General features: G+C 71.9%; 55 protein-coding genes and 2 pseudogenes (1 of these 57 only partly in view). 24 read left to right on the forward strand and 33 right to left on the reverse strand.

What is annotated here, in order from left to right; all coding sequences use genetic code 11:
- The first annotated feature begins 603 nt into the window (after positions 1 to 603).
- Positions 604 to 1,377, forward strand: a complete 774-nt coding sequence (locus NX794_RS28930) for a DUF899 domain-containing protein (RefSeq protein WP_258782233.1) — start codon at positions 604 to 606, stop codon at positions 1,375 to 1,377.
- Here NX794_RS28930 and NX794_RS28935 read toward each other — a convergent pair.
- The 6 genes from NX794_RS28935 to NX794_RS28960 all read right to left on the reverse strand — a co-directional run bounded on the left by NX794_RS28935 (position 1,374) and on the right by NX794_RS28960 (position 6,088).
- On the reverse strand, positions 1,374 to 2,108 hold the full coding sequence (locus tag NX794_RS28935; RefSeq protein ID WP_258782234.1) for a DUF4097 family beta strand repeat-containing protein: 735 nt from the start codon (positions 2,106 to 2,108) through the stop codon (positions 1,374 to 1,376). The two genes, NX794_RS28930 and NX794_RS28935, sit on opposite strands and share 4 nt — an antisense overlap.
- A gap of 108 nt (positions 2,109 to 2,216) precedes the next feature.
- A complete protein-coding gene (locus NX794_RS28940) occupies positions 2,217 to 2,402 on the reverse strand; it encodes a hypothetical protein (RefSeq protein WP_258782236.1) in 186 nt (61 codons plus the stop codon).
- Positions 2,403 to 2,492: 90 nt separating this feature from the next.
- Positions 2,493 to 3,110, reverse strand: a complete 618-nt coding sequence (locus NX794_RS28945; protein ID WP_258782237.1) for a hypothetical protein — start codon at positions 3,108 to 3,110, stop codon at positions 2,493 to 2,495.
- Positions 3,107 to 4,408, reverse strand: a complete 1,302-nt coding sequence (locus tag NX794_RS28950) for a DUF7224 domain-containing protein (protein ID WP_258782239.1) — start codon at positions 4,406 to 4,408, stop codon at positions 3,107 to 3,109. The genes NX794_RS28945 and NX794_RS28950 overlap by 4 nt, the downstream gene beginning before the upstream one ends.
- Complete coding sequence (locus NX794_RS28955; protein WP_258782240.1) at positions 4,408 to 5,181, reverse strand: ATP-binding cassette domain-containing protein; 774 nt, start codon at positions 5,179 to 5,181, stop codon at positions 4,408 to 4,410. Before NX794_RS28955 ends, NX794_RS28950 begins: the two co-directional genes overlap by 1 nt.
- Before the next feature lie 64 nt (positions 5,182 to 5,245).
- Positions 5,246 to 6,088 carry a DUF72 domain-containing protein gene (locus NX794_RS28960; RefSeq protein WP_258782241.1) on the reverse strand — a complete coding sequence of 281 codons (843 nt, stop codon included), beginning with the start codon at positions 6,086 to 6,088 and terminating at the stop codon, positions 5,246 to 5,248.
- A gap of 152 nt (positions 6,089 to 6,240) precedes the next feature.
- Between NX794_RS28960 and NX794_RS28965 the strand changes: the two genes are divergently transcribed.
- From NX794_RS28965 to NX794_RS28975, 3 genes are read left to right on the forward strand one after another with little or no spacing between them, the layout of a single operon-like run.
- Entirely contained in the window at positions 6,241 to 7,128 is an 888-nt protein-coding gene (locus tag NX794_RS28965) for an alkaline phosphatase family protein (RefSeq protein WP_258782243.1), read from the forward strand.
- 1 nt (position 7,129) lies between these two features.
- Positions 7,130 to 8,512 carry an MFS transporter gene (locus NX794_RS28970; protein WP_428985980.1) on the forward strand — a complete coding sequence of 461 codons (1,383 nt, stop codon included), beginning with the start codon at positions 7,130 to 7,132 and terminating at the stop codon, positions 8,510 to 8,512.
- A complete protein-coding gene (locus NX794_RS28975) occupies positions 8,509 to 9,528 on the forward strand; it encodes a TolB family protein (RefSeq protein ID WP_258782244.1) in 1,020 nt (339 codons plus the stop codon). Before NX794_RS28970 ends, NX794_RS28975 begins: the two co-directional genes overlap by 4 nt.
- 5 nt (positions 9,529 to 9,533) lie before the next feature.
- Here NX794_RS28975 and NX794_RS28980 read toward each other — a convergent pair whose 3' ends face one another.
- Positions 9,534 to 10,073, reverse strand: a complete 540-nt coding sequence (locus tag NX794_RS28980) for a P-loop NTPase family protein (protein ID WP_258782245.1) — start codon at positions 10,071 to 10,073, stop codon at positions 9,534 to 9,536.
- A gap of 40 nt (positions 10,074 to 10,113) precedes the next feature.
- Positions 10,114 to 11,475 carry a glutamine synthetase family protein gene (locus NX794_RS28985; protein ID WP_258782246.1) on the reverse strand — a complete coding sequence of 454 codons (1,362 nt, stop codon included), beginning with the start codon at positions 11,473 to 11,475 and terminating at the stop codon, positions 10,114 to 10,116.
- A 312-nt stretch (positions 11,476 to 11,787) separates the two neighbouring features.
- Between NX794_RS28985 and NX794_RS28990 the strand changes: the two genes are divergently transcribed.
- Positions 11,788 to 13,011 carry a globin domain-containing protein gene (locus tag NX794_RS28990; protein ID WP_258782247.1) on the forward strand — a complete coding sequence of 408 codons (1,224 nt, stop codon included), beginning with the start codon at positions 11,788 to 11,790 and terminating at the stop codon, positions 13,009 to 13,011.
- 21 nt (positions 13,012 to 13,032) lie between these two features.
- Here NX794_RS28990 and NX794_RS28995 read toward each other — a convergent pair whose 3' ends face one another.
- Positions 13,033 to 13,158, reverse strand: coding sequence for a hypothetical protein (locus NX794_RS28995; RefSeq protein WP_258782249.1), 126 nt, complete (start codon positions 13,156 to 13,158; stop codon positions 13,033 to 13,035).
- A gap of 62 nt (positions 13,159 to 13,220) precedes the next feature.
- The gene (locus NX794_RS29000; RefSeq protein ID WP_258782251.1) at positions 13,221 to 13,676 is read right to left on the reverse strand and encodes an RrF2 family transcriptional regulator; all 456 of its coding nucleotides are present in this window, start codon (positions 13,674 to 13,676) and stop codon (positions 13,221 to 13,223) included.
- Between the two features lie 181 nt (positions 13,677 to 13,857).
- Here NX794_RS29000 and NX794_RS29005 point away from each other — a divergent pair, with 181 nt between their 5' ends.
- From NX794_RS29005 to NX794_RS29015, 3 genes are all read left to right on the forward strand, one after another.
- A complete protein-coding gene (locus NX794_RS29005; RefSeq protein WP_258782252.1) occupies positions 13,858 to 14,541 on the forward strand; it encodes a thioredoxin-like domain-containing protein in 684 nt (227 codons plus the stop codon).
- Complete coding sequence (locus NX794_RS29010; RefSeq protein WP_258782253.1) at positions 14,538 to 15,173, forward strand: DUF305 domain-containing protein; 636 nt, start codon at positions 14,538 to 14,540, stop codon at positions 15,171 to 15,173. Before NX794_RS29005 ends, NX794_RS29010 begins: the two co-directional genes overlap by 4 nt.
- 279 nt (positions 15,174 to 15,452) lie before the next feature.
- Entirely contained in the window at positions 15,453 to 17,399 is a 1,947-nt protein-coding gene (locus tag NX794_RS29015; protein WP_258782255.1) for a S53 family peptidase, read from the forward strand.
- Between the two features lie 175 nt (positions 17,400 to 17,574).
- On the opposite strand, the gene NX794_RS29020 is transcribed toward NX794_RS29015, so the two are convergent.
- Together NX794_RS29020 and NX794_RS29025 are read right to left on the reverse strand one after the other, a co-directional pair.
- A complete protein-coding gene (locus NX794_RS29020; protein ID WP_258782256.1) occupies positions 17,575 to 18,078 on the reverse strand; it encodes a hypothetical protein in 504 nt (167 codons plus the stop codon).
- 132 nt (positions 18,079 to 18,210) lie between these two features.
- Entirely contained in the window at positions 18,211 to 19,095 is an 885-nt protein-coding gene (locus tag NX794_RS29025; protein WP_258782258.1) for a hypothetical protein, read from the reverse strand.
- A 433-nt stretch (positions 19,096 to 19,528) separates the two neighbouring features.
- Here NX794_RS29025 and NX794_RS29030 point away from each other — a divergent pair, with 433 nt between their 5' ends.
- Positions 19,529 to 19,786: a hypothetical protein gene (locus NX794_RS29030; RefSeq protein ID WP_258782260.1), complete on the forward strand. Its 258-nt coding sequence runs from the start codon at positions 19,529 to 19,531 to the stop codon at positions 19,784 to 19,786.
- Positions 19,787 to 19,794: 8 nt separating this feature from the next.
- Positions 19,795 to 20,163 carry a PIN domain-containing protein gene (locus NX794_RS29035; RefSeq protein ID WP_258782349.1) on the forward strand — a complete coding sequence of 123 codons (369 nt, stop codon included), beginning with the start codon at positions 19,795 to 19,797 and terminating at the stop codon, positions 20,161 to 20,163.
- A gap of 23 nt (positions 20,164 to 20,186) precedes the next feature.
- Here the strand turns inward: NX794_RS29035 and NX794_RS29040 are convergent, their stop codons facing one another.
- From NX794_RS29040 to NX794_RS29055, 4 genes and pseudogenes are all read right to left on the reverse strand, one after another.
- Positions 20,187 to 20,741 (reverse strand): hypothetical protein, encoded by a 555-nt coding sequence (locus tag NX794_RS29040; protein WP_258782261.1) that lies wholly within the window; start codon positions 20,739 to 20,741, stop codon positions 20,187 to 20,189.
- A gap of 358 nt (positions 20,742 to 21,099) precedes the next feature.
- Complete coding sequence (locus NX794_RS29045; protein ID WP_258782262.1) at positions 21,100 to 22,053, reverse strand: PRC and DUF2382 domain-containing protein; 954 nt, start codon at positions 22,051 to 22,053, stop codon at positions 21,100 to 21,102.
- A 210-nt stretch (positions 22,054 to 22,263) separates the two neighbouring features.
- Positions 22,264 to 22,467: a DUF397 domain-containing protein gene (locus NX794_RS29050; protein ID WP_258782263.1), complete on the reverse strand. Its 204-nt coding sequence runs from the start codon at positions 22,465 to 22,467 to the stop codon at positions 22,264 to 22,266.
- Positions 22,439 to 23,320: pseudogene (locus NX794_RS29055) on the reverse strand (helix-turn-helix domain-containing protein). The gene NX794_RS29050 and the pseudogene NX794_RS29055 overlap by 29 nt, the downstream one beginning before the upstream one ends.
- A gap of 113 nt (positions 23,321 to 23,433) precedes the next feature.
- Between NX794_RS29055 and NX794_RS29060 the strand changes: the two are divergent.
- Together NX794_RS29060 and NX794_RS29065 are read left to right on the forward strand one after the other, a co-directional pair.
- Positions 23,434 to 23,655, forward strand: coding sequence for a hypothetical protein (locus NX794_RS29060; RefSeq protein WP_258782264.1), 222 nt, complete (start codon positions 23,434 to 23,436; stop codon positions 23,653 to 23,655).
- Positions 23,652 to 24,026 (forward strand): ATP-binding protein, encoded by a 375-nt coding sequence (locus NX794_RS29065; RefSeq protein WP_258782265.1) that lies wholly within the window; start codon positions 23,652 to 23,654, stop codon positions 24,024 to 24,026. The genes NX794_RS29060 and NX794_RS29065 overlap by 4 nt, the downstream gene beginning before the upstream one ends.
- Positions 24,027 to 24,042: 16 nt before the next feature.
- Here NX794_RS29065 and NX794_RS29070 read toward each other — a convergent pair.
- The 8 genes and pseudogenes from NX794_RS29070 to NX794_RS29105 form a co-directional block, all read right to left on the reverse strand.
- Positions 24,043 to 24,339: pseudogene (locus tag NX794_RS29070) on the reverse strand (aldo/keto reductase); the annotation flags it as partial.
- A 136-nt stretch (positions 24,340 to 24,475) separates the two neighbouring features.
- Complete coding sequence (locus NX794_RS29075; protein WP_258782267.1) at positions 24,476 to 24,814, reverse strand: hypothetical protein; 339 nt, start codon at positions 24,812 to 24,814, stop codon at positions 24,476 to 24,478.
- Between the two features lie 12 nt (positions 24,815 to 24,826).
- On the reverse strand, positions 24,827 to 27,478 hold the full coding sequence (locus NX794_RS29080) for a DNRLRE domain-containing protein (RefSeq protein WP_258782269.1): 2,652 nt from the start codon (positions 27,476 to 27,478) through the stop codon (positions 24,827 to 24,829).
- Between the two features lie 189 nt (positions 27,479 to 27,667).
- Positions 27,668 to 28,309 (reverse strand): malectin, encoded by a 642-nt coding sequence (locus NX794_RS29085; RefSeq protein ID WP_258782270.1) that lies wholly within the window; start codon positions 28,307 to 28,309, stop codon positions 27,668 to 27,670.
- A gap of 221 nt (positions 28,310 to 28,530) precedes the next feature.
- The gene (locus tag NX794_RS29090) at positions 28,531 to 29,739 is read right to left on the reverse strand and encodes an MFS transporter (protein ID WP_258782271.1); all 1,209 of its coding nucleotides are present in this window, start codon (positions 29,737 to 29,739) and stop codon (positions 28,531 to 28,533) included.
- Positions 29,740 to 29,828: 89 nt separating this feature from the next.
- Positions 29,829 to 30,887: an endonuclease/exonuclease/phosphatase family protein gene (locus NX794_RS29095; protein ID WP_258782273.1), complete on the reverse strand. Its 1,059-nt coding sequence runs from the start codon at positions 30,885 to 30,887 to the stop codon at positions 29,829 to 29,831.
- Positions 30,888 to 31,072: 185 nt separating this feature from the next.
- Positions 31,073 to 31,720 carry a TetR/AcrR family transcriptional regulator gene (locus tag NX794_RS29100; RefSeq protein ID WP_258782274.1) on the reverse strand — a complete coding sequence of 216 codons (648 nt, stop codon included), beginning with the start codon at positions 31,718 to 31,720 and terminating at the stop codon, positions 31,073 to 31,075.
- 77 nt (positions 31,721 to 31,797) lie between these two features.
- On the reverse strand, positions 31,798 to 33,384 hold the full coding sequence (locus NX794_RS29105) for an MFS transporter (protein WP_258782276.1): 1,587 nt from the start codon (positions 33,382 to 33,384) through the stop codon (positions 31,798 to 31,800).
- Between the two features lie 216 nt (positions 33,385 to 33,600).
- Here NX794_RS29105 and panB point away from each other — a divergent pair, with 216 nt between their 5' ends.
- Positions 33,601 to 34,467, forward strand: coding sequence for a 3-methyl-2-oxobutanoate hydroxymethyltransferase (gene panB, locus NX794_RS29110; RefSeq protein WP_258782278.1), 867 nt, complete (start codon positions 33,601 to 33,603; stop codon positions 34,465 to 34,467).
- 388 nt (positions 34,468 to 34,855) lie between these two features.
- Here panB and NX794_RS29115 read toward each other — a convergent pair whose 3' ends face one another.
- Positions 34,856 to 35,452 (reverse strand): hypothetical protein, encoded by a 597-nt coding sequence (locus NX794_RS29115; RefSeq protein ID WP_258782279.1) that lies wholly within the window; start codon positions 35,450 to 35,452, stop codon positions 34,856 to 34,858.
- Positions 35,453 to 35,559: 107 nt separating this feature from the next.
- Here NX794_RS29115 and NX794_RS29120 point away from each other — a divergent pair, with 107 nt between their 5' ends.
- From NX794_RS29120 to NX794_RS29130, 3 genes are read left to right on the forward strand one after another with little or no spacing between them, the layout of a single operon-like run.
- The gene (locus tag NX794_RS29120) at positions 35,560 to 36,684 is read left to right on the forward strand and encodes a sialidase family protein (RefSeq protein ID WP_258782281.1); all 1,125 of its coding nucleotides are present in this window, start codon (positions 35,560 to 35,562) and stop codon (positions 36,682 to 36,684) included.
- Positions 36,681 to 37,385 (forward strand): NADPH-dependent F420 reductase, encoded by a 705-nt coding sequence (npdG, locus tag NX794_RS29125; RefSeq protein WP_258782283.1) that lies wholly within the window; start codon positions 36,681 to 36,683, stop codon positions 37,383 to 37,385. Before NX794_RS29120 ends, npdG begins: the two co-directional genes overlap by 4 nt.
- A gap of 13 nt (positions 37,386 to 37,398) precedes the next feature.
- Entirely contained in the window at positions 37,399 to 37,659 is a 261-nt protein-coding gene (locus NX794_RS29130) for a hypothetical protein (protein ID WP_258782284.1), read from the forward strand.
- Here the strand turns inward: NX794_RS29130 and NX794_RS29135 are convergent.
- Positions 37,649 to 38,449, reverse strand: coding sequence for a site-2 protease family protein (locus NX794_RS29135; protein ID WP_258782285.1), 801 nt, complete (start codon positions 38,447 to 38,449; stop codon positions 37,649 to 37,651). The two genes, NX794_RS29130 and NX794_RS29135, sit on opposite strands and share 11 nt — an antisense overlap.
- A 108-nt stretch (positions 38,450 to 38,557) precedes the next feature.
- Here NX794_RS29135 and NX794_RS29140 point away from each other — a divergent pair, with 108 nt between their 5' ends.
- Entirely contained in the window at positions 38,558 to 39,037 is a 480-nt protein-coding gene (locus NX794_RS29140; RefSeq protein WP_258782286.1) for a DUF6578 domain-containing protein, read from the forward strand.
- Positions 39,038 to 39,060: 23 nt separating this feature from the next.
- Entirely contained in the window at positions 39,061 to 42,309 is a 3,249-nt protein-coding gene (locus tag NX794_RS29145) for an ATP-binding protein (RefSeq protein ID WP_258782287.1), read from the forward strand.
- A gap of 13 nt (positions 42,310 to 42,322) precedes the next feature.
- Here NX794_RS29145 and NX794_RS29150 read toward each other — a convergent pair whose 3' ends face one another.
- On the reverse strand, positions 42,323 to 43,144 hold the full coding sequence (locus tag NX794_RS29150) for an ABC transporter permease (protein ID WP_258782288.1): 822 nt from the start codon (positions 43,142 to 43,144) through the stop codon (positions 42,323 to 42,325).
- Positions 43,141 to 44,166 carry an ATP-binding cassette domain-containing protein gene (locus NX794_RS29155; RefSeq protein ID WP_258782289.1) on the reverse strand — a complete coding sequence of 342 codons (1,026 nt, stop codon included), beginning with the start codon at positions 44,164 to 44,166 and terminating at the stop codon, positions 43,141 to 43,143. Before NX794_RS29155 ends, NX794_RS29150 begins: the two co-directional genes overlap by 4 nt.
- A 124-nt stretch (positions 44,167 to 44,290) precedes the next feature.
- Here NX794_RS29155 and NX794_RS29160 point away from each other — a divergent pair, with 124 nt between their 5' ends.
- On the forward strand, positions 44,291 to 45,568 hold the full coding sequence (locus NX794_RS29160) for an MFS transporter (RefSeq protein WP_258782353.1): 1,278 nt from the start codon (positions 44,291 to 44,293) through the stop codon (positions 45,566 to 45,568).
- 465 nt (positions 45,569 to 46,033) lie between these two features.
- Here the strand turns inward: NX794_RS29160 and NX794_RS29165 are convergent, their stop codons facing one another.
- Complete coding sequence (locus tag NX794_RS29165; protein ID WP_258782291.1) at positions 46,034 to 46,267, reverse strand: hypothetical protein; 234 nt, start codon at positions 46,265 to 46,267, stop codon at positions 46,034 to 46,036.
- 58 nt (positions 46,268 to 46,325) lie between these two features.
- Between NX794_RS29165 and map the strand changes: the two genes are divergently transcribed.
- Complete coding sequence (map, locus tag NX794_RS29170) at positions 46,326 to 47,183, forward strand: type I methionyl aminopeptidase (protein WP_258782293.1); 858 nt, start codon at positions 46,326 to 46,328, stop codon at positions 47,181 to 47,183.
- Positions 47,184 to 47,330: 147 nt separating this feature from the next.
- A complete protein-coding gene (locus tag NX794_RS29175) occupies positions 47,331 to 47,978 on the forward strand; it encodes a biliverdin-producing heme oxygenase (RefSeq protein ID WP_258782294.1) in 648 nt (215 codons plus the stop codon).
- Between the two features lie 87 nt (positions 47,979 to 48,065).
- Here the strand turns inward: NX794_RS29175 and NX794_RS29180 are convergent, their stop codons facing one another.
- From NX794_RS29180 to NX794_RS29195, 4 genes are all read right to left on the reverse strand, one after another.
- On the reverse strand, positions 48,066 to 48,269 hold the full coding sequence (locus tag NX794_RS29180; RefSeq protein WP_258782296.1) for a hypothetical protein: 204 nt from the start codon (positions 48,267 to 48,269) through the stop codon (positions 48,066 to 48,068).
- Positions 48,270 to 48,381: 112 nt separating this feature from the next.
- Positions 48,382 to 49,065: a PhzF family phenazine biosynthesis protein gene (locus tag NX794_RS29185; RefSeq protein WP_258782297.1), complete on the reverse strand. Its 684-nt coding sequence runs from the start codon at positions 49,063 to 49,065 to the stop codon at positions 48,382 to 48,384.
- Positions 49,066 to 49,135: 70 nt separating this feature from the next.
- Entirely contained in the window at positions 49,136 to 50,623 is a 1,488-nt protein-coding gene (locus NX794_RS29190) for an HtaA domain-containing protein (protein WP_258782299.1), read from the reverse strand.
- A gap of 37 nt (positions 50,624 to 50,660) precedes the next feature.
- Positions 50,661 to 52,055, reverse strand: a complete 1,395-nt coding sequence (locus NX794_RS29195) for an HtaA domain-containing protein (RefSeq protein ID WP_258782301.1) — start codon at positions 52,053 to 52,055, stop codon at positions 50,661 to 50,663.
- A gap of 103 nt (positions 52,056 to 52,158) precedes the next feature.
- On the opposite strand from NX794_RS29195, the gene NX794_RS29200 reads away from it, so the two are divergent.
- The 3 genes in view from NX794_RS29200 to NX794_RS29210 are tightly spaced (each overlapping or abutting the next) and all read left to right on the forward strand, a layout consistent with a single transcriptional unit that may run on beyond the window.
- Positions 52,159 to 53,163, forward strand: coding sequence for a heme/hemin ABC transporter substrate-binding protein (locus tag NX794_RS29200; RefSeq protein ID WP_258782303.1), 1,005 nt, complete (start codon positions 52,159 to 52,161; stop codon positions 53,161 to 53,163).
- On the forward strand, positions 53,160 to 54,242 hold the full coding sequence (locus NX794_RS29205) for a FecCD family ABC transporter permease (RefSeq protein ID WP_258782304.1): 1,083 nt from the start codon (positions 53,160 to 53,162) through the stop codon (positions 54,240 to 54,242). Before NX794_RS29200 ends, NX794_RS29205 begins: the two co-directional genes overlap by 4 nt.
- On the forward strand, positions 54,239 to 54,621 hold the start of the coding sequence (locus NX794_RS29210; RefSeq protein WP_258782305.1) for a heme ABC transporter ATP-binding protein. 457 nt of this gene lie beyond the right edge of the window; 383 of the gene's 840 nt are visible here — the first part of the coding sequence; the start codon lies at positions 54,239 to 54,241; its stop codon lies beyond the right edge, outside the window. The genes NX794_RS29205 and NX794_RS29210 overlap by 4 nt, the downstream gene beginning before the upstream one ends.

A 54,621-nucleotide genomic window follows, 5' to 3' on the forward strand; every position in this document is an offset into this window, starting at 1 on the left:
GGGAGGGGGGGGGGGGGGGGGGGGGGGGGGGGGGGGGGGGGGGGGGGGGGGGGGGGGGGGGGGGGGGGGGGGGGGGGGGGGGGGGGGGGGGGGGGGGGGGGGGGGGGGGGGGGGGGGGGGGGGGGGGTGGGGGGGGGGGGGGGGGGGGGGGGGGGGGGGGGGGGGGGGGGGGGGGGGGGGGGGGGGGGGGGGGGGGTGGGGGGTGGGGCTGGGGGGGGGGGGGCCTGCGGCGGTTGTGGGGGCTGGGCGCGGTGGATGGCCGTGGCGGTCGTGGGTGGGCCGGCGTCTCATGCCTGCGGCGGCCCGTTTCCGTGCGTCGTGGCTCGGGGCGCGCCCGTTCGCCGTGGGTGGGTCGGTGCCGCGCCGGGTGGTGTCCGTCCTCGGTCCGGCGCCCTGTCCCTTGCGTCATCGACGCGTTCTCGCCGGCCGCTGCGGGCGGACACCACCCGCCACGTCCCCTTCCGCCGTGCGCGAGTGCGGGTCTCGTACGGCCGGACGGGTGAGTCCCGGAGCGCCTGCGGCGATGAGTTCCGGCCAGGTCGGCAGTCTGCTCTGGTGACCGTCGTACGGCGGTCCGCCGCACCCCATATCGCGGAGGGCATCATGACGAACACCCCGGACGACTCGGCCCGCGCGCTGCCTCCTGTTGTCGACCTGGCCACCTGGCAGGCGGCGCGGGACGAGCTGCTGGTCCGCGAGAAGGCACACACCCACGAAGGCGACGCGCTGGCCGCCGCGCGCCGCCGGCTGCCGATGGTGGAGGTCGACGGGACGGTGGAGGTCGTCGGTGCCGCCGGTCCCGTGCCGTTCCTCGACCTGTTCCAGGGGCGGGACGAGCTGATGGTCTACAAGCACATGTGGTGGGACGGTGCTCCGCATCAGGGGCAGTGCGAGGGCTGCACCACCACGGTGTGGCATCTGAAGGACGCCGTCTATCTGAACGCCCGGGGTGTCTCGTTCGCCGTGCTGACCGTGGGGGCCTGGGACGAGGTGGCCTCGTTCGTCGAGTTCATGGGGTACACCCAGCCCTGGTACTCGGTGCGGGACGTGGCCGAGCCCATCGGCGGCGAGATGGGGTACCTCACCTGCTTCCTGCGCGACGGCGACCGGGTCTTCCTCACCTACGCCACGACCGGGCGCGGCACCGAGGTGGTCAACGGGTCCATGGCCCTGCTCGACCGGACGCCGTACGGCCGGGGCGAGGCCTGGGAGGACCGTCCCGAGGGGTGGCCGCAGGGCAATCCCCCGTGCTGGTACTGGCGTACCGACGCGGACGGCGCCGCCACCTGGGGCCCGACCAGCCGGCCGGTACCGCAGTGGACCCGGCCGGGCGCGACCCCGGAGCAGACGCTGGGGCGGCAGGGCCAGGACCGCTAGTCAGCCGGCCGCAGGGTCAAGTCGCCGCTCGTGGTGGCCAGTTCGAGGCGGTACGTGCCCGCCGGGTCGTTCTTGAACGCCACGTTCTTGTCGCCGTAGGAGGTGCTCGCCGTGATGCGGTACGGGGCCGGTGGCGCGGTGACGGTGAGGTCGCCGTTGGTGGTGCGGGCCTTGATGTTCTGCGCGGTGGCCGTGCGGACGGTCAGCTCGCCGTCGGACGTCCGGGCGTCGATGCCGCCCTTGACGTCCTTGACGTCGATGTTCCCGTTGGTCGTGCGCAGCTTCACCGGTCCCTTGGCTCCGCTCACCGTGATCTCACCGTTGCTCGTGCGCACGTCGACCGGACCGGCACCGGTCAGTTCGAGGTCGCCGTCGGAGGTGCTTCCGGTGACGGGGAGTCCGGCCGGTGCCTTGACGACGTAGTCGACGTCGCAGTCCTTTCCGCAGTCGGCGAGCGTCAGGACGCCCTCGTGGACGGAGAAGGAGGTACCGCTCGGCTTGTCGCCCCGGTAGTGGACCCTGCGGTGCACGGATACGGTGGAGACACCGGCCGACGTCTCCAGCCGCACGCCCCCGTTGTCGTTGTCGATCCGGATCGCGGTGACTTTCCCGGGGGCCTTGGCATCGTCCTGAAAGGTCTCGTGGTCGAGGGCCGAGCAGGCGGACAGCCCGACGAGTGCGAGGGCGGCCAGGGCCATCGTGGCGAGCGGGCGCGTCTGCGGGCGCGGCATGAAGGGTCCCCCGTGTGGAGCGAGTCGCGGTTCGTGATCAGTCACCGCGAGTCTAGGGAGCCGCTCCCACGCGAGCACTGGGGATAACCCCCCGATGGTCCGCGCCGGCTACATGCCGCTGGGCAGGTTTCCGGGGACCTGCGGCGGGGTCGGGATGTAGTGCCGGGCGAGGTTGGCGTCCCGGTTGTGGGGCCCGTGGCGGTGGGCCTCCGGGTCGCCGTACTCCTTGACGTCCTGACGCCCGGAAACGACGTCCCGGACGCGCGTCACGACTCGGCCGAGCAGGCTCTTCATCGGTGTTCCCCCTGGGGTATGTGGTCTTGTTGAGGAGCATGCACGGCGGCCGGTACGGATTCCATTGATTTGAGCCGATCTTGAGCCCGTTCAGTCGTGTTCCGCTCGTTCCGTCTGGCGGGGGCGGGCCGTTGCCGCCGCGTATGCGCCGGTCAGCCAGAGGGCTGTGGCGAGGGCCGCTGCCGAGGTGCTGGTGGGTGGGTGCAGGGACCAGGCCCAGGGTTCGGGGGTGTTGTCGGCGCGCACCCCGAGGAGCAGGGTGGGGCCGAAGACGACCAGTGGGAGCAGCCAGGAGAGGCCGCTGCCGAAGAGGCGGGCGCTGAGCATGGCGAGGCCGAGGTAGCCGACGACGTTGCGGGCGGCCGAGGCGAACACCGCCGCCGTGGCGCCGGCGAGCAGCGGGAGCGCGGTGAGGGCCAGGGCGAGGGCGAGCAGGGTCAGGAGGTACGCGCCCCGGTGGCGGCTCATCGGCTGGGCCGAGGTCTGTTCCAGGTCGGCCATGGGTGAGAAGAGGGTGGTGGCGAGGATGACCGCGTGGGCGAGCGGGACCACCTCGGCCACCGGCACGCTGAAGTCGACCAGGTAGCGGAACTCGGGCAGGGCGACGCGCTGCCCGGCGAAGGCGGTGGCCGCCAGGGCGACGAGCAGGGCGAGGCCGGTGGCTCGGGGCAGGTTCCGGCAGCGTACGAAGGCGACGGCGGCGTTCACCGGGGAAGTTCCGGTACGGGGCGGCAGGCGCGGATCCGCTCGGCCGCCCGGTCGAGCCAGGCGTCCCGCTGCGCGTGTGGGGCACGGGTGACGCGTTCGAGGGCGTGGCCGAACTTCTCGCCGTAGTACTCGCTCGGTGCTCCCGCGCGAGTGCGTACGGCGGCTTCGAAGAGGAAGGTGTCGGGGTAGCCGCCGGTCTCGCGGAGGGGGTGGGGTGCGCAGTTCGCGGGTTCGGGCTGGGGCAGGGCCGCGGAGAACAGGGCGTCGGTCAGGGTCGCCTCGCTCTCCGCCGGTGACATGACGGGGAGTTCGGCGGTTGCGCCGGGCGGGCGCTTCAGACCGCTGGCGTAGAAGGCGCGGTTGAGGCCGGTGAGAGAGCCGAGCTTCGTGTCGACGGTCTTCACCGCCGCGCGGGCCTCGGGCAGCAGGTGGCGGTCCTCGGGCCACAGGCACAGCTCGGTGGTGCCGCTGGTGGCGCAGAGGGCGTGGGCGGGTTGGTCCTTGCGCACCGCCCAGTACGAGTCGGGTACGGGGGTGCGGAGGGACACCAGGGTGCTGCCGGCCGTCAGTGCCACGAGGGCGAGGGCGGCCAGGGGAACGGGGCGGGGGGTGAGCGCGGCGTGGCGGCGCAGTGCGGGCAGGGCGGTGAGGGCCAGGGCGGCGGTCAGGCACCAGGTGGCGGCGATGAGCATGCGGGTGGTGTTCGGCGCGAACTCCGAGCTCCAGAACTCGTCTATCGCAGGGAAGAGCTTGTCGAGCGGGGTGCCGGGGACGAAGGCGACGGCGACGAACAGGCCGTACCAGAAGACGCCGGCGAAGGGGGCGACCGCCCGGGACGGGAGGGCGGAGCCGAGGGCGACTCCGGCCGCGATCTGGAGGGCCATCATGCTCGCGCCGAGCAGCAGGGGCGTCCACGCGGGCTCGGTGACGTCGCTGACGGCGGCGGTGCGGGAGAAGGCGACGGCGACGAACAGGGCGTAGGCGGTGAGGGACCACAGCCATGCGGCGAGCCAGAACAGGAGTGCCTGGGACCAGCCGCCGCGTGCCGCCGTGTCGGACCAGGGGCGGGTGCGGTGGCGGAAGGAGCGGCCCGCGCCCCAGGCCGCCGCCGCGCTCATCACCGAGCCCATGACGATCACGGCGAAGAGCTGCACCTTGAGGCTGGTCTGCGGCCACCAGCCGATCCAGTCACTGTCGGCGGGGCTCTCGGCGGTGAAGTAATAGACGCCGACGGCTGCCATGAGGGCGGCTGCCCACTTGGCCTCACCGCGGCGCATCTCGGTCAGCAGGACGCGCATCAGCCGGCCGCCGCCGCTGCGCCGGCCAGGTGCAGGTACCCGGCTTCCACGGCCGTGCCGCTGATCTCCGTGTCCCCGGAGGCGGGCAGGGCGCACAGTTCGGCGACGGTGCCGGTGAAGCGGGCCGTGCCGTCGAGGAGGACGCAGACCCGGTCGCAGACGTGCGCCACGTCCTCGGCCAGGTGGGTGCTCATGACCACCGCGCAGCGGTCGCCCAGTTCCTTGATCAGGGCGCGGAAGCCGACCCGTTGGGCGGGGTCAAGGCCGACCGTCGGTTCGTCGAGGAGGACCAGCGCGGGTTCGTTGACCACGGCCTGGGCGATGCCGACGCGGCGCAGCATGCCCCCGGAGAGGGCACCCATCCTGCGGTCGGCGTACCGCTCCATCTGCACGAGCCGCAGCGCCTCCCGCGCACGTTCGCGACGCCGCGCGGCGGGCACCTTGCGCAGCCAGGCCGCGTACTCGGTGAACTCCAGCACGGTGAAGCGGGGATAGCAGCCGAAGGACTGCGGGAGGACGCCGATGCGGTGTCTGAGGCGCTGGACGCGTAACCGTCCCGTCGCCGGCTCTCCCAGCAGGGTGACCGTGCCGGACCTGGGCTTGCGTGCCGTGCTGAGCAGCGACAGCAGGGTGCTCTTGCCCGCTCCGTTGGGGCCGAGCAGGCCGGTGACGCCCGGCGGGAAGGCGAGGGAGACGCCGTCCAGGGCCGTCGTCGTGCCGTAGCGCACGGTCACGCCCTCGGCCACCGCCACCGCTTTCGGACCGTTGCCCATGAAACCCCCTGATGACCAACCTACTTGGGCGGTGGACGGTGGCTCCGGGCGGGGTCCGGGTGTCTCAGTCCAGCATCTCCCGCAGCAGTTCCGCCCCCCGTACCGCCGCGTCCCCGCAGCAGTTGTTGAAGAGGAGGTGGAGTTCGGTGGTGCGGGCGGCGAGGGACCTGATGCGGGGGAGCCAGTCGGTCAGTTCCGGTTCGGTGTAGGTGTGGCGGAAGCGGTCCTCCTTGGTGCCGGTGCCCCAGTGGGGGCTGCGGCCGTGGAAGCGGACGACGGAGAGGCGGGGGGTGGTGACGGGGGTGACCGGGGGCATGGAGGTAGGGAGGCCGGGGGCCGTGTCCACCGCTACGGCCGTGGCGTCCAGGTCGGCGAGCAGGGCCGCCGTCGCGGGGGCCTGGGTGTCGCGCCACCAGGAGGGGTGGCGGAACTCGACCGCGAAGGGCCAGTCGCGGGCGCGTTCGCGGGCCGTGCGGAGGATCGACTCGGCGCGGGGGCCGGGGGTGAGGGAGGGCGGGTACTGGAAGAGGAGGGTGCCCAGGCGGCCGGTGTCGCGCAGCGGGGTGAGCGCGTCGGCGTAGCGCTTCCAGACCTCGTCCACGAGGGCGTCGTCGCGGGGGTGGGACCGCAGGTCGGCGGGGAGGGCGGTGGGGCGGGGGGGGTGGCCGGTGAGGAGGGAGAAGGCCTTGACGTCGATACGGAAGCCGTCCGGCGTGCGTTCCGACCAGCCTTGCGCCATACGGGGGTTGGGGAGGGCGTAGTACGGGGAGTCGGCCTCCACCACCGTGAACCGCTCGGCATAGTGCCGTAGTCGGCCCTCGGTGTCGCGGCGACCCGGCGGGTACCAGCCGCTCGTCACCAGTGCCCGGTCCGTCCAGCCGCACGTGCCCACGTGGATCTTCGCCATGCGGGCGCGGGTACCCGCCGGCGGCGCGGACGGCACCCGGCAGTTCACCCGTTCTTCACCCGCCGGGCCGGGCCACGTGGGCCGGGCGCAGATTGGCGTGAGCATGCTCTGTGCGCACCGCCAGCCCGTTCCCCCCTCTCCCGGAGGTTGATGTGTCCGGCAGTTCCGCGTACCGCCGTGCCCGTACCGTCGTGGCGTCGGCAACGGCCCTCGCCGCGGCCGCCCTCGGGATGTGGACCGGTCTCGGCGGCGAGTCCGCGCATGCCGCGGGTGCCGTGCCCGGCCCGGACCACGTGGTCGTCGTGGTCTTCGAGAACCACGCCTATAGCCAGGTCATCGGCTCCTCCAGCGCGCCCTACCTCAACTCCCTGAAGTCGGGCGGCGCCAACCTGACCCAGTCGTACGCCGAGACGCACCCCAGCCAGCCCAACTACTTCGCCCTCTTCTCCGGTTCGACACAGGGCATCACGGACGACAGCTGCTACACCCCCGGCTTCTCCTCCGCGCCGAACCTCGCCTCGGAGCTGATCGCCGCCGGCCGGTCCTGGGCCAGCTACAACGAGACGCTGCCGAGCCAGGGTTCGACCACGTGCAGCAGTGGCGACTACGCCCGCAAGCACAACCCCTGGTTCGGCTTCTCCAACGTGCCGACGTCCAGCGCCAGGACGTTCGCCCAGTTCCCGGCGGACTACTCGACGCTGCCCAAGGTGTCCTTCGTGACCCCGAACCTGTGCAGCGACATGCACGACTGCTCGGTGTCCACCGGTGACACCTGGCTGAAGAACAAGCTCGGCGCGTACGCCACCTGGGCCAAGACCCACAACAGCCTGCTCGTCGTCACGTTCGACGAGGACAACCGCCTCAGCGGCAACCGCATCCCGACGGTCCTGTACGGCCAGCCGGTGACCCCCGGTTCGTCGTCCTCGACCACCTACAACCACTACGACCTGCTGCGCACCCTGGAGGACAGCCAGGGCCTGACCACGCACGCGGGCAACGCCGCCTCCGCCCAGGACATCACCGGCATCTGGGCGTCCTGACGTGTACGTAGCGGACAGCCGCGCGACCCGTCCGTCCGCCGAAAACGCCGTCCGGCCGCCGGCCGGGCGGCCACCAGCCACCGGGCGGCCTTCCGCCACCGGTCGGCGCCGGGCCGCCCTCGCGCCCACCGTCCTCGCCCTCGGCACGGTCAGCCTGGTCACCGACGTGTCCTCCGAGATGGTCACGGCCGTGCTCCCGCTGTACCTGGTGACCGGCCTCGGCCTCTCCCCGCTCGGCTTCGGACTCCTGGACGGCGTCTACAACGGCTTCTCCGCCCTCGTACGCCTCCTCGGCGGCCACCTCGCCGACCGGGGCGGCGGCCGGCACAAGTGGGTCGCCGGGTTCGGTTACGCGGTCTCGGCGGCCTGCAAACCCCTGTTGCTGCTGGCTCACACCCTCACGCCGATCGGCCTGATCCTCGCCGCCGACCGCACCGGCAAGGGCCTGCGCACGGCACCCCGCGACGCTCTCATCTCCCTGTCCAGTACGCCGGAGACGCGGGGGCGCGCCTTCGGTGTGCACCGCGCGATGGACACGGCGGGCGCCCTGTTCGGCCCGCTGGTGGCGTTCCTGATCCTGCGGGCCACGGTGGACGGCTACGACGCGGTCTTCACCGTCAGCTTCTGCGTGGCGGTGGCGGGGGTGCTGGTCCTGGTCCTGTTCGTGCCCGGGTCGCCGGCCGGCGGCACCAGGGGCTCGCGGACGACCGGCACCGAGGGCTCGCAGACGGCCGGCACCGGTGGCTCGCAGACGGCCGGCAACAGAAGTTCACAGGGGACCGACCGCCCGACCCTCCGCGCCGCCGTACGCCTCCTGCGCCACCGCCACCTGAGCCGCATCGCGCTCTGCGCCCTGCTCCTCGGCCTCGCCACGGTCAGCGACTCCTTCGTCTACCTCCTCCTGCAACGCCGGCTCGGCGTGTCCGACCGCTGGTTCGCGCTGCTGCCCCTCGGTACGGCCGCCGCGTTCCTGCTGCTCGCGGTGCCGCTCGGCCGGCTCGCGGACCGGGTGGGCCGCTGGACGGTGTTCCTCGCCGGCCACGGCGCCCTGCTCCTCGCCTACGCCTTCCTCCTCACCTCCTGGCACGGCACGGCCCTGCCGTACGCGGTCCTCGCCCTGCACGGCGGCTTCTACGCGGCCACCGACGGGGTGCTGATGGCGGCGGCCTCGGACGGCGTACCGGAGGCCCTGCGCTCCTCGGGTCTGGCCGTCGTCCAGACCGGGCAGGCGCTGGCCCGGTTCGCGTGCTCGCTGCTGTTCGGCGCGGCCTGGACGGTGTGGGGTGACCGCGCGGCGCTGGCCGGCGCGACGGTGGCCCTGGCGGCCTGCGCGGCCTTCTCCCTCACCCTCGCCCTGCGCCCGAAAGGTCCCGGCCCCGCATGACCGTACGCACCCGCGTCCTGATCCTGGTCTCGGCCCTCGCCGTGCTGGCGGCGGTGGGGCTGGCCTCCGTGCTGCACGCCTCGGCGCGGGCGGACCGCCGCGACCACGTCCAGGCGGGCGGCCCGAAGGTCACCCCGGGCCCGGTGACCCTGACGGCCCCTGGACGCATGGTGTTCCGCAACCTGGCGTGGGGCCCGCACCGCGACGAGCTGACATCGACCCCCGCCTCCACTCCTTCCGCCCCCCGCACGGCCTCCGGCGTCAAGTGCCTCCGCTTCTACGCCGCTTCGGGCACCGGCGTCTGCCTCCAGGCGGTGCACGGGCCCGTCTCCGACACCTACCGCGCCCTGATCCTGGACGCCCGCCTGCGCACCCGGGCCCGCTACGACGTCCCGGGCATCCCCTCCCGCGCCCGCGTCTCCCCCACCGGCCGCTTCGCCGCCTGGACGGCCTTCGTGGGCGGCGACTCGTACGCGGGCACGAACTTCTCGACCCGCGCGGCGATCGTGGACACCCGCACCGGCGCCCTGATCCCCTCCCTGGAGGCCTTCCGCATCCTCAAGGACGGCCACGCCTACCACTCGGCGGACGCCAACTTCTGGGGCGTGACGTTCGCGGCCGACGACCGCACGTTCTACGCCACGCTGGCCACGAAGGGCCGTACCTACCTGGTCCGCGGCGACCTCCGCGCCCGCACGGTCACCACCCTCCACGCGAACGTCGAATGCCCGTCCCTCTCCCCCGACGGCACCCGCGTCGCCTACAAGAAGCGCGTCCCGGGCCTCCCGAAGGACGCCCCCTGGCGCCTGTACGTCCTCGACCTCCGCACGCTGCGCGAAACCCCCCTGGCCGAGCGCCGCAGCGTGGACGACCAGGCGGTGTGGAAGGACGCCCGCACGCTGGTGTACTCCCTGCCGGGCGACTACGGCGCCGACCTGTACGAGGTACCGGCCGACGGCACGGGAACGGGCCGCCGGATCAGCACGGCGGCGGTCTCACCGGCGTACCTGGACTGAGCCGTTCACGACTCCTGCCACGGCCGGCCCACGGACGCGAGCCAGGCCGCCGCGTCATCGGGGTGGCCGAAGCGGTGGACGTCGAGAGGGGCGAAGCGGGGATCGCGGACCCGGCGCTCGATCTCCCGGCGCCGGGAGCCGTGCTGGGACCACGCCCACCAGGCCGGATGCTCCCGGCTCAGCCAGCCCCGCCAGGTCTCCCGGTTGCCGCCGAAGAGATCCTCGCGTGTGACGGTGCGCCGGACGGACCGACGCAGCACACGGGGCATGATCACCCGCTTGGGATAATCCAGCCACACGACCGTCCCGGCCCGGCCCCACAGCAGGTCGCGCACCTCCGGATAGCCGAGCGAGTCGACGATCCAGCGGGGCCCGGCGGCAACCCTCGCCACGTCCTCGGCCAGCCTGCCGTTGACGGCCCAGCCGGGCCCGTCGAAATACAGCGCGTCCATCTCGTGGTAGGGCACCCCGAGACGACCGCTCAGGGCCCGGGCGAGCGTGGACTTCCCCGCCCCGGTGGCCCCCACCACCAAGATCCGCTCCACTCGCGCCTCCTGTCCGGCCGGTGATTCCGCGGTCACGGCACTACAGCACCGGCAGGTTCTTCCGCAGCTCGAACGCCGTGACCTCCGAGCGGTACTCCTCCCACTCCTGCCGCTTGTTGCGGAGGAAGAAGTCGAAGACGTGTTCGCCGAGGGTCTCGGCGACGAGGTCGCTGCGTTCCATCAGGGTCAGGGCCTCGCCCAGGTTCTGGGGCAGGGGCTCGATGCCCATCGCGCGGCGCTCGGCGTCGGAGAGGGCCCAGACGTCGTCCTCGGCGCCCGGCGGGAGTTCGTAGCCCTCCTCGATGCCCTTGAGGCCGGAGGCGAGGAGGAGGGCGTAGGAGAGGTAGGGGTTGGCGCCCGAGTCCAGGGAGCGGACCTCGACGCGGGCGGAGCCGGTCTTGCCGGGCTTGTACATCGGGACGCGGACCAGGGCCGAGCGGTTGTTGTGGCCCCAGCAGATGTACGAGGGTGCCTCGCCGCCCGCGCCGGCCGTGCGCTCGGAGCCGCCCCAGATGCGCTTGTAGGAGTTGACCCACTGGTTGGTGACCGCCGAGATCTCTGCCGCGTGCTTGAGCAGGCCGGCGATGAAGGAGCGGCCGACCTTGGAGAGCTGGTACTCGGCGCCGGACTCGTAGAACGCGTTGCGGTCGCCCTCGAAGAGGGAGAGGTGGGTGTGCATGCCCGAGCCGGGGTGCTCCGAGAACGGCTTCGGCATGAACGTGGCGTGCACCCCCTGCTCCAGCGCGACCTGCTTCATGACCAGCCGGAACGTCATGATGTTGTCGGCCGTGGAGAGGGCGTCGGCGTAGCGCAGGTCGATCTCCTGCTGGCCCGGCGCGCCCTCGTGGTGGGAGAACTCCACCGAGATGCCCATCGACTCCAGCATGGTGATCGCCTGGCGGCGGAAGTCCATGCCGACGTTGGTCGGGGTGTGGTCGAAGTAGCCCGAGTTGTCGGCCGGGACGGGCCGGGTGCCGTCCAGCGGGCGGTCCTTCAGCAGGAAGAACTCGATCTCGGGATGGGTGTAGAAGGTGAAGCCCAGGTCGGAGGTGCGGGCCAGGGCGCGCTTGAGGACGTACCGGGGGTCCGCGAAGGACGGGGAGCCGTCCGGCATCAGGATGTCGCAGAACATGCGGGCGGTGCCCGGCGTCTCCGCGCGCCACGGCAGGACCTGGAAGGTGGAGGGGTCCGGCTTGGCGATCATGTCGGACTCGTAGACCCGGGCGAAGCCCTCGATGGCGGAGCCGTCGAAGCCGATGCCCTCGTCGAAGGCCTGCTCCAGCTCGGCGGGGGCCACGGCCACGGACTTGAGGAAGCCCAGCACGTCCGTGAACCACAGCCGTACGAACCGGATGTCGCGCTCCTCCAAGGTCCGGAGCACGAACTCCTGCTGCTTGTCCATCTTCCGCTTCCCCATCCTTGCTGGTCAGGCCGCCTGTCCCCCGGACCCGCGGGCGGGCGGTCGGGCACCTGAGCATCCCACCACAACACCATTTCACGCGCGTTGCGGACCTTGATCGCACGGGCGTCCTCGGCCTGAACGCGTCCCGTACGGCAGGTGTACCGCTCTGTCGCCCATCTTGCCTGCTCGCGCCGGCATCCGTAATGGCCGGTTCCCCCCGGCCGTGATCCACACCACCCTCCTTTAATTTGCATCTCATATGCAAGTTTCTCTAGCGTGCCGGTCAGCCGAGCCGAGTACCGAGGAGTCGAGATGCTCTCCGAACCGTCCGCAGCCACCGTGCGCGCCACCCTCCCCGTGGTGGGCGCCGCCATCGGTGAGATCACCGAGCGCTTCTACGCCCGGCTCTTCGCCGCCCACCCCGACCTGCTCCGCGACCTGTTCAACCGCGGCAACCAGGCCACCGGCACCCAGCGCCAGGCCCTGGCCGGCTCCATCGCCGGTTTCGCCGCGCACCTGCTGGACCACCCCGGCCGGCGGCCCGACGCCCTGCTCGGCCGTATCGCGCACAAGCACGCCTCCCTCGGCATCGCCCCCGAGCAGTACCCGGTGGTGCGCGAGCACCTCTTCGCCGCGCTCGCCGAGGTGCTCGGCGAGGCCGTCACACCCGAGGTGGCCGCCGCCTGGGACGAGGTCTACTGGCTGATGGCCAACGCGCTCATCGCCATCGAGAAGCGGCTGTACGAGCGCGGCGGCGGGCCCGGCGAGCGGGAGTGGGAGGTCGTGGAGCGGGTCCGGGAGACCGCCGACGTCGTCACCTTCCGGCTGCGGCCCGTGGACGGCGGCCCGGTGACCCGCTTCCGCGCCGGGCAGTACGTCTCCGTCCGCGTCACCCTCCCCGACGGCGCCCGGCAGCTACGGCAGTACAGCCTGTCCGGTGCCCCCGGCGAGAACCTGCGCCAGTTCAGCGTGAAGCGGGTGACGGGGTCGGGGTCGGGCGGGGACGGTGCGCCGGCCCCCGACGGCGAGGTGTCCAACCACCTGCACGCTCACGTCCACCCCGGTGATGTGCTGAAGCTCTCCGAGCCGTACGGCGATCTCGTGCTCGACGCCGGCCCGGACACCCCGCTGCTGCTGGCCTCGGCCGGCATCGGCGTGACTCCCCTGATCGCGATGCTGGCCGATCTCGCCGCCGCCGGTCACCCGGGCCCCGTCACCGTGGTGCACGGCGACCGCTCCCCCGCCGACCACGCCCTGCGCGCCGACCACCAGTCCTACGCCGGCAAGCTCCCGGGGGCCGCCGTCCACCTCTTCTACGAGCGGGACGCCGGCCCGGGCGAACACACCGGCCTGGTCGACCTCGCCGGCGTCGACGTACGGCCCGGCACCCGCGCGTACCTGTGCGGGCCGCTGCCTTTCATGCGCGCGGTGCGTACCCAGCTCATCGGGAAGGGCGTGGCCCCGGCCGACGTCCACTACGAGGTGTTCGGTCCCGATCTCTGGCCGGCCGCCGGATCCCGGGAACCGGCCGTCTAGTGGATCCGGACACCGCCCGGTTCACGCCTCGTCGTCCGCCGACCGTGTCGGGTACGCGTGGTTGTCCTCGATGAGGTGGTCCAGCACGTCCCTGGCGGCGGCGAGGCCCTCGATGGCCTCGGACAGCCGGGCCCGCTCGCGGGCCATGATCTCCAGTGCCTGCCGCGTCCTGGCTCACTTGCACCACCGGGATCGGCGCGCGCGGCTGTTCACGACATGGACTCGGTGGCCGTGCTCCGGGGGATGCCCAGCAGCAGCGGGCCGGTCGGGTCGGCCACCATGTCGGCGATCGTGAGGGGGTCGAGCGAGGCGAAGAAGGCCTCCTGGGCCCGGCGCAGTGCGCCGCGCAGCCGGCAGCCGGTGTGCAGGGGGCAAGGGCTGGCGCCCTCGCAGTCGACCACGTCGCCGTCGCCCTCGAAGGTGCGGACGACCGCGCCGACGGAGGCCGCGCGGCCCCGCTCGGTGAGGGTCAGCCCGCCGCCCCGGCCCCGGCGGGCGTCGACCAGGCCCAGGTGCTGGAGTTCGGCGACGACCTTCGCGGCGTGCGTGTAGGGCACGTCCATGTCCGCCGAGACCAGCTTGGTGGTGGGGGTGTCGGCGGGGGCGGCGACGGCGAGTCGCATCAGGACGCGCAGGGCGAGGTCGGTGGAGCGCAGCAGCCGCATACCGGCGAGGGTAGGTAATACGCATCCCGGAGCCAAATTATCCGGTCGGCCCCGCCCCCGGACCTCGCCCCCGGCTCTTACCGGCTCTTTTCGCGGCCTCCCTGCGGCGGGCCCTCTCTCCCCCATTACCATCAGCGAGCCCCACCACCATCATCGGTCCGCTTCCCGAGAAGGACACCTCATGGGTTCCGCCAAGAACAGCAGCACCGCGGCGCGCAAGGCGCGCATAGAGGAGATGCGGCGCGCCGAGCGTTCCCGCGAGCGCCGCAACCGGGTGCTCGTGATCGCCGCCAGTGTCGTCGTCGCCGGTCTCGTGGTCGGCGGTGTGGTGCTGGTGAACTCGCGGTCGGACGACTCGGGGACGAAGGACTCGACGGCGAGCGGCGACGCCAAGAGTTCCGGGGACTCCGGGCACTTCACCACCGGCAAGGACGGGGTGAAGACCTGGTCGGGCAAGCTGTCGCGGACGCACGTGACGACCAAGGTGTCGTACCCGATGCACCCGCCGGTCGGCGGCAACCACAACCCGGTCTGGCTGAACTGCAACGGTGACGTCTACACCAAGGCGGTGCCGGAGGAGAACGCGGTGCACTCGCTGGAGCACGGCGCGGTCTGGGTGACGTACACCGACAAGGCGGCCAAGGCCGACGTGGACGCGCTGGCGGCGAAGGTGCGGAAGACGCCGTACTCGCTGATCAGCCCGTACCGGAACCAGGAGGCGCCGCTGATGCTGTCGGCGTGGGGCCACCAGGTGACGGTGAAGAGCGCGAGCGACCCGGAGGTTGACAAGTTCTTCGCCACCTACGTGCAGGGTCAGCAGACTCCCGAGCCGGGCGCCTCGTGCACCGGCGGGACCATGAAGTGAGCCGGCGGTTCGCCGGCTGGGCGGCGGGGGCCGCGGCGGCGGTGCTCGTCGCGGCCGGTGCGATCACCTACGCGGTGGCCGAGGAGAACGGCGGACCGGATACGACGGCGACGCCGGGCGCGGAGTCGGCGGACGCCGGGTTCGCGCGGGACATGGCCGTGCACCATCAGCAGGCCGTGGAGATGTCGTACATCGTGCGGGACCGCACGAAGGACGTGGAGGTGCGGCGGCTCGCGTACGACATCGCGCAGACGCAGGCCAACCAGCGCGGGATGCTGCTGGGCTGGCTCGACCTGTGGGGGCTGCCGAAGGTGTCGGCGAAGTCGCCGATGACCTGGATGGGCATGGGCGACATGCCGACCGGCAAGGACGGCGCGCTGATGCCGGGCATGGCCACGAACACCGAGCTGAAGAAGCTCGGGACGCTCAGCGGCAGGCAAGCGGAGGTTTTCTACCTCCAGTTGATGACGGCCCATCACAAGGGCGGCATCCACATGGCCGAGGGCTGTGTCGCCAAGTGCACGGTGGGCGTGGAGAAGCGGCTCGCGCAGGGCATGGTGGACGGGCAGCGGTCGGAGATCGAGTTGATGGCCGGGATGCTGAAGGCGCGGGGCGCGGCGCCGCGTTCGTGACGGAGGCCGCTGCCGGCTGCGGCAGGGGCCCTTCCGCCGGCCCTGGCGAGGGCTTCCGGCGTTCCGTTACACGCCCGTAAGGATCAAACGGGCAATTCACCGCTTCTGGCGGTTACTTGAGGTTCTCTTGACCTTCACCTTCCCCTGGCATGAACGGTTCATCGTAAGAGTGGCCCCCATCGTGTGATCCATTCGCGGGCCGACGCCGCCGCGGGCCCGCGCGCGGATCTTCGACGTACCAGCCACTACATGCATGCGCACCGCATCGCAGGGGGTTTTATGAGATCCAACCGCGCCAAGCTGCGCGCCGTGAGCATGGCAGCGACACTGCCCATGATCGCCGGCGCGCTGGCGCTGGGCATACCTGCGGCGCACGCCGCGGACAGCCCCGCTCGTGACACGCTGAAGGGCACCAAGCCGCTCTGGGCCACGGCCAAGGCGGACAAGGGCGCGACCTCGAACAACGCCCAGGTCAAGGCCCGGGTCTACCTGGCCGGCAAGGACGCGGCGGGCCTCGCCGCGTACGCCAAGGCCGTGTCCGACCCCAGCTCGCCGCAGTACGGCAAGTACCTGAGCGCCAAGAAGACGGAGTCCCGGTTCGGGGCGACCAAGGCGCAGGTGACCGCCGTCAAGTCCTGGCTGAAGTCGGCCGGTCTGACCGTCACCGAGGTCACCCAGCACTACGTCACCGTCTCCGGTGACGTGGCCGCCGCCGAGAAGGCGTTCGGCACCCAGCTGCACAACTACACCAAGGGCGCGAAGACTTACCGCGCCCCGGCGCAGACCGCCTCCGTACCGGCCGCCCTCCGGGGCGCCGTGCTCACGGTCACCGGCCTGGACAGCGCCCCGCACAAGGCGAACCACGACGACCAGCTTCCGCCGCCGGACGCGGTCTTCAAGAACGCCGGGCCGTTCTCCTCGTACTACGGCTCCAAGGTCGCCAAGTCGCTGCCGGACGCGTACGGCCAGAAGGCCCCGTACGCGATCAAGGGCTACACCGGCAAGCAGCTGCGTGCCGCGTACGGCGCGGGCACGTACACCGGCAAGAAGGTGCGCGTCGCCATCACCGACGCGTACGCCTCGCCGACGATCGCCTACGACGCCGGCAAGTACGCGGTGAAGAACGGTGACGCGGCCTGGAAGACCAGCCAGCTCCACCAGGCGCTGCCGAAGACGTACACCAAGACCGAGGAGTGCAAGGCGGCCGGCTGGTACGGCGAGGAGACCCTCGACGTCGAGGCCGTGCACGCCGTCGCGCCGAACGCCGACGTCACCTACGTGGGCGCCGCGTCCTGCTACGACGACGACCTGCTCGACTCGCTCAGCAAGGTCGTCGACAACCACCTGGCCGACATCGTCTCCAACTCCTGGGGCGACGTCGAGGCCAGCCAGACGCCGGACCTGGCCGCCGCCTACGACCAGGTCTTCCAGTTGGGCGCGGTGCAGGGCATCGGCTTCTACTTCTCCTCCGGTGACAACGGCGACGAGGTCGCCAACACCGGTACGAAGCAGGTCGACACCCCGGCCAACTCCGCCTGGGTGACCGCGGTCGGCGGCACCTCGCTGGCCGTCGGCAAGGGCGACTCGTACCAGTGGGAGACCGGCTGGGGCACCGAGAAGGCGGCCCTGTCGGCCGACGGCAAGAGCTGGGCGAACTTCCCGGGCGCCTACACCTCGGGCGCGGGCGGCGGCACCAGCAAGACGGTCGCCGAGCCGTACTACCAGAAGGGTGTCGTCCCGGACTCGCTCGCCAAGGCCAACAACGCCGCCGGCAACCGCGTCGTCCCGGACATCTCGGCCATCGCCGACCCGAACACCGGCTTCCTGGTGGGCCAGACCCAGACCTTCCCGGACGGCTCGCAGCAGTACAGCGAGTACCGCATCGGCGGCACCTCGCTGGCCGCTCCGGTCATCGCGGCGGTCCAGGCCCTCGCCCAGGAGGCGAACGGCGGCAAGGCGATCGGCTTCGCCAACCCGTCGATCTACTCCAAGGCCGCCAAGAAGGGCGTCTTCCACGACGTCACCGACAAGCCGACCGGCAAGGACCTGGCCGTCGTCCGCGTGGACTTCGCCAACGGTCTGGACGCGTCCGGCGGCCTGCTGACCTCGATCCGCAGCCTCGGCAAGGACAGCTCCCTGTCCGCCGTCAAGGGCTACGACGACGTCACGGGCGTGGGCTCTCCGGCGGGCGGGTACGTCTCGTCGTACGCGCCGAAGAAGCACTGATGTCTGTCTGACCGCATGATGCGCCCGCCTCTTTTCCGAGGCGGGCGCATCTGTGAGCCTTCGCCACCTTGAAGCCGCAGGTCAAAGGGATGGTGTGAGGCGGTAGACGAGCGGGAGGCGGCCAGGCTGCCGCGTGCGCCGCTCTGCTGCGCCGGTGCGGAGCCTCACGAACGGGTCACTGTGCGCGGGCGGAGGCTCCGTAGCTGTCAGTCTGGCGGAGCACCGTCGCGTCGTGTGCCTGTGCCGGCCATGCCTGAATGAGGTACCACTCGGTGATCTCGTCCGGGGCCAGGTCGATGGCGGTGTCCCGGCCACGCGCGTGAATGCGCAGCCGGTAGTCGCCGGGGCCGTCGAAGGAGAGCACGGGCAGCTCCTCGTCCAGGTCGTCCATCAGACCTCGCACCATCAGCTCTCCCGATACCGAGCGCAGGGACAGTTCGACGACCTCGTCCCACTCCGAGTCCCCTGCCCGGGGAACGTCGGTATGCAGGGTGACGGTGACGTCGACGTCCCCGGTGTGGATGCCGGTGTGGATCGTGGCGATGCCGTCCTGCACCTCGACCAAGCCGTTGTGGCTGCGCGGCAGGTCGGGGCCGACGGAACCGTCCTCGTCGTTGATCTGAAACTGGTGGTACTGCACGGGCACGAGCCCGCACCCACGCTCGGCCTTATCGCTCATGGCGTGTTCCCGTTTGATCGGAGATTGGTCAGGGCTTGATCCACACGAGGAATCTATCCTTCTCCAGAAGCCGGTTGTAGAGGTGGAAACGGCCGAGCGCCTTACCGCCCTCCTCGTTCTGGGTGGCATTGATCATGCGCCAGCTGAAGTTGCCGCCGCCTGTGGAGGCACCCAGCTCCGGGTGTTCACGGGCTTGGCGTAGACCATCTCCGGGATGTACGGCATGACGCAGCCGGTCTTGGAGGTCCCGGGTAGAGCGTTGTCGCACCGGACAGGCGGCTGGCCCAGCGTGATCTCGTTCGTGGGCGCGGCCCACTTGGGGTTGGTGAGCCTCCAGTGTGCCGTCCCCTGGCCCTCGCCCTTCTGTCCCTTGGGGCCGGCCTTGATGGTGGTGTCGAAGAAGAACTGCCCGACAGCCTCCTTACTGTTGCTCATCGCCTGGGACGGGAACTTGCTCTCGGTCACCTTGCACTTGCCCGCGCAGGTGCCCTTCCCGTTCGCGCTGCTGCCCACGCCATCGCCCGAGGCGCTGACCTGTAGGAGCTGGACCTGGTAGGCCCATGCCTTGATGTCGCGCTTGCTGTAGGAGTAGCCGACGGCCAGGTAGTGCATCTTGCCGGTTACCCGGCCGGTGCGGACGTCATGGACCGTCACGTCGGCCTTGAAGACGCCACGGGCCTGGAACCGGTTGACGTACCAAGTGCTGTTGGCGCCGTGGTCGTCGCACCACTTCGGTGTCGGCCACGCGCTGATGGCTGCCAGGCGGTCAGATGCGGTGAGCTTCGTTGATCCCCAGGTGACGCAGGCGACCGGCTTGTTACTGCCGGCGTCACGCGCTGCCTTCATCTGGGCGCCACAGGCGGCCTCCGCCTGGGCGGCGGTCGTCTTTGGCCCAATGGACGCCGGAACGGACGCGGCCGGGGAACTCGCCGAGGCCTGAGTGGAGGTCAATGAGCCACCCAGCAGTCCCAGCGTGACCGCTCCCGTCGACAGCAGTTGTCTGTATCGGAAACGCACGCATTTCTCCCCGTGTTGATGGATTCCGAGTGGCTTATGACTGATCTGCCACTTGTTGTGACCACATCACCGGGCAAAATGCCAGGACAGATAGCTCTCTCGCCGTGGCTGGGCGGCGGTCGCCGACGAATGCGCCTCGGCCGCGCAGCCGGCGACCGACAGGTGGGCGGGCAGGCGGTGATTCGGACGCGCACCGGTCGAGCACGGCTTCGCTCACCTCACGAACTAGCGACTCCTCACCAAGCTCCGTACCGATCCTGCCCGCGCCCCACCCGCCTCCTGCGTGCCCTGCTCGTTCCGTCACGCCAGCTCTTAGACCTGCGACCGCTAGGTGGCGGGGGCTCTGTGTGCGCGGGGAGGGCGGCGGGGCTGCTACGGTGGCGCGCGGGTACGGGTACGTACCCGTACCCGGAGAGGTGAGAGGAACACGATGATGGCTGACGCCAATGTCCGCATCCCCGAGGAAGCCCGGGACCGGCTCGCCACCATAGCGGCGGCGGAGGGCATGTCGCTGCGCGCCTACCTGGCCCGTCTCGCCGAGACCCTGCTCACCCCCGCCGAGCGGGCCGAGCGCGCCGAGCGGGCCCGCGCCACTCTGAGGGAATGGACCGGCTACGCGCCCAGCCCCGCCGAGGAGCGGGACCTCGACAGCGAACTGGACCGACGGCTGGCCCGGGCGGTGGCCCCTTGAGCGACGCCATGCACATCGTCCTGGACGACACGGCGATGGCCGCAGCGGGCCGGGGCAACGTCCTGGCCTCACGGCTGATCCACCGCGCCCATGTGGAGACGGGCTGGTACCTGTACGCACCGGCCTGCGCGCTCGTCGAGGCCGATCGCCTCCGGCCCGGGACTGCGGAGCATCTCGCCGCCCTGCCCGGCATCACGGTCCTGGACCTGGACCTGGCCGCCGTCCTCGCGGTGGCCCGGCAGCGCACCTGGGCCGCGGCACACTGCGAGTACACCGCCCAGCCCACCCCGGACCGTCCCGACGGTGCGGTCATCGCCACGACCGCACCGGACCGCTGGGAGGGCGAACCGGTACGGGTGCTCGACCTCAACTCCTGAGCACTGACCGGCGGTCACCCGCGCTACATGACCGGCAGCCCCAGTGCACGCAGGGTGCCCGGCGGTACGTCGACACCGCGCAGCGCCTCGGCGAGGCGCAGGGTGCGGTCCGCGACGACGAGTTCGGGGGGCGTCTCGGGTACGGCGACACCGGCGTGCGCCAGCCAGGCGACGATCTCCCGCCAGGAGTAGAACTCCGCACCGCCGGTGGGGGTTTGAGGCTCCGGAAAGCCATCGGGCTTCCGCCCGCTCCGGGCCAGCTCCCGCCCGCACCGCCGGCCGGCTTCCTCCAGCGTCACGGTGTCGTCGTAGCGCACGCCGACTGCCCGCAGACCGGGGACGAGCAGGACGTTTCGCGCGGCCAGGGCGACAGCGTCCAGGAGGGTCGGTGCTTCGATGTCGCAGGCCAGCCCCCGCAGCAGGTCCGGATCCGGCGAGGTGGCGTACTCCGCCGGGTTCGCGGGGCCCAGCGTGTAGGACACCGAGCCGTCCCCGAAGGCGTCGCAGTGGTCGAAGGCATCGGCCTGCTCGGGGGTGAGGGGCTGGTTGACGAGGAGGGTGAAGCTCCATTCGGGCACGGGGTGATCCTCTCAGTGCTGGTGGCCCTGGACGAAGCGGTCGATGCGTTTCGCCTCGTTGCCCGGGTTCTTCGGCGTACCCGAGACGACGTGGCGCGCTCCGCACGAGCAGCACACCACCCAACCCCAACGGTGCCCGTTCTTGTCCGGCGCCACCTCGCAACCCGCTCTCCTGGCCCGGTCAAGAGCCGCCGCGACATCCCCATCTTGGTGCCGTCCTCGGGAAATCACGCCGGAATACTACTCAGAGCGCCAAGAAGGCCACCTTCAGCAACGCAAGAGTGGCCACCACCATCTGAACGACAGACAGGGGCGCCGGCCCGCTGCTCGCCGGCCGACACCCCTTCCGCAACCGCTGTTACGGGCGCATCCCCCGGTCGTCGTCGCCGTAGTCCTCGTCCGCGATCTCGTCGGCCTCCTCGGTGATCCGCTCCTTGCGGACGGAACCGCGGACCGTCTCCGGCTCGGTGCGCTCCTCGGCGGTCAGCCGGACCCGCTCCACCGGTACGGCCTCGGTGTCCACGACCGCGCGTTCCTCGTGCAGGATCACCTCGTGCTCGGCCTCGCTGATGTCCGGACCGGACAGCGCGGCGTCCCGGTTGGCGTCGGTGATGGGCTCCCGCTCGACGCGCAGTTCCTCGTGCCGCAGCGGCACGGTGTGCTCTTCCTCCTCGGTGACGACGTACTTGCGCAGGCGCGCCCGGCCGACCTCGGTGCGCTCGACACCGACGCGCATGTGCTCCTCGGACCGCGTCATCGCCTCGCCGGCGTCCTGGCCGTACCGGTCGGCACTGTCGTCCCTGAGCCCCGCGTCCCGGCCGGGCATGGCACCGGCGGCTCCTGCCGTTCCCGTGGTTCCCGCGGCGGTCGCGTCCCCGGCCGCCCAGCCGGCCGTTCCGCCGCGCTCGTCCAGACCGGGCTCGTAGCCCTCGTCGGCCAGGCCGCGGCGGCCGCTCTGGTCGCCCTGCTCGCCCTGGGACCAGTAATCGGCGCCCCAGTCGATGTGGTAGTAGTCGTAGAGCTGGTGCTCTTCGGTCTCGGACAGGTGTCCGCCCGCGTCCACGTCCACGTGCGGCGCGTCCTTGACCTGGCTCTTGGTGTAGGGGACCTCGATGTGGTCGTCCACCAGGGAAGCGTCACGGATCGGCACGAAGGTCTCACTGGTCCCGAACAGACCCGTCTTGACGCTGACCCACTCGGGCGCGCCGGTCGTGTCATCGAGGAAGACGTGCTTGGCCTCGCCGATCTTCTTCCCGCCCTGATCGTGGACCGGGTGGTCCAGGACGGCCGGAATCTGCTCTCTGCTGATCATGTCCCGTCTACCCTCCTGTCGGAGCGACTGTGGCTACGGGCCGGGTCACCCGTCACGGGAGGGATAAAACACCCCAAACGCATCTCTGTGCATCACGGGTCACTTGTGCCGCAGAGTGAGAGGAGGGGGTGGCGGTCTCCGGCGCGGAGGACAGTGGCTCTGGAGCCAGTCCGCCTCTCCCGGCCCAGGGTCGGGGGCCCCAGGAGGTGGCTACTCCGACTTGAGCGAGCTGATGAAGGGGCTCCAGACGGTGGCGGGGAGGAGGAGGGCGGGGCCGCCGGGGACCTTGGAATCGCGGACGGGGACGAGGCCGGGGATGTTGTGGGCGGCCTCGACGCAGTTGCCGCCGTCTTCGTTGCTGTAGCTGCTCCTGAACCAGTGAGCGTCACTCAAGTCGATCGGGAAGCTTGCCATTTCGATAGTCCTCAGCTGCTCGCTCGATGAGTCTCAGGGACGTCTCAGGATCCAGCGCGGCGGCCCTGAGGCGACCGTAGGCCCTGGAATATTCCTTCACGAGCCCCGGGTCATCGATCAACTGGCCGTGGTACATCCCCTCCGTGTACATGACGGGAGGAGCATCGTTGAAGGTCAGGAACCGGGACTCGCCCATCATGAAGGGGTAAGGGCCACAATTCCGCGGCATGATTTGCGGAAGTGCCCGGCGCTTCCGCATCACCTCCACCAAGTGCGCCAACTGTTCCGCCATCTCGTCGGCGGGAAGCAAGGGCTGCAGCAGGACCGACTCGTGCAGCACCAGCCAGCTCTCCGGCGCGGCCGTGTCCTCGAAGAGCTAGGCTCGGGCCCGCCGATCAGCCACCTTGGCAGCCAGCGCATCCTCCGTCTCCCTCGGGTGCGCAGCGAGGATCACGGCCCTGATGTACGACTCCAGTTGAAGCGGTCCCGGGATCAGCATCGGATCCCACTCTTCGATCTCCATCGCTTGCTTCTCCAGCTCAAGCGCATACGCGAAGTAGTCGGCGTGGCTGCCCTGCCGGGCTCGACGCACATCCTCACAGTGCCGCTCGAAGAAGCCATCGGTCCCCAGGACCCGATCCGCATGCCGTGCCAGATCGAGCGGCATCCTGCGCTGACCGTGCTCGATGTCGCTGAGGTAGGACTTGCCGTAGAAGCTGCCCTCAAGGAACGACTCCAGCGACAGCCCCGCCTCCTCCCGCTTCCACCGCAACTCCTTGCCGTAGAAGGCAGGGACGCTGATCGAACCGTCAATGTCCTTGCGCCGTGCCACGCGCTCACCGCCGTAACTCACCGTGCCGATTCCGCTGTTCGCGCCGTGGACGCGGAACGTCTTCCACCGTAGCGACCCGGACGACAGTCTGTTAGGCCTTCGTCACAGACCGCACGGAAGGCTGATCACTCCCCATGCCCGACCACTCCCCCACCGCCTACGACGTGACCCTCTGCGTGGAAGACCTGCGCGCGGCTCTCGCCCTGCACGGCATCACCCTGCCGTCGCTCCGCGTCGACCTGCCGAGCTTTGCGGGGACGTACGCGCCTCCGGCCGGCCTGGTGACCCTCGGGAACTGCAACACCGCGACGGCCCGCGCGCTGGCCTCGGTCCTCAAGAAGGCGGCCGAAGCATGAGGACGATGCTCGAACTGAGCCTGTCGGCAACCCCGAAGGCCGCGCCCGAACTCCGCCGAGAACTGCGCGCGTACGACTACGACATCCGCCTGTGCGCGACGGAGCTGCTGACCAACGTCATCGACCACGTGGGCGACGGAACGCCCGTGACGGTACGGGTGACCGCGGCGGCAGGTGACGCCGACCGCACCCGTATCGAGGTGAGGGACCCGAACACCCGGACGCTGCCCGTCATCCGAGCCGCGACGGAGACACAGGAGTACGGGCGCGGACTGACACTCGTAGCGGCCCTGGCGGAGAGGTGGGGGGTGGACCTGGGACCGGACGGCAAGACGGTGTGGTGCGAGCTGGCACCCGCGTCCTCGTGCTGATCAGCCGATCAGCTGATCAGGGGGCGATGCCGTTCAGTTCGGCCATGTCCTCCTCGGAGAGGGAGAGCCCGGCGCCGGCGATGTTCTCGCGCAGGTGGGCGATGGACGAGGTACCGGGGATGAGCAGGATGTTCGGTGAGCGTCGCAGGAGCCAGGCCAGCGCGACCGACATCGGCGTCGTCTCCAGGCGGTTCGCGACCTGGGAGAGGGCCTCGGACTGGAGCGGCGTGAAGCCGCCGAGGGGGAAGAACGGCACGTAGGCGATGCCTTCGGCGGCGAGGTGGTCCACGAGGGCGTCGTCGTGGCGGTGGGCAGCGAAGGGTGCGTGCGGTTGACGACAGCCGCGTCCGGACCCCGGCCCTGCGTCCGCGCATGCACGATCGCCGGTCGCGGTCAGACGCTCTCGCATCCGCCACAACCGGCGATCAGCGCCTGCCGTCGTCGTCAGCTCAAGACAGGGCGAGGCCGCTGGTGAAGCCGCCCGCGAGGCAGATGAGCCAGGCGGCCGGTGCGTTCCACAGCACGGTGGCGGCGAGGGCGGCCGCCGCGGGCAGGATCACGCCGATGAACAGGGTGCCTGTGACGGATCCCCAGGTCAGCTCTTCTCGGGTGATCGCCCATCCGATCGCGGCCGCGCCCAGGGCCGCGGCCACATGGGAGTACCGGAAGTCGGTCAGGTCGGGCCAGTCGCGTGGGCGCTCTTGGCGGCGGCGCGCCAAGCGGTAGCGGATCAGGATGCCCAGCTCTGCCAGCAGGACGGCTGTCGCGAGGGCGTTGACGAGCAACATGTGTCTCCGGTGTCAGAACTTGCAGTGCTTCTTGATGCCGTCGAGGCCGATGAACGTGCCGACCATCTTGCGCAGGGAGAGCTTCATCTTGCGGCGCTTCGAGTAGTTGTAGATCAGCTTGGCGACCTTCTTGAACCCGATCTTCTTGGCCAGACGGACCGCGGTGATGACCCGGTAGGTCGATCCCGACGGAGTGAAGGCGAGGACGATCGGGGCGACACCCCGCACGGCGCAGTTGAAGATCTTCTTGGTGGTGGACCACCAGGAGGGGTCGATGACGATGGGGAAGGCGCTGTTGTTGTCGAACTCGACGTGCTGCACCAGCTTGTTGCCCACGACCTTGTAGCTGGTGGGGACATCGTTGCCGTCGGCGTCCTTGGCCCAGGGTGCCTCGAAGAAGCCGGCAGGCTCCTTGGTGGGCGTCTTGGACGTGTCGTCATCGCCTTCGGAGTAGAGCGAGACGGACCCGTCCTCGTCGTGGACGACGGCCTTCATGCCGGCCGGGATGGTGTAGCCGGTCTCGTAGTCGTGCGGGGCGGAACCGTTCTTGATGATGTTCAGGGTGCGGGATCCGCCGTCCACGGTCGGCTGGACCACGGTGTCTACTGCCCCGTTGGAGGTGTACACCACGTTGCCGCCGACCTGGGTGCCCTTGGCTGTGGCTCCGGGGATGGTGAGCTTGGTGGGCATCTGCTCGTTCTTGATGTCCACTGGCTGGTTCCGGCCGTCCCACGGCACGCTGACGGTGTTCTCCTCCGTCGCGGCGATGGAGGCGTAGGTGTCGTCGGAGGACGTGGCGGCGGTGATGTCCGCCGCCTCGGAGTACAGGTTGGCCAGGCCCAGCGTGTTCTCGGCGGCCGTCGGCTGCCACGATGTGTCGACGTGGAACTTGACCGACGGCGACCAGCCGGTGGCGTAGTGGGTGCCGTCGAAGCTGGTGGTGCGGAAGCTGTACGTCCTGCCGGAAGTGAGCTTGCCGGCGGGGATCTTGACGGAGGCGGTCGTGTTGGACGGCACTTCCTCCGAGTTGACGGTGGCGACCACCTTGCCGGTGGCGTCGTCGGTGATCTCGAAAGTGCCCCGCACGCTGTCCTCCGCGTTGCTGTCGGTTATCGACGCGCGCAGCGTGGGAGTGGTGGAGTTCACCTTGAAGATGCCACCGCTGGAGATGAACGGTGTGCCGGCCTGGAGATTGCTCCCGGCGCCGGGACGGTAGTTGTACGTGACTTCGAGGGTGGGGATCTTGTCCTGTTCAGCGGTGTTGGCGGAGTAGAAGCGCTTCCACCCGTAGGTGTCGCCTTCATCGGCGGCCTTGAGCGCCACCGAGCCCGTCTCGGCCTTCGCCGAGGACCAGGTCTGGGCCAGCTTCGTGACGTCCGCGCTCACCCACCCGGGGCTGGTCGCCGGCTTGGTCTCGGTGGAGGTGGCGATCTTCTCCTTCATGGCCGGCTGCTTGGTCCAGCGGGTGTTCTTGTCCGCGGGGTCGGCCGCCCAGACCTCCCAACCGCGTGCCTCGGCGGACCACGAGTGGTAGTTCCACAGCTTCAGCTTCGCCTCCGACACCAGTGCGTCCGCGAAGGGGGAGGTGCGGAAGGTGACGAAGGAGCGGGCGACGCGCTTGGTGCTGCCTTCGTAGTCACCGGGCCAGCCCAGCTTGAGATCGGTGTTCGCCGACTGATCCGTGGTGTCGCCGCCCTGGACGAAGGTGTCGAACAGCACGTCCAGCGCGTCGGCCGCCGGGTCGATCGTCACCGGGTACCGCGTCTTCGGGTCGTTCAGCCAGTCGGCGTCGGGGGTGAGGGTGAGCGTGACCGTGTTGCCGTTCTGGCTCATCCTCATGTCGACCCGACGGCTGTTGGTGCGCTCGAACGACCGAGGATCGCGCCGGCTGTCCCACATGGTGGGGGCGGGCATCACCGCGGTCTTCTCACCGGAGGAGTCGCTGAAGGTGATCGACCCGTCGGGATTCTGCTTAACCGCGGTGCCCTCGGGGACGGTCATCGGGACGACCATCGGTGCGCCGTCCTCTGGAGCTTCGTTCAGGCGCAGGAACTGCTCGAAGCCCGTGCGGGTGGCCTCCACGACCAAGTCGCCCTCGGGGACGGCGCCCTTGTAGGTGGCCCGGTTGCCCTCCAGCTCGGGAGCCGGCAGCCCGCCCTTCCACTGCAGGGCGATCTTGCCGCGCCCCTGCCCGATGGACACGAGGTCCTTCGCCTGTGACGGGGCCGCTTCTGCCACGGCGGTGAGCGACTTGGGCAGTGTGCCCTCTTCGCCGGCCAGCTTCAGATGCTCGGGGTGCGCCACCGCCTCGACGTCACCACCGGCCGCGCGCTTGAGGTCGAGGTCGACGTCGACCCACTTGCCGTCCCGCACCATACGGACGGGGCCCGCGGCCACGTCGGTGGTCAGGGTGCCGTCGGGATTCGCGTACACCGTCTCGGTCTCGGTCCGCATCTGCATGACCTCCACCCGGCGCTCCTGGATCTTGGCGGCCTCCAGCGCCGCCTCCACCGTCTCGGCTTCCTTGATGGGATGGGCGTCCAGGGCGGCGAGCGTCCGCTCCAACTCCGTTGCGACGGAGTCGGCTTCCTTGTCCGCGATGTTCGACTTCTCCACCGCCACGGCAACGCTGGGGGTGGAGACAAGCACAGCCCCCGCGGTCATGGCGGCTATGCCGGCGGTGCCTACGGACCAGACACGCCAAGTGCTCTTCATTTGTGCTGCTTTCAGGTACCCGGCCCCACACGCCCGGAAGGGTGAGGATGGGGCCGATTTATTCTTACCTGATTCATACAATCACAGGTAATGGATCAGCCCCTAACCGGCCCTACCTCCCCAAATCCGCAGCGGAGGTCAGGACCCCGCAGGCACCAACGCCAGCGCGTTGACCTGTGGCTGGTTCGCCGCCCCCCGCACGAAGTCGACCGTGACGGTGCCGCTGTCCGGGACGGTCACGGGGATGTCCTTCTCGACTCCGAACGCCTGTTGGCCGTCCGCTCCGCGGGCCACCGCTGTCGCGATCATGTCGAAGTCCTTCAGGACCGTGGAGCCGTTGACCGCGACGTCGAAGACGCGTTGTCCGGGACGGGTGAAGTACCAGTCCATGAAGTACAGCCGCAGCTCGTAGGTGGCTCCCGGGGTGAGGTCGGGAACGGTGTAGCGGGACTCGGTGAACCGGGAGGTGTTCCACAGGGCCGCCGGTAGGGGGTGGGAGACCGTCGCGGAGAAGTTGGGCAGGCTGCGGGCGTCGGCCGGCTTGGTGTCCGGGATGCCGCCGGTGCCGTACTCGTCGGCGGCGAAGGTGCTGTCACCTGCGCCGCCGATGTCGATGGCCACACCGCCGGCGTTGCCGATGGCCACACCTGCGGCGTGGGAGTCCGGCTGCGCCTGCGCGGCGGTGGGGCAGGCCGCGCCCAGTACCGCCGCCACCGTCACCGCGGCGGCGGCGAGGGCCGTGCGCGGGTGTCCTTTTCCTCGGTGCCACGTGGTCCGCATGATCCGTCCTTCCTCGCGCCTGGTGGTGCCGGTCGGTGGTGCGTCACGTGCGGGTTCCCTTGATTGAATTCGACGGGACGTCGATGCACAAGACCTCTGCGCCCCCTTTGTTCAGGGCGTGAGATAACACCGCCGCGGCCGGCCCCGCAGCGATTGCGGGGCCGGCCGGAGAGGAAGGGGCGGCGGGACGGACGACCAGGGGAACGACACGCCCCGCGAGGTCAGCGGCGCAGCGCCGCCGCCTCCTCCGGGACATGCCCCGCGACGACCCGTCCTCCGCCGGGCCGCCCCCGGTCCACCGCGTGGGCGACGGCGGCCACGCCGACCCCCAGGACGGCGAGGGCCGCGCCGGCGAGGGCCGGAGACGTCGTGCCGAGACCCGCCGCCAGGGTCAGGCCGCCGATCCAGGCGCCGCCCGCGTTGGCCAGGTTGAAGGCCGCCTGGTTGGCGGAGGAGGCCAGGGACGGGGCCGTCGACGCCTTCTCCATGACCATCAGCTGGAGGGGTGAGCCGGTGATGAAGGCGGCCATGCCGAGGAGGGCCACCGCGAGGGCCGCGCTCCACTGGGCGTGCATGAGGACGGGGAAGAGGGCCAGGACGGCCGCCAGGGCGGTGAGGCCGCCGTAGAGCGTGCCGCGCAGCGAGTGGTCGGCGAGGCGGCCGCCCAGCAGGTTGCCCGCGGTGGCGCCGACGCCGAACAGGGCCAGCAACAGCGTCACGTTGGCCTCGGCGAAGCCGGCCGTGTCCGTGAGCATCGGGGTGATGTAGCTGTAGGCGGCGAAGAGGGCGCCGAAGCCGGCGACCGTGGTGCCGAGGGCCAGCCAGACCGGGACGGAGCGCAGGGCGGCGAGTTCGCCGCGCAGGCCCGTCGCCGTGGCGTGGGTGTGGTCGTGGGGGATCAGGAGGGCCAGGGCGGCGATGGCCGCCAGGCCGATCGCGCCGACCGCGAGGAAGGTGGCTCGCCAGCCCAGGTGCTGGCCCATCAGCGTGGCCGCCGGGACGCCCGCGACGTTCGCCACGGTCAGACCGAGGAACATCAGGGAGACCGAGCGGGCCTTGCGCTCCGGCGCGACCATCGAGGTGGCCACGACGGCGCCCACGCCGAAGAAGGCGCCGTGCGGGAGGCCGCTCAGGAAGCGGGCGGCCAGCAGGGAGCCGTTGCCGGGGGCGAACGCCGAGAGGGCGTTGCCCGCGACGAAGAGGGCCATCAGGGCGATCAGGACCGTGCGGCGGGACATCCGGGACGTCAGCGCCGCGAGGAGGGGGGCGCCGATGACGACGCCCAGGGCGTAGGCCGAGACCAGGTGGCCGGCCGTCGGGATGGATATGTGCAGGTCGTCCGCGATGTTGGGCAGCAGGCCCATCGTCACGAACTCGGTCGTACCGATGCCGAAGGCGCCCACGGCTAGGGCGAGCAGGGCCAGGGGCATGAGGGACCTTTCAGAGCGGGTGTTGCCGTACAGGACTCGCGTAAGTTCCTGGGCGGAACAAATGCGCTCAGGGTCCGTATTCCAGCAGGTTACGAGGCTGTGTCGAGCTTCACACGGGCCGCCACCGGAAGATGGTCGCTGCCGGTGCGGGGCAGCGTCCAGGAGCTTTCCGGCTCGGCTCCCCTGACCATGATCTGGTCGATGCGGGCCATCGGGAAGGACGCCGGCCAGCTGAAGCCGAAGCCGCTGCCCGCCGCGCCCTGGGTGGAGCGGAGCTGGGAGGTGACGGCGTTGAGCGAGCGGTCGTTCATGGTGCCGTTGAGGTCGCCGAGGAGCACGACCCGCTTGAGGGGTTCGTGGGCGATGGCCTCGCCGAGCGCGTCGGCGCTCGTGTCCCGCTGGCGAGCGGTGAAGCCGGCCTCCAGCTTCACGCGCACCGAGGGCATGTGGGCGACGTAGACCGCGACCGGGCCCTCGGGCGTGGCGAGGGTGGCGCGCATGGCCCGCTTCCAGCCGAGCCGGATGTCGACGGCCCGGACGTCGGTCATCGGGTACTTGCTCCACAGGCCGACCGTGCCGACCACCGCGTGGTGCTTGTACGTCCCCGCGAGCGCCTTCTCGTACACCGGTAGGGCGGAGCCGGGCAGTTCCTCCAGGGCCAGCACGTCGGCGCCGGAGGAGGCGACCTCGGTGGCGGTGCCGGCCGGGTCGGGGTTGTCGGCGTTGACGTTGTGGGTGGCCACCATCAGGTCGCCGCCGCTGCCGCCGCCGCCCGCCTTGTCGGTGACCAGGCCGCCGAAGAGGTTCAGCCACACGATCGCCGGGAGCAGGATCGCGAGGAGCGCGGTGGCCGACTTGCGGACCAGCGCGAGCACCAGCAGCACCGGGACGGCCAGGCCGAGCCAGGGCAGGAACGTCTCGGTGAGGGAGCCCAGGTTGCCGATGCGGTTGGGGATGCGCGAGTGCAGCAGCATCACCAGCGCGAGCAGCAGCGCCAGTACGGCGAGGACGACGCCCCGCCGCCAGACGCGGGGGTCGCCTCTCCAGCCGTCGGTCACGCGGTGCGCCAGGCGCCGGAGCCGGGATCCCGGTCGCTCGGGTCCCGAGCCGCCGTCCGCCGTCTCCGTCGTGTACGCCTGCTGCGCCATACCGTCTGCCTCACTGCCTGCCGTGCACACCGTTCGCCCCCGTGTCCATCCGACCCTAGGGGATGATCGGTTCCGATCCGCCGTCCCATGACGGCCGTACGGAAGACCCAGACGAACAGGGCGGGGGCGGGAGTTCCGTCACCGGCCGGGTGGGCCCGGTCTGTGACGAAACGCGCACACTGATGCTACGAGGCTGTCGAGCTGACGGGCCGTAGACCCTCCAGGACCGTGTCCACGATCTGCTCGGCCAGGCCCTCGGGCAGGTCGCCCTCGGGGCGCATGACGGTGCGGACGAGCATGGGGCCGACGAACATGTCGTTGGCCAGCTCCAGGTCGATGTCCGCGCGCAGTTCGCCGCGTTCCTGGCCGCGGCGCAGGACTTCGAGGCCGACGACCCGCCGGGGCGCTATCACCGCGGCGTGGTAGGCGGCCCAGATCTTGGGGCTGGACTTCATCTGGGCGTACACGTTGTGCAGGATGGCCGAGGAGCGGCTCACCAGGCCGCGGCGGCGCAGGGCTTCCAGCAGGACGACGAGGTCGTCGCGCAGGCTGGTGCCGGGGAGTTCGGGGTCGGAGGGCTCGGCGGCGCGCATGGCGTCGACGAACAACTCCTCCTTGCCGCTCCAGCGGCGGTAGATGGTGGCCTTGCCGACGCCGGCGGTGCGGGCGATCCGCTCGATGGACAGCTCCGCGAGGGGCACGCCCTCCTCCAGGAGGTGCACCACGCCCTCCAGGATGGCGTTCTCCACGGCTTCGCTGCGCGGCCGGCCCCGGGCGGGGGTGTCCCCCCGGCCGGGGGTCTCCGGGCGCGGCCGGCTGTCGGCAAGGCTCACGTCGTTTCCGTCCTCTCACTGTGCTGCGGGGATTGTCCCGCAGCACCCTCCTTCCCCCCTGGAGCGGCGCTCGGTGCTCAGTCCGTCGCGCCGACCAGTTCCTTCTCCTTCTCGCCCCGCTGTCCGGCGGCGTCCTTGCCGGGCAGGAACAGCGCGGTCACCACGGCGCCAACCAGCGCGACGCCCGTACCGCACAGGGCGGTGACGTGCATGGCGTGCAGGAACGCGTCGTCGGCGGGCGTGATCAGGGCCTTGCCCTGCGGGCCGAGCTTGGCGGCGATGCCGAGGGTGGCCTCGATGGACTCGCCGGCGGTGTCGCGCAGGTTCGGCGGCAGCAGGCCGAGCTTGCCCTCGATGCCGTTGCGGTAGGCGGTGGCGAGCACCGAGCCGAGTACGGCGATGCCGAGGGCGCCGCCGACCTGGCGGAAGGTGTTGCTCAGCGCGGAGGCGGAGCCGGCCTTCTCGCGGGGCAGGGCCTGCATGATGACGACCGAGGTGGGCGTCATGATGTGCGCCATGCCGGTGCCCATCAGGAAGAAGACGACCTCCAGGAGCCAGATCGGGGTGTCGGCCTCGAAGGTGGCGAACGCGGCGAGGGTCGCGGCGATCAGCAGCAGCCCCGCGGTGGTGGTGGCCTTGTTGCCGAAGCGGTCGACCAGGAGCCGGGCGCGCGGCGCGAACAGGAGCTGGGCGAGGGCGAGCGGCAGCATCAGGACGCCGGACTCCAGCGGGGAGTAGCCGCGCACGCTCTGGGTGTAGAAGACGCCGAAGAAGGTGACGCCCATCAGCGCGAAGAAGACCAGCGCGATGGCGCTCATGGCGGCCGAGAAGACCTTGTTCTTGAAGTAGGAGACGTCGAGCGAGGGGTGGTCGCTGCGCTTCTCGTAGACGACGAAGGCGGCGAGCACCGCGAGGCCGGCGATGATGGTGGCGAGGACCTTGGCGTCGGTGAAGTCGGCCAGTTCGCCGCCCTTGATGATGCCGTAGACCAGCAGGACCAGGCCGACGACGGACAGCACGACGCCGATCGGGTCGAGGCGGCCGGGGCTGGGGTCGCGGGAGTCCGGGACCAGCCAGGCCATCAGGATCAGCGCGACGATCACGATCGGCACGTTGACGAAGAAGACCGAGCCCCACCAGAAGTGGTCGAGCAGGGCGCCGCCGGTGATCGGGCCGATGGCGATGGCCAGGCCGACGCCGCCGGCCCAGATGCCGATGGCCTTGGGCTGCTCCTCGCGCTCGAAGACGTTCATCAGCACGGCGAGGGTGGCGGGCATCACGAACGCGGCGCCGAGGGCCATCAGCGCGCGGTAGGCGATGAGCTGGCCCGGGGTGCCGGACTCGGCGGCGAGGGCGGAGCCGATGCCGAACACGGCGATGCCGCCGAGCAGCACCTTCTTGCGGCCGAGCCGGTCGCCGACGAGGCCGGCGGTGAAGAGCAGGCCGGCGAAGACGAGGGTGTAGGCGTTGATCGCCCACTCGATCTGGCTCTGCGTGGCGCCGAGGCCGGTCGGCGCGGGGGTGGAGATGGTCTTGATGGCGACGTTCAGGATCGAGTTGTCGAGCACCACGATCAGCAGGCTCAGCATGAGCACGCCGAGGATCGCCCAACGGCGCCGGTGTACGGCTTCCGGTATCCGGGAGGCAGGGACGGGACTTGTCATGTCTCCGAGCCTAAGGGCATTTCGATACGGTACCGTCTCGTATCTTATTTTCTTTACCAAGGTCTTACGTCCCCGCCGCTTGCGGAACGGGAGCGCCCGGAGATCTCCCGGGGACTCTCCGGCCCCCCTCTGGCCCCGACTGGCACGAGGTGCCACCATGGAGAGGATCCGGGGACGCCGTCAGGGCGCCTCGAGATGACTGAAGGAGCCGTTGCCATGACGCAGCTTTCGGCTGCCCAGAACAAGCCTTCCGACGGCAGCAAGGCGCTGTACGGGGGGAAGGGCACCCGCCGCATCACGGTCCGCGACATCGCCCTCGCCAAGGAGCGCGGCGAGAAGTGGCCCATGCTCACCGCCTACGACGCGATGACCGCGTCCGTCTTCGACGAGGCCGGCATCCCGGTACTCCTCGTCGGCGACTCGGCGGGCAACTGTCACCTCGGGTACGAGACCACCGTGCCCGTCACCCTCGACCAGATGACGATGCTCGCGGCAGCCGTCGTCCGCGGTACGACCCGTTCGCTGATCGTCGGCGACCTGCCCTTCGGCTCCTACCAGGAGGGTCCGGTGCAGGCACTGCGCTCGGCGACCCGGCTGGTGAAGGACGCCGGGGTCGGTGCCGTGAAGCTGGAGGGCGGGGAGCGCTCGCACGAGCAGATCCGGCTGCTGGTGGAGGCCGGCATCCCGGTCATGGCCCACATCGGCCTGACCCCGCAGTCCGTCAACGCGATGGGCTACCGGGTCCAGGGCCGCGGCGAGGAGGCCGCCCAGCAACTGCTGCGGGACGCGAAGGCCGTGCAGGACGCGGGCGCGTTCGCGGTGGTGCTGGAGCTGGTCCCGGCGGAGCTGGCGGCCGAGGTCACGCGCATCCTGCACATCCCGACCGTGGGGATCGGGGCGGGGCCCGAGACGGACGCGCAGGTGCTGGTGTGGACCGACATGCTCGGCCTCACCCCCGGCCGGATGCCGAAGTTCGTCAAGAAGTACGCCGACCTGCGTGAGGTCATGGGCACTGCGGTCAAGTCCTTCGCGGAGGACGTCGTCGGCGGGACGTTCCCGCTGGAGGAGCACTCCGTCCACTAGACCACTGCGGCACCACCGAGGCAGCCCGCCGACCGTCCCCCGTCGGCGGGCTGCCGCTTGCCTCCGGCGGTTTCGCGGGGTTCTGGTCGGCGGGGGTCACTTTCCTGGCCGGTCGCCGGTCGCCGGTGCCGGGGGCTGCCTTGGCCGGGAGGCGGGCGGGGTGCGCTGAGCGGCGTTTTCCCTCCCGGCCGCCCTTACTCCCCTCACCGCATCCAGCCGGGTGGGCCGACGCCGGCGGCAACACGCAGTACGGACCGGACAGCCGGGCACCGTCCACGGGCCGGGCGGGGGGCGCGGGGGCCGGCGGCGAGTTGCCGGGGCGTCTGTGTGCGTGGGTGAGGCGGCTGGGCCGCGAACCCTCGGTCAGCCGAGTCGGGTGGGCCGGCGGTCACCAGGGGGCGGGCGGCGGTGCCATCAAGGCCTCCGTCAGGCGGGTCAGGCGGTCCCGGAAGGTGCGGCGGGAGCGTGGGGAGCCCGCGTTCTCGCCGGCCGCCGCGCTGACCAGGTGCTGGACGGTGTCCAGGTCGAGTTCGGCACCCTCCGGGACCGCCAGGGTGTCGTGGGCCATCGCGGCCAGTTCGCCGCCGCCCGCGCCGAGGGCCAGAACCCGTACCCCGGCACGGCGTGCCGCGTGGACGTGTTCCAGGAGGGGGGCCGGCTCCTCGGGGGCCACGACGAGCAGGGTCTCCCCGCGTCGCGCCGCCGCGATGCGGCCGGGGCCCACGGCCAGGTGCGCGGGGTCGCAGGGGCGGGCGTGCTGTCGTACCAGAGTGGGCGCCAGTTCGGGGGTGTTGGACCAGGCCGCCTCGTCCACCAGGTGCGCGGCGAGGTGCCAGGGCTCGTAGTCGGGGGTGCCGACCAGCAGGAGGCCGCCGCCGTGGGCCACCACCGAACCCCGCAGCACGCCCGCGAACCTCCGGGTGGCCCCCAGCCACTCGGTTCCGGCGAGCACTTCCCGCAGCAGCGCGACCCGTACGGCGTCCATAGGGCCGCATCCTGCACCAAGCGGCCACTCGTGACCCGGAGTTCACCCCGAGTTCGCCCGATCCGGGGAGGGAGCAGATCCAGCCGTGACACCGAGGAGGCGTGAAGATGACCGACGCCGACACCGTTTCCGTTCCCTTCCGGGGCGGCAGCGAGGGCTATGCCAGTTTCCGGATTCCGGCGCTCGTGCGCACGGCGGGCGGGACGCTGCTCGCCTTCTGTGAGGGGCGGGTCGGGTCGTCCGCAGACAGCGGGCACATCGACATCGTGGTGAAGCGGTCGACCGACGGCGGTCGTAGCTGGGGGCCGCTTCAGGTCGCCGCCAGCAACGGGACCGATCTCGCGGGCAATCCGGCGCCCGTCGTGCTCGACACCGGGCGGGTGCTGCTCGTGCAGGTGCGGGCCGCCGCCGGTGCCACCGAGGCCGCCATCCTGCGGGGGCAGGTGAGCGAGGCCGACGGGCGGCGGGTGTGGGTGCAGTACAGCGATGACGACGGCGGGACGTGGTCGGAGGCGAAGGAGATCACCGCGCAGGTGAAGCGGGCCGGCTGGCGCTGGTACGCCACCACCCCGGGGCACGCCCTCCAGCTCTCCACCGGCCGGGTCCTCGTGCCGGCCAACCACACCGTGCCGCCCACCGGCGGCGACACCGGCGCCGAGGCGAAGTACAACAGCGGGCACTGTCTGTTCAGTGACGACCGGGGGGAGAGCTGGTCCCTCGGGTACGTGGACGAGAATCCCGACGGGTATGTGAACGTGAACGAGACCACCGGAGCCGAACTGCCGGACGGGCGGCTCTACTTCAACACCCGCAACGACTCCCCCTCCCCCGGCAACCGCGCGGACGCCTACTCGGTGGACGGCGGCGTCACCCTCGTCAAGCCGTTCCGGCCGCAGGCCGGGCTCGCCGCGCCCGTCTGCCAGGCCGCCGTGCTCCAGCTCCGGGACCCGGACCTGCTGCTCTACTCCGGGCCGGCCGACCCCGCCGCCCGCGCCCTGATGACCCTGCGCGCCTCCGCCGACGGCGGCACCACCTGGCGCCCCGTGTTCACCGTCGACGGGCTGCCCGCCGCCTACTCCGACCTCGTGCGCGCCGACCCGGACACCGTGGGGCTGCTGTACGAGACCGGCGACTTCGGCGCCTACGAGACGATCACCTACCGGGGGGTGCCCGTGGCGCGGCTGGGCTGCGCCGGTGCCGGTGCGGGGACGGACGTAGAGTCGGCCCCATGACCTCTAGCGACAGCGCACAGAAGGCCCCCGCCAAGGACCCCTGGGACCTGCCCGACGTCTCCGGCTACGTCGTCGGCGTGCTCGGCGGCACCGGGCCGCAGGGCAAGGGCCTCGCCTACCGGCTGGCCCGGGCCGGACAGAAGGTGATCATCGGTTCCCGGGCCGCCGAGCGTGCCCGGGCCGCCGCCGAGGAACTCGGGCACGGTGTCGAGGGCGCCGACAACGCCGAGACCGCGCGCCGCAGCGACATCGTGATCGTCGCCGTACCGTGGGACGGCCACGGCGACACCCTGAAGTCCCTGCGCGAGGAGTTGTCCGGCAAGCTCGTCGTGGACTGCGTGAACCCGCTCGGTTTCGACAAGAAGGGCGCCTACGCGCTCAAGCCGGAGGAGGGCAGCGCCGCCGAGCAGGCCGCCGCGCTGCTGCCGGACTCCCGGGTCGCCGCCGCCTTCCACCACCTGTCGGCCGTCCTGCTCCAGGACCCGGAGACCGAGCAGATCGACACCGATGTGATGGTGCTCGGCGAGGAGCGCGCCGACGTGGAGATCGTGCAGGCCCTGGCCGGCCGTATCCCCGGGATGCGCGGCATCTTCGCGGGCCGGCTGCGCAACGCCCACCAGGTGGAGTCGCTGGTCGCCAACCTGATCTCCGTCAACCGCCGGTACAAGGCACACGCCGGGCTGCGCCTCACCGACGTGTGAGCCGGGCCGGGCGATGGGGGACACTGGTCGGCGAAGCAGTTCCGAGCAGTGTCCCCGACAGGAGCCGACCGTCATGCCCCGCATCGCCCTCTACACCCTGACCGTCTGCCTGCTGGCCGTGGCCGCCGCGGTCGTCTCCTTCGTCCAGGGCAGCTGGCTGGGCGTGGTGTGGGTGCTGCTGGCGGGGCTGTCGTCCAACATGACCTGGTACTACGTCAAGCGCGGCAAGGCCGCCGCCGGGGGCCGCGAGCCGGGCCCGTCCGTCACCGGCTGACGGCACAGAACTCGTTCGACCCCTGCCAGAAGCGGTACAGCTCCTGGCCGCAGTACTGGTCGAGGGCGCCGATGCCGAGGCCGCGCAGGATCGCGTCGATCAGGTCGAAGAACACGTCGTTGACCGACGGCACCCACAGCAGCGCGAACACGAACAGCAGGCCGAACGGCGCGAACGGCTCGACCTGCCGCTTCACCTGGTACGACAGCCAGGGCTCGATGACGCCGTAGCCGTCGAGGCCCGGCACCGGCAGGAAGTTCAGGATCGCGGCCGTCACCTGGAGCAGGGCGAGGAAGGCCAGCGCGAAGCGGAAGTCGCGGGGGACGCCGTCCAGGGCGTGCAGCCAGAACGGGGCGGTGCAGACCACGGCGAACAGCACGTTCGTCAGCGGGCCGGCCGCCGAGATCAGGCTGTGCCGCCAGCGGCCCTTGATCCGGCCGCGCTCGATGAACACCGCGCCGCCGGGCAGGCCGATCCCGCCCATGATCACGAACAGCACGGGCAGCACGATGCTCAGCAGCGCGTGCGTGTACTTCAGCGGGTTGAGCGTGAGGTAGCCCTTCGCGCCGACCGTGATGTCACCGCTGTGCAGGGCGGTGCGCGCGTGCGCGTACTCGTGCAGGCACAGGGAGACGATCCAGGCCGCGGTGACGAACAGGAACACCGCGACGCCGGGCTGTGCCGCGTATCCGGTCCAGGTGGCCCAGCCGGTCACCGCCGTCACGGCCAGGATGCCGACGAACACCGGGCTGACCCGGCGGTCGGAGTGGCGGGTGGTGGCGGTGGTCATGGCGGGGCTCCTGTGCGGTGCGGAGGGGCGGGGACTGCGACCGTACCGGCCGCGGGCCCCTGGGGAAAACGTCTCGCGGTGGCCGCCCGGTTCCTGGAAGGTGGGGGGATGCCACGGATGAGGGTGTTCTACGAGAGCTGGCAGGTGGAGTGCTGCGGGACGCCGTTCGCGGTGGGGGACGAGGTGACGTGGCGGCTGGTCGCCGTCGAACCGGACCGGCGGGGCGGTGAGTTCTACGGTGGCGAGGCCTGGGTGAACCAGCACGGCGGGATGGACGGGAAGACCACCGGGCGGGTGTGTGCCATCGAGGTGGTGTGGCAGGAGCACCTGGCCCATCATGATCCGCTCACCGTCGAGCACCCCGAGCCGGCGCCCGGGCCCCTGGTGATCCGGGCGGCCGGGCAGACGCTGGAGGCGGTGCCCGGGGGCACGGTGCTGGAGTCCGTCACCGCCTGCCCCCGGTGGTTCGGGGAGACCGAGGAGCAGCCGCCCCGGCGGGTGCCGTTCCGGGTCCGCCGGGGCGAGGGCGTCCTCGTCACCCTGGACGTCTCGGCGGGCGGCCCGTGCCGGGCCGGTGACCGGCGCTGAGCGCGCTCGCGGCGCCGGGGACAATGGACCCCGTGCGCTATCGCCTCCTCGGTCCCACCCAGGTGCTCCGCCCCGACGGCACGGCCGTCCCGGTCGGCGGGGCGCGGCTGCGCGCCCTGCTGAGCGTGCTCGCGCTGCGGGCCGGCCGGACGGTGCCGGCCGGCGTGCTGGTGGCCGAGGTGTGGGACGCCGATCCGCCCGCCGACGCGGCCGGTGCCCTCCAGGCGCTGGTGGGCCGGCTGCGGCGGGCCATCGGCGCGGACGCGGTCGCCTCCGCCGACGGCGGCTACCGGCTGACCGCCGGGCCGGACGACGTCGACCTCGCCCGTTTCGACCGGCTGGCCGGTGACGGGCTGGCCGCCCTCGCCGACGGCGACCCGGCGAAGGCCGCCGCCGTGCTGGACGACGCCCTCGCCCTGTGGCGCGGCCCCGCCTTGGCCGACCTGCCCGGTCACACCGCCGAGGCGGCCCGCTGGGAGACCCGCCGCCTGGACGCGCTGCGGGCCCGGCACGCCGCCGCCCTCGGGCTCGGGCAGGCCGAGCGGGCACTGCCGGAGCTGACCGCGCTGTGCGACGCCCATCCGCTGGACGAGCCCTTGCAGGCGCTGCGGCTGCGGGCGCTGCGCGACGCGGGCCGCCCGGCGCAGGCACTGGCCGCCTACGACGGGGTACGGCACCTGCTCGCGGACCGGCTCGGTTCCGATCCGGGGCCGGAACTGCGGGCGCTGCACGCCGAGTTGCTGACGGAGGCGCCGCCCGAGCCGGAACCGGGCGCGGGACCGGGGAACCTGCCGGCGCGGCTGACCTCGTTCGTGGGCCGGGAGGCCGACATCGCCGCCATCGGCGCCGATCTCGCGACGGCCCGGCTGGTGACCCTGCTGGGGCCGGGCGGCGCGGGCAAGACCCGGCTGTCGCAGGAGGCCGCCGAGGCGGTACGGCACACCGTGCGGGACGGGGTGTGGCTGGCGGAGCTGGCCCCGGTGGACGATCCGGCGGCGGTGCCGCAGGCGGTGCTGACCGCGATCGGCGCCCGCGAGACCGTGCTGCACGGCGCCGGTGCCGACAGCATGCGCGCGGTCACCGACGCCCACGATCCGGCGGACCGGCTGGTGGAGTACTGCGCCCGGCGCCGCATGGTGCTGGTCCTGGACAACTGCGAGCACGTCGTCGAGGCCGCCGCCCAGCTGGCCGAGCGGCTGCTGGCGCGCTGCCCGGGGCTGACCGTGCTGGCCACCAGCCGGGAGCCGCTGGGGGTGCCGGGCGAGCGGGTGCGGCCGGTGGAGCCGCTGCCGGGGCCGGTCGCGCTGCGGCTGCTGGCCGACCGGGGCGGCGCCGCGCGGCCCGGGTTCCGGACCGAGGACGACCCGGAGGCCTGCGCGGAGATCTGCCGCCGCCTCGACGGGCTGCCGCTGGCGATCGAGCTGGCCGCGGCCCGGCTGCGGATGCTCACCCCGCGCCAGATCGCCGACCGGCTGGACGACCGGTTCCGGCTGCTCACCTCCGGCAGCCGCACCGTGCTGCCCCGCCAGCAGACGCTGCGGGCGGTGGTGGACTGGTCCTGGGACCTGCTGGACGCCGACGAACGCGACGTGCTGGCCCGGCTGTCGGTGTTCGCGGGCGGCTGCGACCTGGCCGCCGCCGAGGCCGTCTGCGGGCCGGTCGCCCTGGACGCGCTGGGCTCGCTGGTAGACAAGTCCCTGGTGGTCGCGGCCCCGGCGGCCGACGGCGGGATGCGCTACCGGCTGCTGGAGACCGTCGCCGAGTACGCCGCCGAACGGCTCGCGGAGACCGGGCACCGGGCCGCCGCGCAGCGCGCCCACCTGTCGTACTACCGCGAACTGGCCCGCACCACCGACCCGTTGCTGCGCGGCCCGCGGCAGCGCGCCGCCATCCACCGCCTCCAGCAGGAGTACGAGAACGTGCGCACCGCCCTGCGGCACGCCGTCGCCGTGCGCGACGAGTCGGAGGCGCTGTGCCTGGTGCTGTCCCTCCAGTGGTTCTGGCAGATGCGCAACCAGGAGACCGAGGTGCGCACCTGGTGCCCGGAGGTGATGGCGCTGGGCCCCGACCCGTTCGCCGAGCCGGTGCGCCGGGCCCGGCCGGTGTGGCAGCGCCCGCACGACGCGCCGCCGCCGTACGCGGGCGAGGTGCTGCTGGAGGCGCGGCGCGGGGTCCACATGAGTCATCTCGCCGTCATGGACACGGATCTGGAGACCTGGCAGACGCCGGAGGCGCGGGAGAAGCTGCGGATCGTGACGCGGGTGTACGAGCCCGGTCTGCCGCAGGTGTGCCGGGCGCCGGGCATGCTGTGGTTCTTCGCCGAGATGATGACCGGGAGCGTGGACCGGCTGCTGCCCATCGTGGAGGCGGCCGTGCGGACCTCTCGGGCGACGCCGGGCTACGAGTGGGAGCTGGCCGGTGCGCTCCAGATGCGCGCCAACCTGCTGGCCAACCGCACCGCCTGGGCCGGGGACGCCACCCGGGACGCCGACGAGGCGCTGGAGATCTACCGCCGGCTGGGCGACGACTGGGGTACCGCCGAGGCGCTGTCGGCGCGTGGTGAGGCCCGCGAGCGCAAGGGCGCCTACCAGGAGGCGGCGGCCGACTACCGGGCCGCCATCGAGCACGCCGAACGCCTCGGTGCCCGCGCCCAGGTGGCCGTGCTGCGAACGCGGCTGGGCAGTGTGCTGATGGAGTCCGGCGACGCCGAGTCCGGCGAGCGGATGCTGCGCGAGGTGATCGCCGACCAGCAGGGCACGCACAGCGAGGCGATGCCGGCCGCCCGGATGTTCCTGGCCTCGTGGCTCGCCCTGACCGGCCGCACCGACGAGGCCCGTGAGCAACTGCGGCTGCTGCGCGAGGAGTTCAGGAACGCGCACTTCGTCGTCTTCGACGCGCTGCTGGCCGGCCAGGAGGCGTTCGTGGACGCCGTGGACGACCTGGGCGAGGCGGCGCTGGCGCGCACCCGCAGGGCACTGGAACTGGCCGTCGACCCGCTGTCCCGGACGATCGTGCCGCACCTGGACTCCATCTGCCTCACCGTGGCCGCCCTGGCCCTGGCCGGGGCGGTGGGCCGCCCGGCCGACGGGGCGCGCTGCCTGGCCGCCGCCCAGGGCGTGCTGCCGCCCGGGCACGTCTCCTCGGCCGTGGAGTTGCGGATGTTCGGCCTGGCCGAGGCCCGGATCCGGGAGAGCCTCGACGGCGCCGCCTTCGAGGCCGCGTACGCCGAGGGCGGTGGCCTCTCCCTCGCGGAGGCCACCGCCCTGGTGTGAGCGTGCGTGCCGGTCAGCTCTTGGTGCGGAACTTGTGGATGGCGACCGGCGCCATCACGGCGGTCAGGCCCACCGACCAGATCAGCGTCACCCACAGCGGGCGGGCGACGGCGCCGCCCTCCATCAGTCCACGGGCGCAGTCGGCCAGCGCGGACAGCGGGTTGTAGTCGGTGAAGGCCTGGAGCCAGCCCGGCATCGACTTGGTCGGCGCGAAGATCGAGGAGCCGAACTGGAGCGGCATCAGCACCAGGAAGCCCATCGCCTGCACCGACTGGGCGCTCTTCATGACCACGCCGAGGGTGAGGAACACCCACATCAGGGCCGAGCCGAAGACGGCGGACAGGCCCACGGCGCCGAGCAGGCCGCTCCAGCTGTGCACGTCGTAGCCCACGAGCAGGGCGACCACCAGCAGCACCGCGGTCGCGAACATCATGCGCATCAGCTCGACCGCGATCTTCGCGAAGAGCACCGAGCCGCGGCCGATGGGCAGGGAGCGGAAGCGGTCCATCACACCGGAGTTGAAGTCGGTGTTGAAGCCGGTGCCCACGCCCTGGGCCATGTTCATGCCCATCATGGCGAGCAGGCCGGGGATCACGTACTGGACGTACTGGTCCTGGCCGCCGCCCAGCGACTGGCCGATGGAGCCGCCGAAGACGTACACGAACAGCAGGGTGAAGATGACCGGGAACAGGATGGCGTCGAACATCGACTCCGGGTCCTGCCGGATCCACAGCAGGTTGCGGCGGATCAGGGCGCCGGTGTGCCGCAGGTGGGCGCGGAGCGAGATCGGCGTGTCGCCCTTCAGGGCGGCCGGGGTGACGGTGGTGGCGCTCATACGGCGACCTCCTCGCGGGTGTCGGCGGGCGTGGGGTCCTGCGGGGCACTGGCGCGGTGGCCGGTGAGGGACAGGAACACTTCGTCCAGGCTGGGCAGTTCGGTGGTGATGGCGGAGAGGGTGATGCCGCGCGCGGTGACGGCGCCGACGACGGCGGTCAGCTGCTCGTCGCTGAGGATCGGCACCAGCAGGGTCCCGGTCTGGTCGTCGACGGTGGTGGACGCGAGGCCGGTGATGCCGAGTTCGTCCAGCATGCCGGCGAGCGGGCGCAGCTCCAGCGGGTCGAGCGGCCGGACGCGCAGGGTGCGTCCGCCTACGCGGGCCTTCAGCTCCTCGATGCCGCCCTTGGCGATGACCTTGCCGCGGTCGACCACGGTCAGCTCGGAGGCGAGCTGCTCGGCCTCCTCCATGTACTGGGTGGTGAGCAGCACGGTGACGCCGTCGCCGACCATGGCCTTCACCTCGGCCCAGACCTCGTTGCGGGTGCGGGGGTCGAGTCCGGTGGTCGGCTCGTCCAGGTAGAGCACGGCCGGCCGGCCGATCATGGAGGCGGCGAGGTCGAGGCGGCGCCGCATGCCGCCGGAGTAGGTGCTCGCGGGGCGCTTGGCCGCCTCGGTGAGGGAGAACCGCTCCAGCAGTTCGTCGGCGCGGGCGCGGGCGTCCTTGCGGGGCAGGTCGAGCAGCCGGCCGATCAGGTAGAGGTTCTCCCAGCCGGGGAGCTTCTCGTCCACGGAGGCGTACTGGCCGGTGAGGCCTATCACCCGGCGGAGCTGGCGGGGCTGGCGCACCACGTCGTAGCCGGCCACCACCGCCTCGCCGGCGTCCGGGGTGATCAGGGTGGACAGGATGCGTACCAGGGTGGTCTTGCCGGCGCCGTTGGGGCCGAGCACGCCCATCACGGTGCCCTGCCGCACGTCCAGGTCGACTCCGTCCAGAGCCTTGGTCTCGCCGTAGTGCTTGACCAGTCCCCGTACGGTCACGGCGTGGCTCCCGCCGGCGGGGGTGTCGTCGATTCGCGTCATGCCGTAGACAGTGCCAGGCCCCACCGACAAACCACCGACAGCCGACCGACAGCCGCTGTGTGCTCTGTCGGCACCGGAAAAGGATTTGCCCGGCGAGGGGCCGGGGACCGAGCATTCCCCGGTGATACGCGCGCTGCTTCCCGACCTCGCCCCCTGGAAGGGCTCCGTGGACTTCCGGCGGTTGTGGAAGTCGGGTCTGATCAGCGGCTTCGGTACGTTCCTGACGTTCGTCGCGGTACCGGTGCAGCTGAAGGAGCTGACCGGCTCGGCGGCGGCGGTCGGCGCGGTCGGTGCCGTGGAGCTGCTGCCGCTGATCGTGTGCGGGCTGTACGGCGGGGCGCTCGCCGACGCGCTCGACAAGCGCCGGCTGATCGTGTGGACGGAACTCGGCCAGGGTCTGCTCAGCGCCGTCCTGCTGCTGAACGCCCTGCTGCCCGGCCCGGCCGTCTGGCCGCTGTATGCCGTCGCCGCGCTGTCCTCCGCCCTGGTCTCCGTGCAGCGCCCGGCGCTGGACTCGCTGTGGCCCCGGATCGTGGCCCACGACCACCTGCCGGCCGCGGCTTCCCTGAACTCGCTGCGCTGGACGGTCGGCGGGGTCGCGGGCCCGGCGGTCGCGGGCGTGGTCGTGGCCTACGCGGGCCTGGGCTGGGCGTACGCGGCGGATGTGCTGACCTTCGCGGTGTCGCTGGCGTACATCGTGCGGATCGCGCCCGCCCCCGCCGCCGCGGAGGCGGTCCGGCCCTCGCTCACCGCGATCTGGGAGGGCGCCCGGTACGCGTGGAGCCGCAAGGAGCTGCTGGGCACGTACGCCGTGGACCTGGCGGCGATGTTCCTGGCGATGCCGCTGGCCGTGCTGCCGTTCCTCGCCGACGACCTGCGCGCGCCGTGGGCGCTGGGCCTGATGTACGCGGCGATGCCGGCCGGCGCCCTGCTGGTGAGCCTGACCGGCGGCTGGACCTCGCGGATGCACCGGCACGGGCTGATGGTGGTGCTGGCCGCGGCCGGCTGGGGGCTCGCGGTGGCGGCGGCCGGGGTGTGCGGGAACGTGTGGCTGGTGCTCGTGCTGCTGACCCTGGGCGGTGGCTTCGACATGGTCAGCGGGATCTTCCGGTCCGCGATGTGGAACCAGACCATCCCGGACGAGCTGCGCGGCCGCCTCGCCGGCATCGAGCTGCTCTCCTACTCGGTCGGCCCCCAGCTCGGCCAGGTCCGCGCGGGCAGCCTCGCCGCGTGGGCCGGCGTCCGGACGTCGATAGCCTCCGGCGGCCTGGCCTGCGCCGGCGTGGTGGGCCTGCTCGCCCTGTGCCTGCCGGGTCTGATGGCGTACGACGCGCGCACCAACGAACACGCGGTGCGGATGCGCGAGCGCCGGGCCGCCGCCACTCCTGAGACGGTCGCCTGATCAGAGGCGGCGGCGGTGCCGCTTGGGCTTGGGTTCGGGTGGCCGTCGGCTCCCCGGCTGCGGTGGGCGCCCGGACCTGTTGCGGCACGCACCCGAGCCCGGCGGGCCGACGCCGCTCCGGGGACCGGCGCCCGAGCAGGGGTCGTCGGTGCTGCCCCCGGGTCGCGGACCCGACGGCGTTCGTCCTGCGCACCGCGGCGGGACCTGCGCGGCCCCATGGAAACGGCGCTCGTGCCGTCACACACGCGGAGCGGGGACCGTCGCCGGTCGAGGCCGTCGAGGGCTCGGCGGTCCTCGCCGGTCCCGCCCCGGTCCGGGACGCGGGTGTCCGGCGGCCGGCCTCCCGGGGGGATCGAGGCGACGCGCGAGCCCGCCCGGCCACCGGCCGTCGCGGCACCGGATCGTTGCCTGGTGGTGGACGACCCGTGGCGCCCACGCCGGCCCGCACCCGGAGCAGGCCGCCGGTCAGCCGCTGTCGGTGTCGCCGCGTGCAGACGCGTCGTGCCAGCGCGGGTCGTTCTCCCACTGCAGGTTGCGTTCGGCGGCGGTCTCCATCGCGTGCTGGGCCTCCTGGCGGGAGGCGTACGGGCCGAAGCGGTCCTTGCCCGGGCAGTCCGGGCCCTCCTCGACCTTCTTGTGCTCCAGGCAGTAGAACCACTCACCCGGCTTGCCGGCGGTGCGCTTCTTGAACAAGGACATCGGCTGCTCCTCTCGCCAGGGTCATGTTCCCCCATGTGGGCTCGATAGACTCGCCGGCATGTCTGGCCAGTCGCTGCTCGTACCGGGGGAGCTGTCCCCCATCCGTTCCGTCCCGGGAAACATCCGGCGTCCCGAGTACGTCGGCAAGCCCGCGCCGGCCTCGTACACCGGCCCGGAGGTGCAGACCCCGGAGACCGTCGAGGCCATGCGGGTCGCGGGGCGTATCGCCGCGCGGGCGATGGAGGAGGCCGCGAAGGTCATCGCGCCCGGTGTCACCACGGACACGCTGGACAAGGTGGCGCACGCGTACATGTGCGACCACGGCGCCTACCCGTCCACGCTCGGCTACCGCGGCTTCCCGAAGTCGCTGTGCACCTCGGTCAACGAGGTCATCTGCCACGGCATCCCGGACTCGACGGTCCTCAGGGACGGCGACATCGTCAACCTGGACGTCACCGCGTACATCGGCGGCGTGCACGGCGACAACAACGCCACCTACCTGGTCGGTGACGTGGACGAGGAGTCCCGCCTGCTGGTCGAGCGCACCCGCGAGTCGCTGAACCGGGCGATCAAGGCGGTGAAGCCGGGCCGGCAGATCAACATCATCGGCCGGGTCATCGAGTCGTACGCCAAGCGCTTCGGCTACGGGGTGGTGCGGGACTTCACCGGGCACGGCATCAACTCGTCGTTCCACTCGGGGCTGATCATCCCGCACTACGACAGCCCGCACGCCACCACGGTGATCCAGCCGGGGATGACCTTCACGATCGAGCCGATGCTGACGCTGGGCACGCACGAGTACGACATGTGGGACGACGGCTGGACGGTCGTGACGAAGGACCGCAGGCGGACCGCGCAGTTCGAGCACACGCTCGTGGTGACGGAGTCCGGCGCGGAGATCCTGACCCTGCCCTGATCCATCCCTGACCTTTCCGTGAAAGCCCGCCCCTGCCGGGGGCGGGCTTTCTCTCGGACGCTTTTACCGACATACTGTCGGGAAGTTCCCGACATCGAGTCGGAATAGGCGTTGACTTAGGTAAGGCTTACCTTAGAGGATGTGCTCATGGACTCCTTCTCGTCCCTGATCCGCACCGCGTCGCACGAGCAGCACGTGGAAGCGGAGACCTCGACGTTCATGAGCGATCTGCTGGGCGGCCGGCTCGGTGTGGACGCGTACGCGCGCTACACCGAGCAGTTGTGGTTCGTCTACGAAGCCCTGGAGAGCGCCACCGGGCACCTGGCCGGCGATCCGGTGGCCGGCCCCTTCGTCCAGCCGGAGCTGCTGCGGCTGCCGGCCCTGGAGCGGGACCTGGCGCATCTGCGCGGGCCCGACTGGCGGGCGGGGCTGACCGCCCTGCCGGCGACCCGGGCGTACGCGGACCGGGTGCGCGAGTGCGCCGAGGGCTGGCCCGGCGGCTATGTCGCCCACCACTACACCCGCTATCTCGGCGACCTGTCGGGCGGTCAGATCATCCGCGACCGGGCGGAGAAGACCTGGGGCTTCGCCAGGAAGGGCGACGGCGTCCGCTTCTACGTCTTCGAGGAGATCGGCAACCCGGCCGCCTTCAAGCGCGGATACCGGGAGCTGCTGGACGCGATCGGCGTGGACGAGCTGGAGCAGCAGCGGATCGTCGGCGAGTGCAAGCGGGCGTTCGCGCTGAACACGGCCGTCTTCCGGGCGCTGGGCGAGGAGTTCCCGCTCACCGCCTGAGCCGAGCCGGCCGCCCGGTTCCGGGTGCCGGCACGACCGGGCCCCCTCGGCGCGCGAGAGGCGCGGAGGGGGCCCGGACCGGTCGGGTCAGCGCAGGTAGTCGCTGCAGTGGACGCCGCTCCAGGCCGCGTGGTTGACGGACGAGCTCAGCTCGCCGGCGTACGGGCTGCAGACGGGGTAGTCGTTGTTGTCGCCCATGTCGTCGTGGCCGGCGGCACTGGCGGTCGTCGCGCCGGTGGCGGCGAGTGCCGCGGCCAGCACGGTGGCGGCGAGGACGGAACGGATGCGCATGGTGCTCCTCTCGGGGAGGCAGAGTGGTCACGCCCAGAGGTAACCGCTCGCTCTCACACGCACACACGACTCCACCCGAACGGAGCCCGAAGGACCACCCGCGCGCCGCCGTTCAGCGTTCGAGGCTGACCCGTCCGCCGATCTCGATCCAGCCGTGCGGCTGCGGGGCGGTGAGGAGCTGCGAGCCCCGGCCCTGCGTGATGTTCAGCGCCCGGCCGAGCAGGTCGGTGAGCAGCAGCGCGGCGGCACCGGTCGCCTCGTCCTCGTCGATGCCGTCGCCGCGTCCCGGGAAGGCGCGGGCGCGTACCCGTCCGGCCGCCTCGTCCTGCCACGCCCAGGCGTACAGCCTCCCCCAGACTTCGTCCGGGGGGACCCCCATCTCGCTTCGCTCCCCCGGCGGCGGCACCTTCAACGCGTCGACCTCGGCCGCGCTCGCGTACTGCCGCAGGGTGCGCGGCGGGGCCCACTGCGCGCGAGCCTCGATCCAGGTGAACTCGCCGTCCAGGCGCGTCCCGACGACCCCGGCGGGCGTGACCAGCTCGGGCACGTCGAGCAGCCAGGCGGTGCCGACGCAGGGGTGGCCGGCGAAGGGCAGCCGGGCGGCGGGCGTGTAGATGTCGATCACTCCGCGCTCGGGGTCGTCCACGAACACGGTCTCGCTGAAGCCGAGTTCGGCCGCCAGCCGCTGCCGGCCGGCCGGCTCGGGCAGCACCGAGCCCTCGCGGACGACGCCCAGCTCGTTGCCGTAGCCGCCGTCGGGTCCGCAGAAGACGCGGAGTACGTCGTAGTCAGTCACCGGTGCATTCAAACACCGCTCCCGGCGCGGGTGCCTCCCCGGCGGGAACACGCCGGGGAGGGGCGCGGGGTTACGCCTCCGCGTGCGCCGGACGGCGCCTGCGGACCGCGACGACCACGCCGGCGCCCGCCGCCACGGTGACCGCGGCCGCCGCGCCCAGGGCGCCGACGGGGGTGTCGGAGCCGGTGGCGGCCATGGTGCCGCCGACCACGCCACCGCCGCCGGTGGTGGAGCCGGTGCCGGTGGTGCCCGCGCCGGTCGTGCCCGCGCCGGTGCCGGTGGCCGTGGTCGTGGTCGTGCCGCCCGTGCCCGTCGGCAGGGTGGCGCCCTTCTTGACGGCCACGGAGAGGTTGACCGGGTCGAGGACGGTGCCCTTGGGGTAATAGCCGCTGAACGCCTTGGCGCCCGCGTCGGTGAGGGTGGCCGTCACGCCGTTCACGGTGATGACGTTCTTCTTGGCCGTCAGGTCGGTGGACTTGGCCTTGAGGTCGGCCAGCACCACGTCCTGGGACTTCTTGCCGAGGCTGGTGACGTCGGCGGTCAGCTTGCCGGTACCCCGCTTCAGCGTGGCGTGCAGGTCGCTGAGGGTGAGGTCGAGGCCGTAGGTGCCGTTGGTCTCGTGGCCCTTGAAGTTCACCGCGCCCTTGACGGCGGCGGCGAGGCTGTCGGCCTTGGTGTCGTAGCTGCCGGTGGCGCCCGGGAAGGTGAAGGCGCCGTTGCCGGAGGCCTGCTTGGCGCCGCCCGAGGTGGAGATCTTGCCGTGGGCCACGCCGCCGACGACGTAGGTGCGGAAGGACTTCTTGACGCCCCAGCCGAGCGTGCCGTCGACTATCGAGCCCATGGTCGGGGCGGTCGAGGCGGTCGGGCTCGGGCTCTTCGAGGGGGACTTGGTCGGCTTGGCGGTCGCGGTCGCCGTCGGCTTGGCGGTGGCCGTCCCCGTGGGGGTCGGGGTGGCGGTCTTGGTGGGCGTCGGGTCCGGGGTCTGCTTCGGCGGAACCACCGACACCGGGTCGCCGGCCGCGCCCGCGTAGGAGGAGCTGCCGAGGAAGTCGCCGGCCTGGGTGGTCAGGGTGGTGCCCAGGTTCGTCATGTCCTGGCTGGTCGGCGCCGCGACCTTGGCGAGCGGCACGTCCTGCTGCTTGGCGCCGCCGTCGGCGACCAGGTCGGCGGTGAGGGCGCCGGTCGCGCTGTCGTACTGGACGTCCGAGATCTCCCGCTTGAACCCGTGCAGTTTGGACTCGATGGTGAGGGTGCCCTGGAAGGCCAGGTGCACGGTGTGCTTGGCGCTGTCGTAGCTCCCCTTGCCGTCGGTGAAGGTGAAGGCGCCGTTGTTCGCGGCCTGCGAGGCGCCGCCGGTGGCGGTGAAGGTGCCCTGGGCGAAGCCGGTGACGTAGGAGCGGTACGACTGCTTGATGCCCCAGGTCAGCTGGTAGCCGGTGAGCGGGATGTCGGCGGCCGAGGCGGTGGTGGCCGTCAGCGCGGTGAGGGCGCCGGAGCCGAGGGTGACCGCGACGGCGGCGGCTGCGAGGGCGAGGCGTCTGGGAGCAGTGGCGGGCATGGGTGGTCCGTCTCCTTGGGTCGGTTCGGGGGTGTGGTCAGCCCTGGCCGGCGGCCTTGCGGGCGCGGTGCCGGCGCAGGGCGTAGGTGCCGCCCGCGGCGAGCAGCAGCACGCCGGCCGCGGTGAGGGCGAGGGGCAGGACGGGGGGGCCGTCGTCGTGGGTGCCGTCGTCGGCCTTGGTGGTGGCCGCCGCCGGGGTGGGCGCGGGCGACGGTGTGGGGTCGGCGGCGCTGCCCGGGTCGGGCAGCACGGGCAGCCGGGCGTCGTCGGTGAGGGTGACGGCGAGGGACACGGGGTCCATCGCGGTGCCGGGCCGGTACATCCCGCCGAAGGCCTTGGCGCCCTCGGCGGTGAGCCTGGCGGGGGCCTCGGTGAGCTTGGCGAGGCCCTTCTCGGCGGTGAAGTCCTTGGCGGTGAAGGTGACCAGCGGGACCTTCCGCGTGGTGGTCCCGGCGCTGGTGACGTCGGCGTACAGGGTGCCCTCGCCGTCGTGGACGGTGGCGGCGACCCTGCCGAACTCCAGGTCGAGGCCGTGCTTGCCGGTGAAGCGGAGCGTGCCGCGGAAGTGTGCGGTCAACTCGCCCTTGGCATAGGTGCCTTCGCCCGCGGGGAAGCGGAAGAGGGCGCCGCCGTCGCGGGCTCCGTCGGCGAGGGTCCACCTGCCGTGCGCGATGTCGCCGGTGACGTACTCGCGGAAGGTGCGGCGCACCCCCCAGTCGACGGCGCCGTCCACGAGCGCGCCGGGCTTCTGGGACCGCTTCTCCTTGTGTCCGGCGGACGTGGAGGGCTTGGGCGAGGTCGCGGTGGCGGCCGGGCGGACGTCGGCGGCGAGGGTCACCGGGTCCAGGGCGGTGCCAGCGGTGTAGTAGCCGGCGAAGGACGTGGCGCCCTGCGCGGTGAGCGTGGCGGGCACATTGGCCAGGGCGACGGAACTGCCGCCGCCGCGCATGTCGATGCCGCGCAGGGAGAGGGAGGCGAAGGGCACCTGCGCGGACGTCGTGACCGTCCCGGTGCCCTTCGCCTTGCTGGTGACGTCCAGGTAGAGCGTGCCGGAGCCGCCGGAGATCCGGACCGTGGGGCGGCTGAGGGTGAGGTCGAGCTGGTAGGAGCCGCCGCCGGTGCGGTGGCCGACGAAGTGCACGCCGCCGGCGAAGGAGGCGTGGAACGCCCCGGTGTCGCCGTCGTACGAGCCGGTCGCCGACGGGAAGCGGAACTGGCTGCTGCCCACGGTGGCCGCGCCGCCGGTGAGGGAGTAACTCCCCTTGGCGATGGGCCCGGTGACGTAGCTCTGGAACGAGGACTTCACGCCCCAGTCGAGCCGTCCTCCCTGCACGGTGCGGCTCGCGGCCTGCGCCGGACCGGCCGGGAGCAGCAGGGCCCCCAGGACGGTGGCGCACACCGCGGTGACCAGGGCACGAAGGCGCGCGGGCATGGAGGGTCCTCCGGGAACGACAGCGGGTAGCAGGTTTAGGTAAGGCTAACCTAAACTCTATCCGGCAGAAGCGGAAGCCGATCGAAGGGAACGGGACGAGACCGTGAGACGGTTGCGCACACAACTGGCGGGGACACTCGTCTCCTTGGTGGTCCTCGCGGTGGGCGCCACCGGCTGCGGCCACTCCACCGGGGCCGCGGCCCCGGCCCGGACGGCGGCCACGGCCGACCGCGTGGAGCCGCTGAAGGACACCCCGACGCCCCGGCTGCCGGTCACCGTCGACTCGGCCGACGGCCGTGAGGTGACCGTGCGCCAGGCGCGGCGGATCGTGCCGCTGTCCGGCAGTCTCAGCGAGATCGTGTTCACGCTGGGGCTCGGCGAGCGGGTCGTCGCCCGGGACATCACCGCCACCTTCCCGCAGGCGGCGAAGCTCCCGGTCGTCACCCGCAACCACGACGTCTCCGCCGAGAGCGTGCTGTCCCTCAAGCCCGACCTGGTGCTCGCCGAGACCACCTCCGGACCGGCGGAGGCCATCGGGCAGATCCGCGCGGCCGGTGTGCCGGTGCTGGTCATCGACCCGGCCAAGGGCCTGTCGGACGTCGGCCCGCGCATCGGGGCCGTGGCCCGCGCGCTCGGCGTCCCGGCGGCGGGCGAGGAGCTGACCCGGCGTTCGGAGCAGCGCATCGCCGCCGTGCGCAAGACCGTGCCGGCGCACAAGGACAAGCCCCGGGTGGCGTTCCTGTACCTGCGCGGCTCGGCCTCCGTCTACCTCATCGGCGGCACGGGCTCGGGCGCGACCTCGCTGCTGGAGGCCGCCGGGGCGGTGGACGCGGGCGCCGCGTCCGGGCTGTCCAAGGACTTCACCGCCATCACCACCGAAGCCCTCGCGAAGGCCGCGCCGGACGCGATCCTCGTCATGACCAAGGGGCTGGAATCCGTGGGCGGGATCGACGGGCTGGTGAAGATCCCGGGCGTCGCCGAGACCCCGGCGGGCATGCACCGCAGGGTCGTGTCCGTCGAGGACGGCGTGCTGCTGAACTACGGGCCGCGCACCGACCGGGTACTGGCGACCGTGGTGCGCCAGCTCTACGGGGGCGGGGACAGGTGACCGTGCTCGACAAGGCCGCCGAGCGGACGGCCGCCGCCCCGCTCCGGGCCCGGCGCTCCACCGGATGGCTGCTCACGGTGGGCCTGGTGGCCGCCCTGCTGGTGCTGGTGCCGGTGGCCGCCGGCCTCGGCGCCTATCCGATCCCGGTCGCCGACGTCGTCGGCTCGGTGCTGCACCGGGCGCACCTGGGCGGCTCCGCGCTGGACCGGGTGCCCGAGTCGGTGCTGTGGAACGTCCGGTTCCCCCGGATCGTGCTGGCGCTGCTGGTCGGCGCCTCACTCGGCTGCGCGGGGGCCCTGATGCAGGGCGTGTTCGGCAATCCGCTCGCCGAACCCGGCGTCATCGGCGTCTCCTCGGGGGCGGCGGTCGGCGCGGTCGCCGCGATCGCGTTCGGCCTCGACTTCCTCGGCATGTGGACGGTGCCGGTCCTCGCGTTCCTGGCCGGGCTCGGCACGGTGCTGCTCGTGTACGCCATGTCCCGCTCGGGAGGCCGTACCGAGGTGGTGACGCTGATCCTCACCGGGATCGCGGTGAACGCCTTCGGGGGCGCGCTGATCGGCCTCTTCCTGTTCTTCGCGGACACCGCGGCCGTCAGCCAGATCACCTTCTGGCAGCTCGGCTCGCTGTCCCAGGCGACCTGGTCCAAGGTGCTCGCGGTGCTGCCGTGGGCGGTCGGGGGGCTGGCGCTCGCCCCGCTGTACTCCCGGCGCCTCGACCTGCTGGCCCTCGGCGAACGGCCCGCCCGGCACCTGGGCGTGGACGTGGAGCGGCTGCGGCTCACCCTGGTGCTGGTGATCGCGCTGCTGACGGCGGCGGCGGTCAGCGTCGCCGGGATCATCGGCTTCGTCGGACTGGTCGTGCCGCATCTGCTGCGGATGGCGGCGGGTCCCGGGCATCGCTTCCTGGTGCCGGGCAGCGCCCTGCTCGGCGCGCTGGTGCTGCTCGGCGCCGACCTGGCCGCGCGGACGGCCGCCGCGCCGGCCGAGCTGCCGCTGGGCGTGCTGACCTCGCTGCTCGGCAGCCCGTTCTTCTTCCTGCTGCTGCGCAGGACCCGCCGCCGACAAGGGGGGTGGGCATGAGCGTCGTCCCGAACGTCCGGGGGCTGCTGCGGTCCCGTCCGCTGCCGCCCGCCCGGCCGGCCCCGGGCGAGCTGCTGGCCGAGGCCGAGGACCTGCACGTACGGCTCGGCGCCGAGCCGGTGCTCGGCGGGGTCGGGGTGCGGGTGCGGGCCGGTGAGGTGCTCGCGCTCGTCGGGCCCAACGGCGCCGGCAAGTCGACCCTGCTCGGCGCCCTCGCGGCGGACGTCCCGGCCGCCGAGGGTGTCGTACGGCTGCACGGACGGCCGGTCTCCGGGTGGACGCCGGCCGAACTCGCGCTGCGCCGGGCGGTGTTGCCGCAGTCGGCGGAACTGGCCTTCCCGTTCACCGTCGAGGAGGTCGTCCGGATGGGCCGGGCGCC

Source organism: Streptomyces pyxinicus, assembly GCF_024753135.1.
GTDB classification, from domain to species: domain Bacteria; phylum Actinomycetota; class Actinomycetes; order Streptomycetales; family Streptomycetaceae; genus Streptomyces; species Streptomyces pyxinicus.

What these genes read in the sequence shown, in the direction of transcription:
- NX794_RS29140 (WP_258782286.1), top strand. Translation starts at nt 38,558, where the DNA reads ATGCCACGGATGAGGGTGTTCTACGAGAGCTGGCAGGTGGAGTGCTGC.
- NX794_RS29120 (WP_258782281.1), top strand. Translation starts at nt 35,560, where the DNA reads ATGACCGACGCCGACACCGTTTCCGTTCCCTTCCGGGGCGGCAGCGAG.
- NX794_RS28940 (WP_258782236.1), bottom strand. Translation starts at nt 2,402, where the DNA reads ATGAAGAGCCTGCTCGGCCGAGTCGTGACGCGCGTCCGGGACGTCGTT.
- NX794_RS28985 (WP_258782246.1), bottom strand. Translation starts at nt 11,475, where the DNA reads ATGGACAAGCAGCAGGAGTTCGTGCTCCGGACCTTGGAGGAGCGCGAC.
- NX794_RS29145 (WP_258782287.1), top strand. Translation starts at nt 39,061, where the DNA reads ATGGACCCCGTGCGCTATCGCCTCCTCGGTCCCACCCAGGTGCTCCGC.
- NX794_RS29020 (WP_258782256.1), bottom strand. Translation starts at nt 18,078, where the DNA reads ATGAGCGATAAGGCCGAGCGTGGGTGCGGGCTCGTGCCCGTGCAGTAC.
- NX794_RS29000 (WP_258782251.1), bottom strand. Translation starts at nt 13,676, where the DNA reads ATGCGGCTGCTGCGCTCCACCGACCTCGCCCTGCGCGTCCTGATGCGA.
- NX794_RS28930 (WP_258782233.1), top strand. Translation starts at nt 604, where the DNA reads ATGACGAACACCCCGGACGACTCGGCCCGCGCGCTGCCTCCTGTTGTC.
- NX794_RS29080 (WP_258782269.1), bottom strand. Translation starts at nt 27,478, where the DNA reads ATGACCGCGGGGGCTGTGCTTGTCTCCACCCCCAGCGTTGCCGTGGCG.
- NX794_RS29015 (WP_258782255.1), top strand. Translation starts at nt 15,453, where the DNA reads ATGAGATCCAACCGCGCCAAGCTGCGCGCCGTGAGCATGGCAGCGACA.
- NX794_RS29075 (WP_258782267.1), bottom strand. Translation starts at nt 24,814, where the DNA reads ATGTTGCTCGTCAACGCCCTCGCGACAGCCGTCCTGCTGGCAGAGCTG.
- NX794_RS28995 (WP_258782249.1), bottom strand. Translation starts at nt 13,158, where the DNA reads ATGGCCCGCGAGCGGGCCCGGCTGTCCGAGGCCATCGAGGGCCTCGCC.
- NX794_RS29135 (WP_258782285.1), bottom strand. Translation starts at nt 38,449, where the DNA reads ATGACCACCGCCACCACCCGCCACTCCGACCGCCGGGTCAGCCCGGTG.
- NX794_RS29130 (WP_258782284.1), top strand. Translation starts at nt 37,399, where the DNA reads ATGGGGGACACTGGTCGGCGAAGCAGTTCCGAGCAGTGTCCCCGACAG.
- NX794_RS29050 (WP_258782263.1), bottom strand. Translation starts at nt 22,467, where the DNA reads ATGGCAAGCTTCCCGATCGACTTGAGTGACGCTCACTGGTTCAGGAGC.
- NX794_RS28975 (WP_258782244.1), top strand. Translation starts at nt 8,509, where the DNA reads ATGACCGTACGCACCCGCGTCCTGATCCTGGTCTCGGCCCTCGCCGTG.
- NX794_RS28990 (WP_258782247.1), top strand. Translation starts at nt 11,788, where the DNA reads ATGCTCTCCGAACCGTCCGCAGCCACCGTGCGCGCCACCCTCCCCGTG.
- NX794_RS28950 (WP_258782239.1), bottom strand. Translation starts at nt 4,408, where the DNA reads ATGCGCGTCCTGCTGACCGAGATGCGCCGCGGTGAGGCCAAGTGGGCA.
- NX794_RS29180 (WP_258782296.1), bottom strand. Translation starts at nt 48,269, where the DNA reads ATGCGCATCCGTTCCGTCCTCGCCGCCACCGTGCTGGCCGCGGCACTC.
- NX794_RS28960 (WP_258782241.1), bottom strand. Translation starts at nt 6,088, where the DNA reads ATGGCGAAGATCCACGTGGGCACGTGCGGCTGGACGGACCGGGCACTG.
- map (WP_258782293.1), top strand. Translation starts at nt 46,326, where the DNA reads ATGTCTGGCCAGTCGCTGCTCGTACCGGGGGAGCTGTCCCCCATCCGT.
- NX794_RS28935 (WP_258782234.1), bottom strand. Translation starts at nt 2,108, where the DNA reads ATGCCGCGCCCGCAGACGCGCCCGCTCGCCACGATGGCCCTGGCCGCC.
- NX794_RS29175 (WP_258782294.1), top strand. Translation starts at nt 47,331, where the DNA reads ATGGACTCCTTCTCGTCCCTGATCCGCACCGCGTCGCACGAGCAGCAC.
- NX794_RS29165 (WP_258782291.1), bottom strand. Translation starts at nt 46,267, where the DNA reads ATGTCCTTGTTCAAGAAGCGCACCGCCGGCAAGCCGGGTGAGTGGTTC.
- NX794_RS29090 (WP_258782271.1), bottom strand. Translation starts at nt 29,739, where the DNA reads ATGCCCCTGGCCCTGCTCGCCCTAGCCGTGGGCGCCTTCGGCATCGGT.
- NX794_RS29095 (WP_258782273.1), bottom strand. Translation starts at nt 30,887, where the DNA reads ATGGCGCAGCAGGCGTACACGACGGAGACGGCGGACGGCGGCTCGGGA.
- NX794_RS29030 (WP_258782260.1), top strand. Translation starts at nt 19,529, where the DNA reads ATGGCTGACGCCAATGTCCGCATCCCCGAGGAAGCCCGGGACCGGCTC.
- NX794_RS29155 (WP_258782289.1), bottom strand. Translation starts at nt 44,166, where the DNA reads ATGACGCGAATCGACGACACCCCCGCCGGCGGGAGCCACGCCGTGACC.
- NX794_RS29150 (WP_258782288.1), bottom strand. Translation starts at nt 43,144, where the DNA reads ATGAGCGCCACCACCGTCACCCCGGCCGCCCTGAAGGGCGACACGCCG.
- NX794_RS29105 (WP_258782276.1), bottom strand. Translation starts at nt 33,384, where the DNA reads ATGACAAGTCCCGTCCCTGCCTCCCGGATACCGGAAGCCGTACACCGG.
- NX794_RS28955 (WP_258782240.1), bottom strand. Translation starts at nt 5,181, where the DNA reads ATGGGCAACGGTCCGAAAGCGGTGGCGGTGGCCGAGGGCGTGACCGTG.
- panB (WP_258782278.1), top strand. Translation starts at nt 33,601, where the DNA reads ATGACGCAGCTTTCGGCTGCCCAGAACAAGCCTTCCGACGGCAGCAAG.
- npdG (WP_258782283.1), top strand. Translation starts at nt 36,681, where the DNA reads ATGACCTCTAGCGACAGCGCACAGAAGGCCCCCGCCAAGGACCCCTGG.
- NX794_RS29190 (WP_258782299.1), bottom strand. Translation starts at nt 50,623, where the DNA reads ATGCCCGCCACTGCTCCCAGACGCCTCGCCCTCGCAGCCGCCGCCGTC.
- NX794_RS29060 (WP_258782264.1), top strand. Translation starts at nt 23,434, where the DNA reads ATGCCCGACCACTCCCCCACCGCCTACGACGTGACCCTCTGCGTGGAA.
- NX794_RS29065 (WP_258782265.1), top strand. Translation starts at nt 23,652, where the DNA reads ATGAGGACGATGCTCGAACTGAGCCTGTCGGCAACCCCGAAGGCCGCG.
- NX794_RS29115 (WP_258782279.1), bottom strand. Translation starts at nt 35,452, where the DNA reads ATGGACGCCGTACGGGTCGCGCTGCTGCGGGAAGTGCTCGCCGGAACC.
- NX794_RS29045 (WP_258782262.1), bottom strand. Translation starts at nt 22,053, where the DNA reads ATGATCAGCAGAGAGCAGATTCCGGCCGTCCTGGACCACCCGGTCCAC.
- NX794_RS29005 (WP_258782252.1), top strand. Translation starts at nt 13,858, where the DNA reads ATGGGTTCCGCCAAGAACAGCAGCACCGCGGCGCGCAAGGCGCGCATA.
- NX794_RS29035 (WP_258782349.1), top strand. Translation starts at nt 19,795, where the DNA reads ATGCACATCGTCCTGGACGACACGGCGATGGCCGCAGCGGGCCGGGGC.
- NX794_RS29195 (WP_258782301.1), bottom strand. Translation starts at nt 52,055, where the DNA reads ATGCCCGCGCGCCTTCGTGCCCTGGTCACCGCGGTGTGCGCCACCGTC.
- NX794_RS29085 (WP_258782270.1), bottom strand. Translation starts at nt 28,309, where the DNA reads ATGCGGACCACGTGGCACCGAGGAAAAGGACACCCGCGCACGGCCCTC.